The sequence below is a fragment of the Streptomyces sp. MS06 genome, from assembly GCF_047200655.1.
Taxonomy (GTDB): domain Bacteria; phylum Actinomycetota; class Actinomycetes; order Streptomycetales; family Streptomycetaceae; genus Streptomyces.
Genome location: NZ_JBJZOJ010000004.1, coordinates 113600 through 169485, shown reverse-complemented (window position 1 = coordinate 169485; position 55886 = coordinate 113600). Strand labels below are relative to the sequence as shown.

Sequence of the window (55886 nt, the reverse complement as noted above, 5' to 3'; positions counted from 1 at the left end):
CACCTCGACGGTCAGCCCGAAGCGGTCCAGCAACTGCGGCCGCAGCTCGCCCTCCTCGGGGTTCATGGTTCCGACGAGCAGGAAGCGGGCGGCGTGCCGGACGGACACCCCCTCGCGCTCGACGTACGAGGCACCCATGGCGGCGGCGTCCAGCAGCAGGTCCACGAGGTGGTCGTGGAGGAGGTTGACCTCGTCGACGTAGAGGACGCCGCGGTGCGCGTCGGCCAGCAGGCCCGGCTCGAAGGCCTTCACGCCCTCCGCCAGCGCCCGTTCGATGTCCAGCGACCCGACGAGCCGGTCCTCGGAGGCGCCCACGGGCAGTTCGACCGTGCGCGCGGGCCGGCACTCACCCGGACCGGCCCCGTGCGGACCGTCCGGGCACGCCGCGTCGGGTGCGGCGGGGTCGCAGGAGAAGCGGCAGCCGGGAACCACCTCGATCTCCGGCATGAGCGCGGCCAGCGCCCTGACGGCGGTCGACTTCGCGGTGCCCTTCTCGCCGCGCACGAGAACGCCGCCCACCGACGGGCTCACCGCGTTCAGCAGCAGAGCCAGCCGCAGGTCGTCCTGCCCGACGACGGCGGTGAAGGGATAGGGCGTGGTCACGCGGTCATCACTCCTTCGGAGAGTTCACGGCAGAGCGGCTCGCGGGACGGAGCGGCTCGCACCGCGGCGGCCGCGAGCCGGATCGGGGCGGGGCGGGACGCCGCGGGGCGGGCCGGTCCGGGTGCCGGGGGCGCCGACCGGGGCGGTCCGGGCGCCGGGGCCGCCGGAGCGGGCCGGGGAGTGCTCACTCCGCCCCCTCCAGGTCTCCCTCGAGTTCGAGATACGTCGTCCGGAGCCGTTCCAGGGTCTCCCGGTCCGGCTCCGCCCAGAGCCCGCGGTCCGCGGCCTCCAGCAGCCGCTCGGTGACACCCCGCAGCGCCCACGGGTTGGACCGCTTCATGAAGTCCCGGTTCTCCGGGTCGAAGACGTACTCCGCGCTGAGCTTCTCGTACATCCAGTCGTCGACCACGCCCGCCGTCGCGTCGTAGCCGAACAGGTAGTCCACGGTCGCCGCCATCTCGAAGGCGCCCTTGTAGCCGTGCCGGCGCATCGCCGCCATCCAGCGCGGATTGACCACGCGGGCCCGGAAGACGCGGTGCGTCTCCTCGCCCAGCGTGCGGGTCCGCACCTGGTCGGGCACGGCCGAGTCGCCCACGTAGGCCTCCGGGTTCGCACCCGTGAGGTGGCGCACCATGGCGACCATGCCGCCGTGGTACTGGAAGTAGTCGTCGGCGTCGGCGATGTCGTGCTCCCGGGTGTCGACGTTCTTCGCGGCGACCGCGATCCGCCGGAACGCGGTCTCCATGTCCCCGCGGGCCGCCCGCCCGTCGAGCCCGCGACCGTAGGCGTAGCCGCCCCACACCGCGTACACCTCGGCCAGGTCGGCGTCGGAGCGCCAGTTGCGGGCGTCGATCAGCGGCAGCAGGCCGGCGCCGTAAGCGCCCGGCTTGGAGCCGAACACGCGGGCGGTGGCGCGCCGACGGTCGCCGTGCCCGGCGGTGTCCTCCTCCACGTGCGCCCGTACGAAGTTGGACGCGGCCGGCTCGTCCCGGTCGGCCACCGCCCGCACCGCGTCGTCGACCAGCGCCACCACATGGGGGAAGGCGTCCCGGAAGAAGCCCGAGATGCGGACCGTGACGTCGATGCGGGGCCGGCCCAGCTCCTCCAGCGGCACCACCTCGAAGCCCGTCACCCGGCGCGAGGCCTCGTCCCACACCGGGCGGCAGCCCAGCAGGGCGAGGATCTCCGCGATGTCGTCCCCCTGGGTGCGCATCGCGGAGGTGCCCCACACCGTCAGCCCGACCGACCTCGGGTACTCGCCGGTGTCCCGCAGGTACCGCTGCACCAGCGAGTCCGCGAGCGACTGCCCGACCTCCCAGCTCAGCCGGGACGGGATGGCCTTGGGGTCGACGGAGTAGAAGTTCCGGCCGGTCGGCAGCACGTTGACCAGCCCGCGGGTCGGCGAACCCGACGGGCCGGCCGGCACGTAGCCGCCGTCCAGCGCCCGCAGGATGTTCCCGATCTCGTCCCCGGTCCGCGCCAGCCGCGGCACCACCTCCTCGCAGGCGAACTCCAGCACCGCCACCGCGTCGGGGAGTTCGGCGCCGAGCACGTCCCGCAGGACGGCCGGCACGGCCGCCCGGTCCCACGCCCGGGCCTCCAGGCCCTCCGCGATCCGCCGGCAGAGCTGCTCCAGCAGGTCGACCGCGTCGGCACCGGTGCGTCCCGGACCGTCGGCCAGTCCGGTCAGCTCCGGCGGCACCTTCACCGCCGCGCCGGGCTCGGCCAGCAACTCCTTCTCGTCCAGCCCGAAGTGCGCCGCCAGCACCGCCCGCAGCCCGGGCAGCGCGTTCGCCCGACCGCCCCACACCTGGGAGGCGCGCAGCACGGCCAGCACCAGGTTGACCCGCGGCCCGCCGACCGGTCCGTCGCCCAGGACGTGCAGGCCGTCGCGGATCTGCACGTCCTTGATCTCGCACAGGTAGCCGTCGACGTGCATCACGAACTCGTCGAACTCGTCCTCGTCCGGCTGCTCGTCCACCCGCAGGTCGTGGTGCAGCTCGGCGGCCTTCACCAGCGTCCAGATCTGCGCCCGCACCGCCGGGGCCTTCGCCGGGTCCAGGTCGGACACCAGCGCGTACTCGTCGAGCAACTGCTCCAGCTTGGCCAGGTCGCCGTAGGTGTCGGCGCGGGCCATCGGCGGCACCAGGTGGTCGACCACCGTGGCGTGCCCGCGCCGCTTTGCCTGGGTGCCCTCACCGGGGTCGTTGACGATGAACGGGTACACCAGGGGCAGGTCTCCGAGGACGGCGTCCGGCGCGCAGCCGCGGGACAGGCCGAGCCCCTTGCCCGGCAGCCACTCCATCGTGCCGTGCTTGCCCATGTGCACGACGGCGTCCGCGCCGAAGGAGTTCTCCAGCCACCGGTAGGCCGCCAGGTAGTGGTGCGAGGGAGGCATGTCCGGGTCGTGGTAGATCGCGATCGGGTTCTCGCCGAACCCGCGCGGCGGCTGGATCATCACCACGACGTTGCCGAAGCGGAGCGCGGCCAGGACGATGTCGCCGCCGTCGACGTACAGGCTGCCGGGCGGTTCGCCCCACGCCTCGCGCATGGCGTCCCGCAGCGCGGGGTCGAGCCGCTCGAACCAGGCCCGGTAGTCGTCGAGCGGCACCCGCGCCGGCGCCGCGGCGAGCTGCTCCTCCGTCAGCCACTCCACGTCGTGGCCACCGGCCTCGATGAGGCGGTGGATGAGCTCGTCGCCCTCCCGCGGGTGGCCCTCGACGGTGTATCCGGCCTCCCGCAGCGCCTCCAGGACGCGTACCGCCGAGGCGGGGGTGTCCAGGCCGACCGCGTTGCCGACCCGGGAGTGCTTGGTCGGGTAGGCGGTGAACACCAGCGCGAGCCTCTTGTCCGCGTTGCGCCGGTGCCCCAGCCGCGCGTGCCGCACCGCGATCCCGGCCACCCGTGCGGCCCGCTCCGGGTCGGCGACGTACACCGGAACCTCGTCCGGCCCGCGCTCCTTGAAGGAGAACGGCACGGTGACGAGCCGCCCGTCGAACTCCGGGATGGCGACCTGCATCGCCGCGTCCATGGGGGACAGCGCGGCGTCGGACTCCTCCCAGGCGGCCCGGGAGGAGGTCAGGCACAGGCCCTGCAGCACGGGGACGTCCAGCTCGGCGAGCGCCCCCACGTCCCAGGCCTCCTCGTCCGCCGTGCCGCTCCCGGCGGAGGCGCCCGACGGCACCGGTTCCTTCCCGCCGGCCGAGGCCGACGCGGCGTGTGTCCCGCCCGCCGCGAGGACGGTGGCGACCAGGGCGTCGGCCCGCCCCAGCAGTTCGTAGAGCCCGCTGTCCGCGCCGCGCAGCGAACCGCAGTACACCGGCAGGGCGTTGGCGCCACGGGCCTCGATCGCCTCGCACAGGGTGTCCACGAAGCCGGTGTTGCCGCTCAGTTGGTGGGCGCGGTAGAAGAGCACGCCGACCGTCGGCCGGTCCGCCGCGTACGCCCGGTCGCCGTGGACGCCGTACTCCGGCATCCGCCGCGGTGCGGCGAAACCCTCGCCGGTCAGCAGCACGGTGTCGGACAGGAAGCGGGTGAGCTCCAGCAGGTTCGCCGGGCCGCCCTCGACGAGGTACGCCAGCGCCTCGGCCACCACACCGGCCGGCACCGAGGACTCGGCCATCAGCTCCGCGTCCGGCACCGCCTCCCCGCCCAGCAGCACGGTCGGCACGCCGGACGCCCGCAGCGCCGCCAGCCCGTCCTCCCAGGCGCGCTTGCCCCCGAGCAGCCGGACCACGGCCACGTCGGCGCCGTCTACCAGCGCCGGAAGCTCCTCGGCGACGTCGACCCGGGCCGGGTTGCCGATCCGGTAGGCGGCGCCGGAGGCACGGGCCGCCAGCAGATCGGTGTCGGCGGTCGACAACAACAACACTGTGCTCATGCGGGCGCTCCCGGTGGGATGAAGGGCAGTCCTTGCGGCGCGCCGGACTCGATGAGCCGCCACAGCGCGTCCGTGTCCGCGTGCTGTTCGACGAGGTCGCCGAGCCGGTCGAGCTGCTGCTCGCGCAGCGCGGCGAAACAGGTGTCCGGCGCGGGTGCGAACCGGCGGCCCGCGGCGTGCGCCACCTCGCGCAGGAAGGCGCGCCGGAAGCCGTCGGACTCCAGCGAGCCGTGCCAGTGAGTTCCCCAGGTGCGGCCGACCCGGCAGCCGTCCAGGAAGGGTTCGCCGCCGAGGACGTCGGCGACGCCGTGGTGGATCTCGTACCCCTCGACCCGCTCGCCGAGGGCTTCGCCGACCGGCCGGGCCAGGGTCTTCTCCCGGGCGAACCGGACCCTGACCGGCAGGACGCCGAGTCCGTCCACGTGTCCCCGGCCGCTCTCGACCTCGTCCTCGATGTGCGTGCCCAGGATCTGGAAGCCGCCGCAGACGCCGAGCACCGGCCGGCCCTCCGCGGCCCGCCGGACCAGCGCCCGCGCCAGTCCCCGTTCGCGCAGCCACTCCAGCGCCCGGACGGTGCCGCGGGTGCCGGGCACCACGACCAGGTCCGCGTCGGCCAGTTCCTCCGGCCGGTCCACGAACCGCACCACGACGCCGGGTTCGGCGGCGAGGGCGTCGACGTCGGTGAAGTTGGACATCAGCGGGATCGCGCAGACGGCGACCCGCAGCACGTCCTCCCCCACCGGGGCGCTCACCGCGGACTCGCGCACCGCTCCGCGCAGCGAGACCCGCAGCCCGTCCTCCTCGTCGATGCCCAGCCCGTTGCGGAACGGCAGGACGCCGTACGTGCGGCGCCCGGTGAGGCCGTGCAGCATGCCGAGCCCCGGCTCCAGCAGCGAGACGTCCCCGCGGAACTTGTTGACGAGGAACCCGGCGACGAGTTCCTGGTCCTCCGGCGCGAGCAGCGCGACGGTGCCGAAGAAGGACGCGAAGACGCCGCCGCGGTCGATGTCGCCGACGACGAGCACGGGGAGCCGGGCGCCGCGGGCGACACCCATGTTGACGATGTCGGTACGGCGCAGGTTGATCTCGGCGGGCGAGCCGGCACCCTCGCAGATCACCGCGTCGTGGCCGTCGCGGAGTTCGGCGAGGCAGTCCAGCACGGTGCCCAGCAGCCGCTGCTGCCGTCCGCCGTGGTAGCCGCGGGCGCTCAGTTCACCGACCGGCTTGCCGAGCAGCACCACCTGGCTGCTCTGCTCGCCGCCCGGCTTGAGCAGCACCGGGTTCATCAGCGCGCTGGGTTCGAGCCGGCACGCCTGCGCCTGCATGGCCTGCGCCCGCCCGATCTCCGCGCCCTCGCGCGTCACGAACGAGTTCAGTGACATGTTCTGCGCCTTGAACGGCGCCACCTTGACGCCCTGGCGCACCAGCCACCGGCAGATGCCCGCGGTGACGACGCTCTTCCCGGCGTCGGAGGTGGTTCCGGCGACCAGCAGACCGCCACCGCTCATCGCGTACGCTCCTTCGCCAGCGGTCGCGCCGTCCGCGCCGTCCGCACCACCCCTGCCACCCGCGCCACTCGTGTCCCCGCCGGCGACGGCGCGGCCGACCGCGCGGCCAGCAACCGCGCGCCGGCGCACACGCCGAGCGCGAGGAATCCGACCCGCCGGGACAGCCGTACCGCCCGCTCGATGTCGCCGACCCGGACCGGGCGGCCCCCGCGGTGCAGCACCGGGCGGTGCTCCACCCGGCCGCCGTAGGACAGCGTCCCGCCCAGGCGCACCCCGAGTGCGCCGGCGAAGGAGGCCTCGACCGGCCCCGCGTTGGGGCTCGGGTGCTGCGCGGCGTCGGCCCGCCAGGCCCGCACCGCGGTACGCGGATCGGCTCCGGCCAGCGCCGCGAGGAGTGCCGTCAGCCGGGCTCCGGGCCACCCCGCGAGGTCGTCGAGGCGGGCGGACGCCCAGCCGTAGCGGAGGTGGCGCGGGGACCGGTGACCGACCATCGCGTCCAGGGTGTTGACGGCCCGGAAGCCGAGCAGGCCCGGCACTCCGGCGGCGGCACCCCACACCAGTGCGCCGACGACCGCGTCGGAGGTGTTCTCGGCGACGGACTCGACCACGGCGCGGGCGATGCCGTCGGCGTCCAGGGCCTGCGGGTCCCGGCCGCACAGGTGGGGCAGCCGGGCCCGGGCCGCTTCGACGTCCCCGGCGCCCAGCGCCCGGCCCACCGCCCTGGCCTCCCGGGCGAGGGTGGTGCCGCCGACCACCGACCAGGTGGCGGCGGCGGTCAGGGCCAGGGAGGCGGCGGGGGAGCGGCGCACGGCGCGCGCCGCGCAGGCGCCCAGGGCGGCGGCGCCGCCCGCGCAGACGGCGGTGTGCAGGGCGCCCCGGGCGCGGTCGTCGCGCCACAGGGCGCGTTCCACGGCGGCCGCGGCCCGCCCGAACACGGCGACCGGGTGCCCGCGGCGCGGATCGCCGAGGAGCAGGTCGCCGAGGAGGCCGGCGGTGGCGCCGTACGCGAAGACGCGTTCGGCACGCATCGGGTCAGCCGGCCAGAGAGCCGGGGAGAGCTTCGCAGGTGGGACTGATCCTCGATCGGCAGCCGCGCATGGCGATATACGTCCTCACTCAGGGTGTCCGCGCCCTGGCTCGACTCGACCGGCGGGGAGAGTTCCTGGCTCCCGGGGTCTGTCACCCCGGTCACAGTGGCGGGACCGCGCCGGATTCGCACCGGCTTCCTCTCATGCCGCCGTACTTGGCGTGTACTTGGCTCCCGAAGTCCACCACGCGCCTTCCACGGCCGTCAACTTGCTCTTGACCTGGGATGGAGGACTGTGCGAAGGCCCACACACCGGGGCGGGTGCGCGGGCGCGCGAAGGGGGCGGTACGCGAGGTGCGTACCGCCCCCTTGGCGGAGTCGGACGGCGCGTCAGGCGCCGGCGATCAGGTAGATGCCGTAGGCCACCGCCGCCGCGCAGGCGGCGAAGCAGAGGTAGGCGCCGGCGGCGGGCAGGACGCCCGAACCGCCCTGGGCGGCGGCGGACTCGCGCTTGGCGAGGCCGGCGATGCCGAGGGTGAACAGGGCGACGAGGCCCACGGTGAGCGCGAGGCTGGCGCCGAAGACGGAGCCGAGTGCTGCCCAGTCGATGCTCATGGTGACGTTTCCTTCGGGGGGACCTGGATGCTCTGGCTCAGAACGCGGCCGACGGCTTCGGGGCCGCCTCGGCCGTGACCGCCTCTGCGGTGGCGGTAGCGGCGGCACCGGTGGGCGGCGGCGTGACGGCGGTGATGGCGGTGGTCACCACGCCGGCCGGCTCGTCGACGTCGTTGACGTTGTCGGCGTTGACGACCTGGCGGCGGGAGACCAGCCAGATGGCGGTGCTCGCGGCGACCAGCAGGACGGCGATGGCCGCGGTGCCCGCGTCGCCGATCTCGGTCACCTTCTCGGCGCCGGCGCCGACGAGCGCGGCGGCCGGCAGGGTGAGCACCCAGGCGACGAGCATCCGGGTGGCGGTGGACCAGCGGACCACACCGCCCTTGCGGCCCAGGCCGGCGCCCATCACGGAGCCGGTGACGGCGTGCGTGGTGGAGAGCGAGAAGCCGAGGTGCGAGGAGGCCAGCAGCACGGTGGCGGCGCTGGTCTGGGCGACGAAGCCCTGCTGGGGCTGGAGTTCGGTGAGCCCCTTGCCCATGGTGCGGATGATGCGCCAGCCGCCGATGTAGGTGCCCAGTGCCATGGCCAGGCCCGCGGAGAGGATGACCCAGGTGGGCGGGTTGGAGCCGGGGGCCAGGACGCCGCCGGTGACGAGGGCGAGGGTGACGATGCCCATCGTCTTCTGGGCGTCGCCGGTGCCGTGGGCGAGCGAGACCAGGCCGGCGGAGGCGATCTGGCCGGTCCGGTAGCCCTTCCGGGCGGCCCGGGTGTCGGCGCCGGAGCGTCCGGCCACGTAGGTGAACCGGGCGGCGATCAGTGCGGCGACCCCCGCGACGAGGGGGGCGGCGACCGCCGGGATGACCACCTTGGTGACCAGGACACCGGTGTGGACGGCGCCGGTGCCCGCGGTGGCGATCGTGGCGCCGATCAGACCGCCCATCAGGGCGTGCGAGGAACTGGAGGGCAGGCCGACGAGCCAGGTGAGCAGGTTCCAGAGGATCGCGCCGACCAGGGCGGCGAAGATGACCTCGGGACGGATGCCGCTTTCGTCGACAAGACCCTTGGAGATCGTGTTGGCGACCTCCACGGACAGGAAGGCGCCCACCAGGTTGAGCGTGGCGGACATGGCCACCGCGACCTTGGGCCTCATGGCGCCCGTGGAAATGGTCGTGGCCATCGCGTTCGCGGTGTCGTGGAAACCGTTCGTGAAATCGAACGCGAGAGCGGTTACCACCACTACCGCGAGGATCAGCGAGAAGCTTTCCATTTACCCAGGCATTCGTTCGAGGTCATTGGCTGGTTGACCGTAGGCAACCTGGGTGAACGGAAGGTGAACTGGGATGGGATGGGGGGTGTCGCAGAAAGGGTTCGCCGCCCCGTTCCGGCGGGACGGCCCGGACGCCGCAAGGCCTGTGCCCCCGCACGGCCCGCACGTCCGGCCCGCAGGGGCCGAAGGGGAGATCCTCGTCACTCCCCGGAGCCCGGTCGCCCGCACCGTCCCGCCGCCCCGCCGGCGGCCCCCGCCGACCGGCTCTTCGACGCGCCGCGGGGCACCGCGACGCACCGCGCCGCGCCGCGACGCGCCGCGCCGCGCCGCGACGCACCGCGCCGCGCCGCGCCGCGCCGCGACGCGCCGCGGGGCACCGGCGCCGGGCGGGATTCGGGGCCCGCGCCGGGGCCGGTCGCGGCGGGGACGCCGGGGCAGGGGGACTGCCTGCCAGGATGGGCGGCATGACCGAACAGCGGGACGAGCAGGACCCCCAGGACGCCCGGGACGCCCGGACCCCCCGGGACGCCCGGACCCCCCGGGACGCCCGGGGTGATCAGGACCTCCGGGACGCCCCGGCCGGCGCATTCGGAGCGGAGGGGCGCGTGCAGGCGGCGCACGCCCGGGGTGCGAGCGGTCCCGGCGCCCGGCGGGCGGCCCCGGACGAGGGGGCAGCCGCGGGGGAGGCCGCTGCCTGGCGGGCGCTGGTGGCGACCGCCCGCCGCTCGGTGTCCGACGGGCTGGTGGTCGGCACCTCCGGCAACGTCTCGGTACGCGTCGGCGAACTGGTGCTGGTCACCCCGTCGGGCGTGCCCTACGACCGGCTCACGCCGGACGACGTCACCGGCGTGGACCTCGACGGGCGGCAGGTCCGCGGCACCCTGGTCCCCACCAGCGAGCTGCCCCTGCACCTCGCCGTGTACCGCCGGACCGACGCGCGCGCCGTCGTGCACACCCACGCCGTGCACGCGACGGCCGTGTCCACCCTCCTGCCGGAGCTGCCGCCCGTGCACTACATGGCCGCCGCCCTCGGCGGTCCGGTCCGGGTCGCCCCCTACGCGACGTACGGCACGGAGGAGTTGGCGCAGAACACGCTCCGCGCTCTCGACGGCCGCACCGGCTGCCTGCTGCAGAACCACGGCACCCTCACCCACGGAGCCGGACTGGACCAGGCCTACGACCGCACCGCCCAGCTCGAGTGGATGTGCCGGCTCTGGCTCACCGCCTCCTCGGTACCCGGACATGAGCCCAGCCTGCTGACGGAGCGGCAGCTGGCGGACGCGGCGCAGCGGCTGCGGGGCTACGGGCAGCGCGGCTGAGCGGCTGAGCGGCTGAGCGGCGTCACCCGGGTCCCGCCCTCCACTGGCCGCCGCGCCGGGCCGCCGGGACACTGGATCCGTGCGCACTGTCAGAGCGACGGCCGCTGCCGTCACCGCCGTGATGGGCGCCGGGGCCGCAGCAGTGGCCGCCGGCCGGTTCGCCAGTAACGCCGCACTCAAGGCGACGCCGGGCGCAGGGCTGCCCACCGAACCCCGGCTCACCGTGCACGCCGTCACCGAGGACCGGATCACCCTCACCAGGGACCTGGCGACCCTGCGGCCCGGCACGTACGGCCTCGTCGGCGACGCCGGCCACGCGGTCGTCGGCCGGGTGCTGACCGGCGCCCCGCATCCCCCGGACACGGTCGTCCGCCGCCTGGAGCGCGTCACGCACGGTCCCCCGGACGCCGGCGACACGGTCCGACTCACCCCGAACCTGCACGTCGGCGATCCGGGAACGGCGCTCGGACTGGACTTCACCGACGTCGACGTCCTGGGCGAACTCGGACCGCTGCCCGCCTGGTTCGTGCCCGGCGCCCGCGACACCTGGATCATCGCCGTGCACGGTCTCGGCTCCACACGGGAACTCGCCCTGAACCTCACCGGCTTCCTGCACCGCCACCGCTTCCCGGTGCTCGCCCTGGCCTACCGGGGCGACCCCGGCGCGCCCCGGCCCCGGGACGGACTGAACCACCTGGGCGAGACCGAATGGCGGGACGTGGACGCCGCGATCCGCCACGCCGTCCGCTTCGGCGCCCGGCGGGTGGTGCTGCACGGTTGGTCGACCGGCGCCACCATGGCGCTGCGCACCGCCGCGTACTCGGGTCTCCAGGACCGCGTCTCGGGGCTCGTCCTTGACTCCCCGGTGCTCGACTGGGAGGCGACGCTGCGCGCGCTGGCCGCCGCCCGGCACACCCCCCGGGCACTCCTTCCACTCGCGGTCCGCGCGGCGCAGGGCCGCACCGGACTGCACGGCGACCACGCCGGCGGGAGCGTCGAACCCGCGCCGCCGACGGTGCCGACGCTGATCTTCCACGGCCCCGGCGACACGGTGGCCCCCTGGGAGTCCTCCCGCCGCCTGGCCGCGCGCCGGCCGGACCTGGTCTCCCTGCACACCGTCGGCCACGCCCCGCACGGCGCCATGTGGAACGCCGACCCGGCCGCCTACGAGGAGGCCCTGCGCCGCTTCCTGACGCCGCTGATGTGACCCGCCCCACCCCGGCCGCCGTCGGCGCGGCACCGGCCCACCGCGTGCTCCGCCCGGTCCCCCGGGGCGGGGCGGCCGCGGGCGCCGGCGCACCGGCGGAGCCTCACCGGGTCGGCGGGCGGACGTTCCGCCGGAGTCCGGATCGCCGGGCGCTCCACCCCTGTTTGCCCCGGGCCGGGCGCCCGCGCCGACCGCTCCTCGGGCCCACCGCGGCATTCCGTTTGGGTTTTCGGACCGTCAGCCGGAAGACTGCACCCGTGACGTCCCGTATCCCGCGCGACTCCAGGCTTCGACTCGTCCGCCCGCGACCCCTGGCCGCCGCCCCCAGAGCCGTGAACCAGCGGCGCCCGCGCCGGCGGGCGCCCCACCCGCCCGAGGGCACCCCGGCCCCCGCGGAACTGGCCGGAATGGCACGCTCCCTGCTGGCCCCCGCCGCGCGCATCGCCCGCTGGGCCGACACCGCGCTCGCCCCCGGCCGGGACGGCGCCACCGCCGACGGCAAGGCCACCCTCTCCGACGCGACCGCCGAACGGGCGGCGCGCGAGCTCGGCCTGACCGGCGCCCGGGTCCGCGCCGACTGGGACACCGCACGCCTGGCCGGGCTCGTCGAGGTGCACGGGGACAGTGCCCGCCCCGGCTGGCGGCTGCGTGCCTGGAACCGCGACGACAGCGCCGTCCTGCGCGGCTGGGTCGCCCTCTTCGACGCCTGGTCGCTCGCCTGCCCGGAACCCCCCGACCACCCGCCGGCCGGCGTCGCCGAGGTCGTCTCCGCCATGCCCCAGGTGCTCTCCTTCCTCCAGTTGTCCGCCGGGCCCGTGCCCGTCGAGCAGCTTCTGGACCTGCTGCGCCAGCGAGTGACCGAGCTGCGCACCGAGCGGTGCGAGATCCCCTACGGCCCGCAGCCCGCACCGGCCGCCGACGAGGTCACGCCGGCCGCTCCCGGCACCCCCGCGGACCTCGCGACCGTCGCATCCGCCGACGCCTCGCCCGGAGCTCCCGCCGACGCCGCCCCCGGAGCCGTGCTGCGGCCGCTGCTGGACTGGGCCCTGCGTGCCCTCGCCTCCGTCGGCGCCCTGACCTGCGGTGACGGGCAGGCCACGCTCACCCCGCTGGGGAGTTGGGCGGTGTGGGTCAAGCTGGAGCAGATCTGCGTCGCGGCACAGAGCCCCGCGGGCAACATCGAGCAGTCGGCCGAGGACATGCTGCGCGGGTGCGCCCAGCTCCGCCCGAACGCCGCCCGCGCCGAGTACCGGGCCTGGCTCGCCGCCCGGCCGGTCGGCAGCGCCGTCGCCGGGCTGCTGGACGCCGCCCGCGGAGACGACGCACTGCTGCGCGGTCTCGCCTTCGAGGCGCTCCGCGTCGTCGGAGCCTTCGCCGAGCCGGAGGTCCGGGCCGTCGTCGACGAGCCTGCGCTGCGGCCGTACGCCCTGCTGTGGTTGGCCGAGCACGACGGCGTGGACCCGGAGGACGCCCACGAGGTGCTCACCCGGGAGGAGGCCACCTGGCTGTGGGTCGACACCGCGGCCGCGGTCGCCGACCACGGCGAGGCCTCCATGCTGGTGCGCCATCTGGAGTCGGCGCTCCAGCCGACCGTGCCGATGATGCTGGACGAGGTACGCGCCGTCGGGCATCCGCGCACCGTCCAGGTCCTGGTGGCCCTGGCCGCGGCGCACCCCGACCCCGCGCTGGCGAAGATCGTGCGCCGGGCGGCGTTCCAGGTCCACACCGGAGGCGCCTGACCCGTTCGGGGCCTCAGTCCTCCAGCCGCGGGGCGTAGGTGCCGAAGCTCCAGACGTTGCCCTCCCGGTCGCGGGCCAGGTAGTCCCGGGAGCCGTGGTCCTGGTCGGTGGGCGGCATCAGGATCTCCGCGCCCTGCTCCGCGGCGCGTCGGTGGTGGGCGTCCACGTCGTCCACGACGAGGTACACCCCGGCCGGGCCGGCGTCCCCCATCGCGGTGTCGAAGACACCGCCGCGCCCCTTGGAGCCGAGCACCACCGCGCCGTTGCCCTGCACCAGCTCGGCGTGCGCCACCACGCCGCCCTCGTCCTCGTGTACGGACCGGACGGTGAACCCGAAGGCCTCCGTGAGCTGGCGGATCGCCGCCCTCGCGTCCGTGTAGAGCAGCGTGGGGCAGACGTCCGGGCACCCGCCGCGCGCTCCCGCCATACCGATCACTCCCTGGAGACCAGACCTCACGTACCCGGCCGACCGCCTCGGGGCGTGCCGACCGCCCGGGTACCCGTCACCGCCAGTCTGGCAGCGGCCACCGGCGACGGCCCGCGGATACGGCCACCGGCGACGGCCCGCGGATACGGCCCCGCGCCGGACCGGAGCCGTCCGGTTCGAGGCCGGAAAAACGGGTTGCGGCGGCCCGTTAGACTGGCCCCCATGGCCATTCTCCTCGCGCATTAGACGGCGGGAACGTCCTCGTCCGCCTCGTCCCGCCAACCCACCCGCCCTGGAGTCTGTCCGTGATCTCCGCCTCCGGTATCGAGCTGCGCGCCGGTGCCCGCATCCTCATCGAGAACGCCTCCTTCCGCGTCGCCAAGGGCGACCGCATCGGCCTGGTCGGCCGCAACGGCGCCGGCAAGACCACCCTCACCAAGTGCCTGGCCGGCGAGGGCCAGCCGGCCGCCGGCGCCATCACCCGCTCCGGCGAGGTCGGCTACCTCCCGCAGGACCCCCGCACCGGCGACCTCGACGTGCTCGCCAGCGACCGCATCCTCTCCGCGCGCGGACTGGACGTGCTGATCCGCAAGATGCGCGAGAACGAGCAGCGCATCGCCAGCGGCAAGGGCGGCACCCGTGAGAAGGCCCTCAAGCAGTACGAGCGCCAGGAGACGGAGTTCCTCACCAAGGGCGGCTACGCCGCCGAGGCCGAGGCCGCCACCATCGCCGCCGCGCTCAACCTGCCCGACCGGGTGCTCGGCCAGCCGCTGCACACCCTCTCCGGCGGTCAGCGCCGCCGAGTCGAACTGGCCCGCATCCTGTTCTCCGACGCGGACACCCTGCTGCTGGACGAGCCGACGAACCACCTCGACGCGGACTCGATCATCTGGCTGCGGGACTACCTCAGGACCTACCGCGGCGGCTTCATCGTCATCAGCCACGACGTCGACCTGGTCGAGACGGTCGTCAACAAGGTCTTCTACCTGGACGCCAACCGGTCCTCGATCGACGTCTACAACATGGGCTGGAGGCTGTACCAGCAGCAGCGCGAGGCCGACGAGAAGCGCCGCCGGCGGGAGCGCGCCAACGCCGAGAAGAAGGCGGCCGCCCTCAACGCGCAGGCCGACAAGATGCGCGCCAAGGCCACCAAGACGGTCGCCGCGCAGAACATGGCCCGGCGCGCGGAGCGGCTGCTCTCCGGCCTCGAGGAGGTCCGCCAGTCCGACAAGGTCGCCCGGTTGCGCTTCCCCGAGCCGGCGGCCTGCGGGAAGACCCCGCTGATGGCCGAGGGCCTGTCGAAGTCCTACGGCTCCCTGGAGATCTTCACCGACGTCGACCTGGCCGTCGACAAGGGGTCCCGGGTCGTCATCCTGGGCCTCAACGGCGCCGGCAAGACCACCCTGCTGCGGCTGCTGGGGGGCGTGGAGCAGCCCGACACCGGTGCCGTCGTCCCCGGGCACGGCCTCAAGCTCGGCTACTACGCCCAGGAGCACGAGACCCTGGACCCGGAGCGCACCGTCCTGGAGAACATGCGCTCGGCCGCCCCCGACCTGGACCTGGTGGAGGTCCGCAAGGTGCTGGGCTCGTTCCTGTTCTCCGGCGACGACGTCGACAAGCCGGCCGGGGTGCTCTCCGGCGGTGAGAAGACCCGGCTGGCGCTGGCCACCCTGGTCGTCTCCTCGGCGAACGTGCTGCTCCTGGACGAGCCGACCAACAACCTCGACCCGGCCAGCCGCGAGGAGATCCTCGGCGCGCTGCGCACCTACAAGGGCGCGGTGGTGCTGGTCACCCACGACGAGGGAGCGGTCGAGGCCCTGCAGCCGGAGCGGATCATCCTGCTGCCGGACGGTGTGGAGGACCTGTGGGGCGCCGACTACGCGGACCTCGTCGCCCTCGCGTGACCGAACGGTTGATCCACTGCGTATGGATCATTCGGCCCATCGGTGATCCATCATCTGTGTGAGATCTCCTCGTACCGAGGTGTGTCGTACAACGATCTGGCGGCCGTGCCCCCGATGACCGGGGGTACGGCCGGCGCGCGTCGCTGACCTGCTACTTCGCGGAGCGCCCGGTTCCGAGGAGGGAACGACCGCGTCCGGATCGGCGGGTTCCGGATGTGGGGACGTGCTCCTGTCGTCAAAACCCTCACGCACGGACCTTGCCGAATGGGTGGCCATCGGGCCCCGGAGGGGTGATCATGAGGAGACCAGAGCGCACTTCCCATGAGGAGGCACGGGTGGCCGAGACTCTGAAGAAGGGCAGCCGGGTGACCGGCGCCGCGCGCGACAAGCTCGCGGCAGACCTGAAGAAGAAGTACGACGCCGGTGCGAGCATCCGGGCGTTGGCCGAGGAGACCGGCCGCTCGTATGGCTTTGTGCACCGCATGCTCAGCGAGTCGGGCGTCACGCTCCGAGGGCGTGGCGGGGCGACGCGGGGCAAGAAGGGCCAGTCGGCCTGACCCCCGGGGAGTCCGCCGGCTCCTTCGGTGGCCACCCGGTCGGTCGTCCGGCCGCCCGGGTGGTTACTGTGCAGTCACTTACCGGCGCCCGTCCGCGGGCGCCCGGGACGACCGCACGCATCGGAGGCGCCCCATGGCTTCGCCCGCTCAGGAACACGAACCCGAACACCGTCAGGACCACGGCAAGGACCGAGCTGTTCCCCTGCTGGACCAGGACGGCGTGCGGCTCACCGTCGACGACGCGGTCGCCACGGTGACGCTGACCGCACCGGCCAAGCGCAACGCGCAGAGCCCCGCCATGTGGCGGACGCTCACCGAGGCCGGGCGGCTGCTGCCGGGCTCCGTCCGGGTGGTCGTGCTGCGCGGCGAGGGCAAGTCCTTCTCCGCGGGGCTCGACCGGCAGATGTTCACGCCCGAGGGCATTGCGGGCGAGCAGTCGTTCGTCGAGCTCGCCCGCAGCGGGGACGCCGAACTGGACGCGGCGATCGCCTCCTTCCAGGAGGCGTTCACCTGGTGGCGGCAGAACGACATCGTGTCCGTCGCCGCCGTCCAGGGGCACGCCATCGGCGCCGGTTTCCAGCTGGCCCTCGCCTGCGACCTGCGGGTCGTCGCCGACGACGTGCAGTTCGCCATGCGCGAGACCAGCCTCGGTCTGGTGCCCGACCTGACCGGCACCCACCCCCTGGTGGGTCTGGTCGGCTATGCCCGGGCGCTGGAGATCTGCGCCACCGGCCGCTTCGTCCTGGCGGAGGAGGCCGTCAGCTCCGGGCTGGCCAACCTCGCGGTGCCCGCGGGCGAGCTCGACTCGGCCGTCCAGGACTTGGTGGCGGCTCTGCTGGCGGCCCCGCACGCCGCCGTGACCGAGACCAAGGCCCTGCTCCGCGGTGCCCGGGACCGGGACTACGACAGCCAGCGCGCCGCCGAACGGCAGGCCCAGGCCAGGCGGCTGAGGGACCTCGCCGGAATCGGCGACTGAGACCCGCTCACCCCGACCGGCGCCCCCGCCCGGGCGCTCCGCCGCGCTGCGGCCGGGGGCGCTCGGGTACCGGCCGCGGCATCCCGGTCGGCCCGGTCGCGGCCGCCGCGCCGATCCACCGGCCGCCCCCGTGCTGCCCCCCGATCGTCGCCGTGCCCGAGCCGCGCCGTGCCCGAGCCGCGCCCGAGCCGCGCCGTGCCCGATCGTCACCGTGTCCGATCGTCAGCGTGCCCGGTCGGCGCCGGAGCGCGGCCCGGCGGGGTCCGGGACCCGCTGCTGCGCGTGGGCTGCCGGTCAGCCGACCGAGGTCACCAGCACGGCCGCGGTCGGCCGGTCCGGCAGCGCGTCCCGGACGGCGGCACGCACGTCGCGGGCCACCTCCAGGACCGGTCGGCCCCCGCCCGCGGCGAACTCCACCCGGACGTGCCGCTGCGGCAGCGCGGAGCCGTGCCGGGCGTGCGTCCCGATGTGCACGGGACGGCCGAGCACCGCGGTCAGGCAGTCCACCCCGGGAACCGAGCGGACCGCCTCCGCGGCCCGCACCTCGTCGGTGTCGTCGCCCGCCACGGCCGCCGGCCGCGGCGCGACGGGCCGTTCCGCCTCGGCACCGGCCGGCGCCCCGTCCAGCAACTCCGTCACCCGCAGGTCCACCTCCGCCACCGCGAGCCCCAACTCCCGCGCCGCGCCCGCCAGCGTCCGCCGGACCCGCTCCGCCGTCGCCGGCAGCGGCTGCGCCGCGATCGCCGCCAGCCGCGCGGACACCCGCAGCGGCCCCGGCGGCAGCGCGCTCGGCGGCCGCTCCACCGCGGCCCGGCCCGCGGCCTGCGGATCGGCGAGCGCGATGCGCAGCGAGACCAGCCGAGCCCCCGGCTCCCGCGCCATCGCCCGCCGCAGCACCGCGCCCGCCGCCGCCTCGGTGATCCAGGCGCCGTCCCGCGGGCCGCCCAGCGCGAGGATCCTTCCGAGCCCGAGCTGATTGCGTACCTGCTGCGTCCACCGATCCGCCGTCATTGCTCCAGCCTGCCGCATCCACGGCGCGCGATCGGGCAAGCCCGCATAACGTGGGGACAGGACGACTACCGGAAGGGATGTACGGCGATGACGGACACGACGGCAGCCAACCGCACGAAGACGTCCGAGCACGACACGGACGCGTCGGACACCACGGTGACGCGCCGGGCACAGGCCACCCGCCGCGGTGGGGGCGATCCCGCGAGCCGGGGCCGGACCACGATCGCCGACGGCGTGGTGGAGAAGATCGCCGGTCTCGCCGCGCGCGACGTGGTCGGCGTGCACGCCATGGGAAGCGGACTCTCGCGCACCTTCGGGGCCGTCCGGGACCGGGTGCCCGGCGGGTCGAAGGCAGTCACCCGGGGGGTGAAGGCCGAGGTCGGCGAGGTGCAGACGGCGCTCGACCTGGAGATCGTCATCGACTACGGCGTATCCATCACCGAGGTCGCCCGGGCCGTCCGGGAGAACGTCGTCACGGCGGTCGAACGCATGACGGGCCTGGAGGTCGTCGAGGTCAACATCGCCGTCAGCGACGTGAAGCTGCCGGACGAGGAGGACGAGGAGCCGGAACCCCGGATCCAGTGACGCGCAGGCCGATGAACTGAGGGGAACGCACCGACATGAGAATGGCCGTGGTCGGCTTGATCGCAGGGATGGCGCTGGGCTTCGCCGGGTACTTCGGCGGCTTCGGCGCCTTCCTGCTGGTGGCGGCCCTGGGCGCCGTCGGCTTCGTCGTCGGCCGGTTCCTGGAGGGGGACCTGGAGATCGGCGACTTCTTCCGCAGCCGCGACGAACGGCGGCGGTGACGCCCGTGAGCAGCGGGGCCGCCCCGCCCCGCGGACCGCTGGACGGTGTGCCGCCGGGGGAGCGCGGCGCCACGCGGATCGCCGACCGGGTGGTGGCCAAGGTGGCCGCCGAGGCGGCCCGCGAGGCGGTCGGCCCCCTCCCGCCGGACGCCGCGCGCCCGCACGCCGGCGTCGTGGTGAGGGCCGGCGCCGCCCGGATCCGCCTCCACCTGGAACTCGGCTACCCGGTCGACATCGGCGCTCGCTGCCGCGTGGTGCGTCGGCATGTCACCGAGCGGGTAAGCGCGTTGGTGGGCATGGACGTCCCGGAGGTCGCCGTCGAGGTGGAGCGACTGCACCTGGCCGCGGCCCACGAAGCTACGGCGGGGAGGACCTGATGAGCGAGCCCCAGGGCACCGGGCCCCGGAGCACCGGGGGCCCGGCGGGCGACGGCGACACGCAACGGCTGCCCGTGCTGGAGAAGGACACCGGGAAGGACACCGGGCCCGGGCTGGACCAGTCCTCCTCCGCGGCCGCCTACGAGCCGCCGGTGCCCGGGCTCGACGGCGAGGAAGGCCGCGGAGGCCGTTTCTGGTCGGCCCGCCGCATCCCCGCCGGGATCGTCGCCCTGCTCCTCCTGGTGGTCGCGGGAGCCTTCCTGTACGACATCGCGGCGGTCCGCGCCGGCCGGCAGGCGATGTACTGGCGGCGCGAACTCGCCCGGCAACTGGCCCAGCGGCCGCTCGACGACACCTGGGTGCTGGTCGGCGCGGGCGTGACCGCCGCCGCCGGGCTGTGGCTGATCGTGCTCGCCGCCACTCCCGGTCTGCGCCCCGTACTGCCGATGCGGCGCACCCACCCGGACGTCCGCAGCGGCCTGCACCGAGACGCGGCCGCCCTGTTCCTGCGGGACCGGGCCATGGAGGTCTCCGGGGTGCAGTCGGTCAGGGTGCGAACCCGCCGCTCCCGGGCCGAGGTGCGGGCGGTGTCCCACTTCCGCGCGCTGGACGAGGTGCGCGCCGACCTCGACCTGGTGCTCGCCGACGCGGTCCGGGGCCTGGAGCTGGCCCGGCCGCCGCGGCTGTCGGTGCACGTCCGCCGGCCCGGACGGAAGAGGTGAGCGGCATGCTCAGGACGGTCAACCGCGTGGCCCTCGGCGTCGTCGGCCTGCTGCTCCTCGTGCTGGGCGGCGCGGTCCTCGCCGTGGGCCTCGGCGCCCCGCCGCCGTCGTGGTGGATCCACGACGGCCCGCACGACGTCCTGCTGGACGACGCCGAGCGCACCCACTGGCGGGACGCCGGGTGGTGGTGGCCGGCCGTGCTCGCCGTGCTCGCCGTCCTGGTCCTGCTCGCCCTGTGGTGGCTGACCGCCGTGCTGCGCCGACGGAGGCTCACCGAGGTCCTGGTCGACACCGGCGACGGCGCCGGGGCCCTGCTGCGGGGGCGTGCCCTGGAGAGCGTGCTCGCCTCCGAGTCGGGTGCCCTGGACGGTGTGGAGCGGGCGCAGGTCCGGCTGACCGGGCGCCGCAGCACCCCCGCCGTCCGGGCCCGACTGCTGCTGGCGCCGCACGTTCCGCCCGGCACGGCGCTGCAGCACCTCACCGAGGAGGCGCTGGCGCACGCACGGGACTCGGCCGGCCTGGCGGCGCTGCCCGCCGAGGTGCGGCTGCGCGCCGCCCGGCACCGCGCCGAGCGCGTCAGCTGACTCGGCTGACCGGGCGTCGCGCACACCGGCGGCACCCGGCGGCACCCGGCGGCACCCGGCGGCGGGGCGTGCCGTCGGATCCGGCGACCGGGCGGCTCGGCCGCCGGGCGCGGGACGGGCCGGCGGCCGCAGCCGGACGCGGGACGGAGCGGCCCGGTCGCGGGGGCCGAGGCACCGCCCGGTCAGAACCCGTGCCGGGCCCCACCGTCGACCGGCAGCATGACGCCCGTCAGATAGGACGCGGCCGGCGACAGCAGGAACGCGGCCGTCCGCCCGAACTCCTCCGGACTCCCGTACCGGCGCAGCGGAATCCGGGACTCGTTGGCCGCGCGGGCCGCCTCCGGGTCCGCCGACAGCCCGTCCAGTTCCCGCACCCGGTCGGTGTCGATGCGGGCCGGCAGCAGGCCGACGACGCGGATGCCCCGGGGCCCCAACTCGTCGGCGAGGGACTTGGCGAAGCCGGCCAGGCCGGGCCGCAGCCCGTTGGAGATGGTCAGTCCCGGAATCGGCTCGTGCACCGACCCCGACAGCACGAAGCCGATCACGCCGCCCGGTTCCAGCTCCGCGGCCGCCGTGCGGGCCAGTCGCACCGCACCGAGGAACACCGACGCGAAGGCGGACTCCCACTGCGCGTCGGTGTTGTCGGCGGCGAAACCGGGCGGCGGCCCGCCGACGCTGATCAGGATGCCGTCGAAGCCGCCGAACCGCTCGCGCGCGGTCGCCACCAGCCGGGCCGGGGCCTCCTCGTCGGCGTTGTCCACCGCCACGCCGGCCGCGTGCGGGCCGAGGCCGGCCGCGGCCTCGGCGACCCGTCCGCCGTCCCGTCCGGTCACGACCACCTTCGCGCCGTCGGCGACCAGCTCGCGCGCCGCGGCGCGGCCCAGCCCGCGCGTGGCGCCGGTGACGACGTACACCCGGTCCCTCAGTCCAAGATCCATGGCCCCTATCCTGCCCGGTCGCCCCCGAACAGGGCGAGGGCGGTGTGCACCAGGCCGAGGTGGCTGAAAGCCTGCGGGAAGTTGCCGAGCTGCCGACCGGCCACCGGGTCGTACTCCTCCGAGAGCAGCCCCACGTCGTTGGCCAGCCCGACCAGCCGGTCGAACAGTTCCCGGGCCTCCTTGTCGCGGCCCGTCTGGTGCAGCGCGTGGGCGAGCCAGAAGGAGCAGACCAGGAAGGTGCCCTCGCCGCCGGGCAGCCCGTCGACGGCGTCCTCGTCGGTGCTGTAGCGGCGCAGGAAGCCGCCGTGGTCCAGTTCCCGGCGGACGGCCTCGATGGTGCCGGTGACCCGGGGGTCGTCGGGCGGCAGGAAGCCGACGCGGGGGATGAGCAGCAGCGCCGCGTCCAGCGCGGGCGAGCCGTAGGACTGGGTGAAGGTGTTGCGCTCGGGGTCGTAGCCCTTGTCGCAGACCTCGCGGTGCACCTCCTCGCGCGCCGCCCGCCAGCCCTCCAGGTCGCCGTCCAGCTCCGGGTTGTCCTCCAGGGTGCGCACCGCGCGGTCGAGGGCCACCCACACCATCACCTTGGAGTGCACGAAGTGCCGGCGTCTGCCGCGCACCTCCCACAGCCCCTCGTCCGGCTGGCGCCAGTTGTCCCGCACCCAGTCCACCAGCGTGCGCTCCAGCTCCCACGTGTGCGACTGCGGGGGCATGCCCGAACGGCGCGACAGCCACAGGGAGTCCATCACCTCGCCGTACACGTCGAGCTGCATCTGGGTGACGGCCTCGTTGCCGACCCGCACCGGCGCGGAGCCGGCGAATCCGGACAGCCAGGGCAGCTCCACCTCGGGCAGCCGGCGTTCACCCGCCAGCCCGTACATGATCTGCAGATCGGCCGGGTCGCCCGCGACGGCGCGCAGCAGCCAGTCCCGCCAGGCCCCGGCCTCCTCGTGGTAGCCGGCCGCCAGCAGCGCGCCCAGCGTCAGGGTGGAGTCCCGCAGCCAGCTGTAGCGGTAGTCCCAGTTGCGCACCCCGCCGATCTCCTCGGGCAGCGAGGCGGTCGGGGCGGCGACGATGCCGCCGGTGGGGGCGTACGTCAGAGCCTTCAGCGTGATCAGCGAACGGACCACGGTGTCCCGGTGCGGGCCCTCGTAGCGGCACCGCGACACCCAGCTGCGCCAGTCCCGCACGCTGGTCCGCAGCGCCTGGAGCGGGTCGACCAGCGGCGGCCGCGGCTGGTGCGAGGGATGCCAGGTGAGCACGAACGCGACCCGCTGCCCCGCCGCGACGGTGAACTCCGCGTGGGTCGCGAAGTCCTCGCCCCAGCTGTGCACGGCGGGCTCGCTGCGCAGCCAGACGGCGTCCGGACCGGCGATGGCGACCCGGTGGCCGTCGACCCGGCGCATCCACGGGGTGACCGAGCCGTAGTCGAAGCGCAGTCTGAGCGTGCTGTGCAGGGTGACCCGCCCGCTCAGCCCCTCCACCACGCGCACCAGGTCGGGGGCCCGGTCGCGCTGCGGCATCAGGTCCGTGACCCGGACCGAGCCCCCGGGCGTGTCCCACTCGGTGTCCAGGACCAGGGTGTCGCGGCGGTAGCCGCGGCGGGTGCAGGGACCTTCGGCGTCCTTCGGGGCGAGCCGCCAGTGGCCGTTCTCCTCCTCGCCCAGCAGCCGGGCGAAGCAGGCCGGCGAGTCGAAGCGGGGCAGGCACAGCCAGTCCACGGAGCCGTCCCGGCCGACGAGCGCGGCGGTCTGCTCGTCGCCGATGAGTGCGTAGTCCTCGATGCGCGGGTCCACGGAGTGCGCGTTCCCGTGTCGTGCCGGTGGTAACCCCGGGGTGAGCCGGCGGAGTGACGGGGCGCCCGGGGCTGCGGTGCACGGGGTGGGAACGGAGGCGCGGGGGCCCGCGCCCGCCGGCCGTCCCGGGGCTCACACGGCGGCCGGCTCCGACTCCGGTGCCGCGGGCGCGGCCGCCGCTTCCCGGCGTTCCCGCGCCTCGCGGCGGGCCAGGACGACCCAGCCGACCGGGACGCCCGCGGTGAACAACCACCACTGGATGGCGTACGCCAGGTGCGGGCCGATGTCGTCGTGCTCGGGGTCCGGGATCGGTTCGGGGCTGCCGCCCTCGGGAGCGGGCGCGGTCAGCTCGACGTATCCGCCGAGGACCTTCCGGCCGAGGCGGTCCGCCTCCCGGCCGCTGTTGATCAGCATCACCTGGCGTTCGGGGAGGCCCTTGACGTTCTTGATGCCGCTCTCGGCGGTCGTCTCGTCCGGCATCAGCCGGCCGGTGACGGTGGTCTCCCCGCGCGTCGGCGCCGGGATCCGCGGGAACGCGGTCTGCGAGCCGCCCACCGGGATCCAGCCCCGGTTGACCAGCAGGACCCGGCCGTCGTCCAGGACGAAGGGGGTGAGCACGTGATAGCCGATCTTGCCGTCGGCGCTGGTACGGCGACGGACGACCTCCTCGTGGGCGGTGTCGAAGCGGCCCTTCGCCGTCACCCGGCGGTACAGGTCCGCGTGCTTCACCGTCGCCCCGGGCGAGGTCATGGTCTCGGCCGGCACCGGGGGAGCCGCCAGCGAGTCGCCGATCACGTGGTTCAGCGCGACCTTGTGCTCGTGCCGGTGCAGCTGCCAGAAGCCCAGCCTGATCATCGTCGGGATGAGCGCGATCGCGACGAGGGTGAGGATCACCCACTGGCGGGTCAACAGGAAGCGGTACACGCCACGACGGTACCTCGGGCGCGTCGGGCCCGGGCGGGAGGGTCCCGCGGCGGGCCGGGGGCGGGAGGTGCCGCCCCCGGCCCTCCGGCCGCGCGGGGTCAGGCCCGGTCGACGATGCCGGCGCCCCCCTCCGCGCGGGCGCAGTGCGCGCCGCAGTACCAGTGGCCGTCGACGTCGACGCCCTGGCCGATGATCTGCACCCGGCAGTGTTCGCAGATCGGTGCCATGCGGTGGATCGCGCAGGAGAAGCAGTCGAAGACGTGCACCGCGCCCTGCGCGTGCACCTCGAAGGTCATACCGTACTCATTGCCGCATACTTCACATCTCGCCATGCGCCACAGGGTGAGCCGTCGACGGAGCGGGGGCGAGCGGATGCCGGGCGAGTCGCCCGGCAATCACCCGTCCGTACGGGTCACCCCCCGGCCGGTTCGACGTCCCGCAGCAACTGGCCGAACGCGGCCTCGTCCAGCACCGGAGTCCCGTACTGCCGCGCCTTGACCACCTTCGACGTGCCCGAGTCGGGGTCGTTGGTGACGAGCAGGCTGGTCAGCCGGGACAGGCTGGTCGACACGTGCAGTCCGGCCTCGGTCGCCCGGTCCTCCAGCAGTTCGCGGTCGACCGAGGTGTCCCCCGAGAACGCCACCCGCATGCCCTGCCTCAACCGCCCGCCCGGCCGGTACCGCCCGGGGTTGGGGTAGGGGCATGCGGGCCGCTTGCGGGCGGGCCGCCAACTGCCCGGCTGCCGACCGCCGTAGCCGCCGGCCTGCCGGCCGATCAGCGGCGCCGGCCGGTCGCGCCACTCCGTCAGCGGCCGGCACTCGTGCAGCGGCAGCCGCACGCCGCTCCCCGCCGCGGCCCGCAGGCTCGGGCGGAACGCCTCGGCCAGCACGCGTGCGTCGTCCAGCGCGTGGTGCGCCCGTTGCTGGACCACCCCGAAGTGCGCAGCCAGCGACTCCAGCTTGTGGTTGGGCAGCGCCAGGCCCAGCTCCTTGGAGAGGGCGATGGTGCACAGCCGCTGCCGCACCGGGGGCTGCCGCTGCGCCCGTGCGTACTCCCGGGCGATCATCTGCCAGTCGAAGGCGGCGTTGTGCGCGACGAGCACCCGCCCCGTCAGGCGCTCCGCGAACTCCTCGGCGACGTCGGCGAAGAGCGGCGCACCGGCGAGCACCTCGCTCGTCAGACCGTGGATCCACACCGGTCCGGGATCGCGTTCCGGATTGACCAGCGTGTACCAGTGGTCCTCGACCTCGCCCCGCGCGTCCAGCCGGTAGACGGCCGCGGAGATGATGCGGTCGTCCCGGGCAAGGCCCGTGGTCTCCACGTCAACGACCGCGTATCCGCGGGGATAAGCGGTCGGCCACTCGGTCGGGCGGGGCCCTTCGGTCGTGCGGTCTTCGAGCATGGTCCCTGAGGATACGGGCCGCGACCGACAGTGCAGTGCCCGCGCCCCCGGCCGCCCCGGACCCCGGGCGCGGCGCGCGCGGACGACCAAGGGCGCCGGGGTGCGGCGGAGTTCGCCGCCCTGACGGACGGACATCCGGCCGGCAGCGATGACGAAAACGGAGAAAGGGTCCCCTTCGGGAGCTTCCTCGTGTATTTCGCCGAGGCGCCCGGATCCGGCAGGTCGCCGGGACGGAACCGCGGAGGGCGGTGGGCCGTCGCCACGGCCCGCTGCACCGCCTCACGGGCCGCGGGCAGCGGGGGACACGGGCTCTCGTCGAGGGCGGGTCGGTGCAGCACGGGTGTGTCGACGGACTCAGTCCCGTCCACCGTGCCAGCGGACCGCGGCGGCACCGGCGAAGTCCCCCGCGTGGGCGAACCCCCCGAGGACCACCAGGTCCCCGTCCGCCACCTCACCGGAACGGATCGCGCGGTCCAGGGTGACCGGGATCGCCGCTCCGAACAGGTTCCCGTACTCGTCGAAGGTGTTCGGGTGCCGCTCGGCGGGCAGCTGCAGTGCCTCCCGCCAGTTCCGCAGAAAGGTGCGGTTGGGCTGGTTGGTGACGAGGACGTCGATGTCGGAGCTCGCCACGCCCAGTCGGCGGCACAGGTCCGTGACCACCTCGGGAACCAGGCGGTTGCCGCGCGCCAGGACCTTGGCGACACTGGCGTCGGTGAACCCGATCCGCAGCTGGGACTCGCCCGGCTCCCAGTACTTGCGCCCGTCGTCGAGGGCCACGGTCATGTCACCGGCGTACTCCCCGATGTGCCGGGTCTCCACGTCGAGGATCGGCGACCTCGCCGACGTCGTCACGTACCCCACACCGCACCCGTCGCCCGGGATCGCCGCCTGGGCGAGCCTGCGCACCTCGGACTGGGTGAACCACTGCCCGGCGGCGCTCTGGGCGTTGCAGACCAGCGCGGTCCTCGCGTCGGTGGAGGTGAGGATCTGCCGCGCCAGCTTCACCATGTGCACGAAGGACGCGCAGCCCGCGTTGGCCACGTCGACGAGCCACTCCGGGTTCAGGCCGAGCCGGCGTGCCACCTCGGTTCCGGCTCCCACGAACGGCAGGTCCGGCAGTTGGCTGTGCACCAGCAGCACGTCGACCGACCGGATCTCCGCCGCGCCGTGCCGTTCGATCAGTGGTTGTACGGCGCGTTCCACCATGTCCGCGTTGGTCTCGTCCCCGGCCACGTGGTGCCGTAACGGCGGGACCTTGAACATGGGGTTGTCGCGGAGCTTGTCCTCGGCTCCGGGGCAGTCCGTGTAGAACTCCGCGGGGACCGGCTCGCCGGGCAGGTAGGAGGCGACGTCGGTGAGGCTGACCGTCGTCACCGCGCCACCGTCCTCGCCGGAGCCGAACCGGTCGGCAGACCGCGCCGGTGGCGGTGCTCCAGGATGGTTTTGAGGTTGCGCATCTCCACCGTGTGCCCGGCGTAGAAGAGGTCCCAGTAGTCGCCCACCCAGGGCCGGTCCGGGCGGGGAGCCAGACCGGGGTGGGGGTTGGTGTCGTAGTACGGGTGCCGGCAGTTGGTCCAGGTGATCACCGAGCCCGGCTCGTCGAGCACCAGCGGGGCCGGGACGACGCGCATCAGGTAGATCATCCACAGCTTCTCGCCCTGGTCCCAGGAGCAGTGGTAGTCCACGGTCATGGCCTCGGGGTTCGCGAACACCTTGCAGTAGATGCTGGTGTCGTCCTCCAGCCGGTCGTGACCCACCCACAGCCCCGGTGTGTCCGTGGGGGCGAAGTCCCGCAGGCTGCAGGTCCACTCCTCCAGGTGGTGCCCCTGGCGCAGGTAGTCGTAGGCCTGTTCCGGGGGGCAGTCGACGTACTCGTGGATGGTGCAGTACTGCCCGTAGACCTGATGGTGGGGGTAGACCGCGTGGGTGAGCTCCATGCAGTGGGCGGTCAGTTCCTCCTTGCCGGTGTTCTCGATCCGGACCAGACCGGGGATGTCAGCCAACGTGGACGACGTGTCGCTCATCTGAACCCTCCTTGCTCTTGACGGCTTCGGTGAAGGACTGGAAGGGAAGGAACGGGGGAATCTCCCGCGGGTCGCAGGCCACCGAGACCAGCGCCGGCCCGCCGCCCGCGTTGCCGCGCAGCAGCGCCGCGCGCAGCTCTGCCGCGTCGGTGGCTTCCGTGGCCCGCAGGGACGGGAAGGCGGCGGCCAGTCCGGCGGCGAGGTCGGTCCGGCCGAAAAGGTCGTCGTCGCGGACCCCGCCCTGCAGGAACTCCTCGCGCAGCGCGCACATGGCGTGGGCGTTGTTGTTGAAGATCACGAATGTGACGGGTGCGCCGTACTCCACGGCCGTGTGCACCTCCATCCCGTGCATGTAGAACGACCCGTCGCCGGCGAGTACGTAGGTACGACGGCCGGTGGCGAGCGCGGCACCGATACCGGCACCGAAGGTGTAGCCCATGCCGCCCATGCCGACCGCCACCACGAAGCGGCCGCGGCGCGGTGCCGGAAGGAGGTGGATCGCGCCGGCCCCCGCGTTGCCGGCGTCCACGAAGACGTGGGCGTCCTCGGGGAGCGCCGCCTCCACCGCGGCCACCGCCCGGGCTTGGGGGACGGTTCCCTCGAGCGCCGGAGGGGGCGGAGGGGGCGTGGGGGTGGGAAGGGGGCCGGCGTGCGGCGGGCAGGGGCGGGCGCGCGACGGCAGCCCGGAGGTCACCGCGTGCAGCGCGTCCCGCAGGTTCCCACCGAGTGCGGCGCCTGCCACGAACGGCGGTTCGGGCCCGAGGCAGACGACGTCGGTGCCGGCCAGGGCCCCTTCGAGGCCGCCGCGAGCCAGGAGCGGAAGCCGGGTACCGGCGAGCAGGCACAGGTCGGCCTGCCGCAGGCAGTCCGCGACGTTGGCGTGGCCCATCACGCCGGCCACCCCGGCGAAACGGGGGTCGCGGTTGTCGAAGACGTCCTTGGCGTCCGGGGTGACCGCCACCCACGCTCCGAGGCGCCGGGCCAGTTCGGCCAGAGCCTCCCGCGCGTCGGCGGAGGCGACGCCCTCACCGGCGATGACGAGGACGCGACCGGCCCGGCGCAGGGCCTTCGACACGGCGCTCACGGCAACGGCGTCGAGCCGAGCCGCGGAAGCCGTCGAGGGTTCGCCCGGGTGCGGGGCGGGGGCGTGGCCGGGCACCCGGATCCGTGCCTGCTGCACGTCCTTGGGCAGCAGCAGCACGGCCGGTCCGCGGGGATCGGCCTGCGCCGCCCGGACCGCCAGGGGCAGCAGTTCCGCGAACGAGTGCGGGTCGTCGACCCGCACGCAGAACCGGGAGAGGGGCGCGAAGATCTCCTTCGCGTCGAAGGAGCCCGACTTCCCGCTGGAGTCCTGGAACGCCCCGAGCCCTTCCTGACCCGTCGGCGGCTGGCCCACCAGAGCCAGTACGGGCACCCGCGAGGCATGGGCCTCCGCCAGGCCCGGCACGAGGTTCATCGCCCCGCCGCCCGACGTGGCGGCGACGACGCCGAGGCGCCCGGTGGTGCGCGCGTATCCGTCGGCCATGGTGACGGCGGAGAACTCGTGCTTGGCGACGACGCCCCGGATGGCGCCACCGCGGTGCACGGCGTCGTACACGTCCTCGATGTTCGCGCCCCCCACGCCGAACAGGTGGGTGACGCCCGCCCCGGCGAGCTCCGAGGCCAGATGGTCGACCAGGCGTAAAGGTTCCGCTGCGCGTGATTGCGGGGCCGTGGTGGTCATGCGGGGCTCCCCTCCCTCTCGTGGTGACGGTCGATGAGGCCGGACGGTGAGATGACCTGAAAGCGGTGCCGGTACTCGGTGGGGGTGAGGCCCAGGGCGCGTCCGAAGGACCGGAAGAACGTCTCGGTCGCGGGGAACCCGCAGCGGCCGGCTATCTGGCCGATCGTCATCTCGGTGGTCTCCAGCAGGTCGCGCGCGCGGGCGATGCGCGTCCGCTCGACGTACTGGCCCGGCGTCACACCCACCTCGCGCCGGAAGACCCGGGCGAAGTTGCGCTGGCTCATGTTGGCCTGCCGCGCGATCTCGGCCACCGGCAGCCGGATGTCCAGGTGGTCGTGAATCCACTCCTGCGCTGCCCGGATCGGCGGGTGGTCGGCCAACTGGGCATCGAGGACGGCACTGTACTGGGACTGCCCTCCGTGCCGCTTGAGGAACAGGACCAGGAACCGGGCCGTCTCCAGAGCGAGTGTCGACCCGTGATCGGCCTCCACCAGGGCCAGAGCCATGTCGATGCCCGTCGACACGCCTGCGGAGGTCACGAAGGGGCCGTCCCAGACGAAGATCGGCTCGGCGTCCACCGTCACCTTCGGATAGCGGCACGCCATCGCCTCGCTGTACGCCCAGTGGGTGGTGGCGCGCCTGCCGTCCAGGAGCCCTGCCTCGGCCAGCAGAAAGGATCCGCCGCAGACGGAGGCGACTCTGCGGGACCGGGCCGCCGCCCTGCCGATCCAGGACACCAGCGCCCGGTCCCGGAGTGCGTCGTCGAGACTCCAGCCGCCCGGGACGAGGAGCGTGTCGATCGGCCCCTGTCCCGCCTCCAGCGGCGAAGCCCCCATCACCACCCCCGAACTCGTGCGCACCAGCGGTGCGTCGGACGAGACGAAGTCGACCCGGTAGGGGGTGCCCGAAGGGCCCAGGAGCCGATTCGCCGTATCGAACACTTCAATCGGACCGGTGATGTCCAGGGCCATCGCGCCTGCGTACACCACCACAACAACATGTCGTTCCAGCACGGTCACAGCCTGTATCGAACGCCGCACTGGCTGCAATGACGGATTACTGACGTATCCGGCCAGCGACCTGTGCCGGAGGCGCCGGGAGGGCCCTGGCAAGGCACTTCGTGCGCCGGGCCGGCAGCGTCGGGTGAGGCAGCTCACAGGGTGTCGCCGCGCCTCCGGCCCCCGGCCGCCGGGAACGAGTCGGTACGGCGCCGCCGCCCGCCCGGGTGACGTGACATGCTCGGGGGTGTGACGGAACCAGACCACGAGGAGGCGCACGGCGGCGCGCTCGGCTCCCGGTTGAACTGGCTGCGGGCCGCCGTCCTGGGCGCCAACGACGGCATCGTCTCCACCGCCGGACTCGTCGTCGGGGTGGCCGGCGCCACCAGCGACCGCGGGGCACTGCTGACGGCGGGACTGGCCGGACTGCTGGCCGGTTCGATGTCGATGGCGGCCGGCGAGTACGTCTCGGTCTCCACCCAGCGCGACTCGGAGAAGGCCGCCCTGGCCCAGGAGAAGCAGGAGCTGCGCGAGCAGCCGGAGGCGGAGCTGGCGGAACTCACCGGCATCCTCCAGGAGCGTGGCCTGTCCCGGAAGGTGGCCCGCGAGGCGGCGCTGCAACTGACCGAAAGGGACGCGCTGCGCACGCACGCCCGCGTGGAACTGGGCATCGACCCCGACGAGCTCACCAACCCCTGGCACGCGGCCTGGGCGAGCTTCCTGGCCTTCACCGCCGGCGCGCTGCTGCCGCTGCTCGCCATCGTGCTGCCGCCCGAAGCCTGGCGGCTCCCGGTCACGGTGGTGTCCGTGCTGGCAGCCCTGGTCCTCACCGGCTGGAGCAGTGCCCGGCTGGGGTCGGCCCGGCCCGGGCCGGCGGTGCTGCGCAACGCCGGCGGCGGCGCGCTGGCGATGGCGGTGACCTACGCGGCGGGCGCGCTGCTGGGCGCCGTCGGCGCCTGACCGACCCGGCACCGGCGCCGGGCGCCGCCCGACCGCCGCGGCCCCCTCGCCCCGCCGTCCGCGCCGCGGCCCCCTCGCCCCGCCGCCCGCCTCTCGGCCGCGTACCGTGAGGAGCGCCCGGCGGCCGTCGGGCACCCACTCCTGACGAACGCACGACAAGGAACCCCCCTCATGCGCGCCACCACCATCCACGCCCCGTACGACCTGCGCGTGGAGGACGTGCCCGAGCCCGTCGTGCAACTGCCCACCGACGCCGTCGTGCGCGTGCTGCGGGCCTGCGTCTGCGGCAGCGACCTGTGGGCGTACCGGGGCGAGGCCGCCCGGCAGCCGGGGCAGCGCATCGGACACGAGTTCCTCGGCACGGTCGAGGCGGTCGGCAGCGGGGTGAGCGGGGTGCGGCCCGGAGACCTCGTCGTCGCCCCGTTCATGTGGTCCGACGGAGTGTGCGACTACTGCCGGGAGGGGCTGACCACCTCCTGCGAGCACGGCGGATTCTGGGGCTCCGTGGGCTACGACGGCGGCCAGGGCGAGGCCGTGCGCGTCCCCTTCGCCGACGGCACCCTGGTCCGGCTGCCGAAGGACGCCGCCTCCGACGACCGCCTGCTGTCGGCGCTGCTCACCCTCTCCGACGTGCTGGGCACCGGTCACCACGCGGCACTCGGCGCCGGCGCCCGCCCGGGCGCCACGGTCGCCGTCGTCGGGGACGGGGCGGTCGGCCTGTGCGCGGTGCTCGCCGCCCGTCGGCTGGGCGCCGAGCGGATCATCGCGCTCGGCCGCCACGAGGCGCGCACCGCCCTCGCGCGCCGCTTCGGGGCCACCGATGTCGTCGCGGAGCGCGGGGAGGCGGCCGTGGAGGCCGTCCGCGAGCTGACCCGCGGACAGGGCGCGCACGGCGTCGTGGAGGCGGTCGGCACCGAGCAGTCGATGCGCACGGCCGTCGGCGTCGCGCGCGACGGCGGCGCGATCGGCTTCGTCGGCGTGCCGCACGGCAGCGGCACCGGCCTCGACCTGGGCGTCATGTTCAACCGGAACATCGCCCTGCGGGGCGGGGTCGCGCCGGTCCGCGCCTACCTGCCCGAGCTGCTGCCCGACGTGCTGGACGGCCGGATCGACCCCTCCCCGGTCTTCGACATGACCGTCGGCCTCGAGGCCGTGCCGGAGGGATACCGCGCCATGGACGAGCGCACCGCGCTCAAGGTGCTGGTCACCAACGGCTGATCAGCGCCAGTGGGCGGGCAGCGGCAGAGCCGTCAGCAACCCCGACACCGCCACCACGAGCGCCAGGACGGCGACCTCCGCCCGCGCGGGCGCACAGGCGGTCAGCCGGTCGGGGGCGCGGGTCAGGCGGAACCGCGCCCACAGGGCCAGCAGGGAGACGACGGCCACCAGCAGCAGCTTGGCGAGCAGGGTGCGCCCGTAGGCCGTCGCGGTCAGCTCGTCCAGGATCGTGCCGGCGGGCATCCGGCGCAGTGAACTGCACACCCCGGTGGCGGTGACCCCGGCGAACAGCAGCGCCGCCCCGCGGGCGTAGAGGCCGAGCAGCGCCGTGCCCGCCGGGTGGCCCCGCCAGCGTGCCAGGGTGCGCAGCACGTACAGCAGGGTGCCCGCCCACAGTGCCGCGCAGGTCAGGTGGACGAGAGTCAGCGCGGAACCGGTCAGGGGGGCGTGCTCGGTGGGCGGGTGGGCGCGCAGCGCCTCGGCGACGACGACTGCCGCCAGCGGCCAGAGCTGCCGGTCCGGGCGGCGGGAGACCGCGCACAGCCATGCGAGCAGGAAGGCGCTGATCTCCAGCAGCGCCAGCCGGCCCGCGCGGGAGGCGTACAGGTCGCCCAGGTCGATCTGGCCGAGGCCGTGCGGCACCAGCTTGCCGGTGGAGACCACCGAGGCGAGACCCAGCGCGGCGGCGAAGCCGACGGCGGCGGCGTACGGAGCCCAGCTGCGCGGCCGGACCGGCGGGGCGCCCGGCACCCGCCGGGCCAGCCTCCCGGCGGCGACCTCGCCCACCGGGACGCAGAGCGCCGCGAACAGCGCCGTGCGCAGCAGGGCGATACCGCCGGCGCCGGGCGCCGCCGCCTCACCGGTGCCGTGCAGTGCCGCGGACGGCCCCCACAGCAGGAGCAGCGCGGCCAGCGCCAGGAGGAGCAGTACGGCGAGGGCCCGGCGCATTGCCGAACGTCGCGCGGAGCCGTCCGCGTCGGGTGCCTCGGTGGTCGGTCGTATCAAGGTCACCCCACGATCCTCACCAGGCATTCCAGAAGTGGGCAAGCCGGGCGGAACGGTCCAAGGGGTGCGATGCAGTCCGCGGGAGCCCCTCTCCGGGGTGCCGTGCCGGACCGGTCGCGACTCAGTCCCACCGCGCCGGGTCGGCGCCCCAACAGCCCGGCGGCCGGGTCCAGTTGTCGGGGCCGCCCGCGAACGAGACGGGCGGTGGGACGTACCGCAGCCGCCCCAGCGGACTGTCCGTCACGGCCAGCCGGCGCTCCGGATCCCCGGGCGGAGCACCCTCCGCCGCGCCGCCGGCGGCGGCTGCGGCGTCCGGGGGAACGGGTGCGGGCCGCGGCGGAGCGCCGTCCGGGGGAACGTCCCCGGCGGCGGGGCCCCCGCCGCCCACTCCCGCCGCCCCGGTCCGGGACGCCCCGCACCCCGCGGTCCCGGATCCCGCGGTCCCGGACTCCGCCGGACGGGTCCCCTCGAGTCCGGCTCCCTGCGTCAGCCAGGCCGCGGTGCGCGCCAGGGCCAGGCGGACGAGCCGGGTGCCGCCCGCCTGCGTCTGCTCCGTCAGCGCCCGCAGGACACCGGCCGCCAGCAAGTATCCGGTGCCGTGGTCGAGGGCCTGCGCGGGCAGGGCGCCCGGCTGCTCGGCGGACCCCTCGATCGCCGCGATGCCCGTGGCGACCTGCACCAGGCTGTCGAAGCCGCGCCGGCCGGCCCACGGCCCGTACGCGCCCCACGCGGACACCTGCGCCACCACCAGCCCCGGCCGGCGCTCGGCCAGGGCTTCGGCCGAGAGGCCGAAGCGGTCCAGGGCTCCCGGCCGGTAGCCGGTGACGACGACGTCCGCGGCGGCGAGCAGTTCGTCGAGGGCGCGCCGGTCGGACGCCAGGTCCAGGGTCGCCGACCGCTTGCCGAAGCCGGTGTCCGCGTGCAGGTCGGCGAGCTCGCCGAGCCCGGGCGCGTCGATGCGCAGGACGTCGGCGCCCAGCAGCGCGAGCGTGCGGGTGGCCACCGGCCCGGCCAGCACGCGGGTGAGGTCCAGGACCCGCAGCCCGGCCGCGGGCAGCAGGCGGGGGCCGCGCTGCGGCGGCAGTGCCCGCGCGGGGGCGGTGTCCAGCCGATGCCGTTCCACGAGCGGGCGCGCGGCCAGGGCGTGCGCCTGCCCGTGCGCCGCCCACTCGCGGGGGGTCCGCAGGGCGACGGCCAGCCCGCCCGCCGCGCACACCGTCTCCTCGACCTCCTGCGCCGAGCGCTCGGCGAGCGCCGAGGCGACCACCGCCGCCTCGTCCCCGGCGCCGTCCGGCCGCGCGTCCGGAACGCCGAGGGCGCGGAGCAGCCGGGAGCGGTGGTGCGGGTAGTTGGCGTGGGTGCGGACCCAGCCGTCACCCGTGCGCCAGAACCTCGACAGCGGGGCGAAGGCCACCGGTGCCCGGCCGTCGACCTGCAGCAGGCGTTCGCTCGTGAACGCCGCGGCCACCGCGCCGTCGTCCACCCGCACCGCGGGAACCCCGTCGAGTGCCGTGCGCCGGGAGGCCAGTTCCGCGGCGGCGAGCGCGCAGGCGCCGACGCAGGCGCGGGCCATCGTCCGCACGGGCAGCCGGGCCGCCAGCGTGTCCTCCCGCGCCGCGATGGTCACACGACGGAGCAGAGCGGGGTCGCCGCCGAGCGCGGACCAGCTGGACTTGATATCAGTCATGACTGCACTATGTAGTATTGATGCAATCAATATATGGCGTGGGCCCGTAGAACCGGCCGCGCGCTGCCCGGCAACGCCGAAGGCCCGGCCGGGTGCTCGCCCCGGCCGGGCCCGCGCCTCGGAGGCCTACCAGGTCACCGCGTTCAGCGCGTCCACCGTGCCCCAGCCGTAGAAGCCGTTGTAGGGCGTCACGCCCTCGCACACCGCGTCGACCTTGCCGTCGGCGTCGATGTCGTAGGGGTCCGTGCACGGTGTGCCGTCCGCCTCGGCGTACAGCAGCGCCTTCACCATCGCCGCGGAGGCGTGCGGGTGCCTCGACTTGATCAATGCGGCCACGCCCGCCACATGCGGGGCGGCCATCGACGTACCGGCCATGTAGCCCCAGGTACCGCCGGGCAGCGTGCCCAGGATCAGGCCGCTGGTGGCCGGCGGGGCCGGGGTCTGGAAGCGGGTCGCGTCGCCGCCCGGAGCGGCTACGTCGATCACCCCGAGACCGTAGTTCGAGTACGAGGACTTCAGGCCCTTGGCGCCGGTCGCCGCGACGGTCACCACACCCGGCAACTGGGTCGGCATGTCGAAGCACCTGCGCGGGTCGATCACCCGGTCCGAGGGGGTGCCGTCGTTCGGCGAGACCGGATCGGTGATCTCGTCGGCCGCCAGGTCGTAGCGGTCGTTGCCGGCCGCCGCGACGTTGACCACGCCCTTGCGCTCCGCGTACCGGGAGGCCCGGGTGACCGCGTCCAGCAGCGCCTTCTGGTCGGGGTCGTCGGAGCAGTTGAAGTACCACGGGTCGGTGTAGTAGCTGTTGTTGGTCACGTCGACGCCGTGCTCGGCCGCCCAGACGAAGCCGCACACGACGGCCTCCGTGTAGAAGTAGCCGTCCGGGGTGGCCACCTTGATGCCGGCGACCCGCACGCCCGGGGCGACACCCGTCATGCCGATCCCGTTCTTCGCGGCGGCGATCTCCCCGGCCACGTGGGTGCCGTGCGGGCTCTCCCCGGGGTTCGGGCGCCAGGCGCCGTCCGCCGTGTCCGGCTTGCCGGACACGCAGTTGACGGACGCGGCGCGGTTGAAGTTCGGCGCGATGTCCGGGTGGGTGTCGTCGACACCCGTGTCGATCACGGCGACCGTGACGTTCCGGCTGCCGAGGGTCTTCTCGTGGGCCTTGTCCGCCTTGATGGCCGGCAGGTCCCACTGCAGCGGCTCCAGCGGGTCCTGCCCGTCGGCCGCCTTCGCGGTGGCCGCGGCGAGCTGCCCGGCGTCGAGCGCCTGCGGGGCGCCCAGTTCGCCGGTGGACTGCGAGGGCAGCGGCCGGTGGCGGGTGGCACCCGCGGACTGCACCCCGGGCACCCGGCGCATGACCTCGGCGAAGTCGGGGGCGGACGCGTGCACGACGACCACCCCGATCCGGTCGTACGACGTCAGGATCGTGCCGCCCGCCTCGGCTATCGCCCGCCGCACCCGGGCCGAGGGGCCGTGTCCCGGGCGGATGTTGACGACGTAGCTGATCGAGGCGGCCGGGTCGGACGCGGTCGCGGCCGGCGTCCCGGCGCGCGGGGCGGCCGCGGCTGCGGCGTTCGGCAGGAGGGCGAGCACGGTCGCCAGGGCCATCCCGGCGGGTACGGCCAGCGCGCGGCGGTGGCGCGGAAGCGGAGCTGTCACGGTGTCAGTCTCTCCAGTTCGTGTGCGGGGGATGGGGTGGTCCGGAAGCGGTCGCCCCGGTGGGCTACTCGACCGCACGCAGCGCGTTGACGACGCCGAACCCGTAGAAGCCGTTGACCCGCGGGCCGCCGGAGCAGGTGGCGTCCACCACGCCGTCGCCGTCCGGGTCGTACGGGCCGGCCGGGCAGCCGGGGTTGTCGGCCTGCGCCTTGAGCAGGGCCCGCAACAGGGCGGGCGTGGCGTGCGGATGGGCGGACTTCAGCAGCGCGGCCACTCCGGCGACGTGCGGGGAGGCCATCGAGGTGCCCTGGAGGAACCCGTACGCGTCGCCCGGCAGCGTGGACAGGATGCGGCCGTTGTGCGACGGGGTGTCCGGGACCTGGTACTTGTCCCCGCCCGGGGCCGCGACGTCGACGGCCCCCAGTCCGTAGCTGGAGTAGTAGGACTTGGTGCCCTCGACCCCCACCGCGCTGACCGTGACCACGCCGGGCAACTGGGTCGGCAGGTCGAAGCACTCGTGCGGGTCGACCGTCCGGGTCACCGCGGACGAGTCGTCCGGGCTGGAGGCGTCCACGAGGGCGTCCGCGTCCAGGTCGTCGTCGGAGTTGCCCGCCGCGGCCACGTTGAGGGTGCCCTTGCGCTGCGCGTACCGCTGGGCCCGGTCGACCGCGTCGACGATGGCGCGCTGGTCGGGGTCGTCCATGCAGTTGTACAGCCACGGGTCCACGTAGTAGCTGTTGTTGGTGATCTCCACCCCGTGGTCGGCGGCGAACACGAAGGCGCAGACCACGCTCTCGGGGTAGAACAGCTGGGTCTCGTCGGGCTGCGCCACCGTGATGCTCGAGACCCTCACCCCGGGGGCCACCCCCGCCACGCCGATGCCGTTGCGGGCCGCGGCTATCTCCCCGGCCACATGGGTGCCGTGGTAGTGCTCGGCGTCCACCGGACGCCAGGCGCCGTACGTCGTGTCGGCCCTGCCGCTCACGCAGTTCGCGGACTGCGAGGGGGAGAAGTTCGGGGCGATGTCCGGGTGGGTGTCGTCGACGCCCGTGTCGATGACGGCCACGGTCACCCGGCGGCTGCCCGGGTCGATCGCGGCGGCCCGGTCGGCGCCTATCGCACGCAGGCCCCACTGGTCGGCTTCCAGCGGTTCGCTGCCCGGCTCGGTCGACCGTGCCGCCACCCGGGAGGCCTCGGCGGGGGACAGGCGCTGCACCGCGCCCTCGTCCGCGGTGCCGGTGAGGTGCAGCGGCGCGGTGCGGGTGGCCCCCGCGGACTGCACGCCGGGCACGGCGCGCATCTTCCGGCCGAAGTCCGGGTCGGCGGAGTGGACGACGATGACGCCGATCTTCCCGTAGGCGGCCACGACGGTGCCGCCGTGCGCGGTGATCGCCCTCTCGACCGCACCGACGGTGCGCGGGGCGACCCGGGTGTTGACGACGTAGGCCAGGGCGGGGGCGTCCGCGGACCGGGCCGCCGGCGGTGTGCGCGGTGCGGCCGAGGCCGCCGTCGGCAGGAAACCGAGGGAGGCGGTCAGCGACAGCACGACCGGCACGGCGAGTAAGCAACCGCGTCTGGACCGCAGATGAGCCATGGGGTCTCCATTCATCTGTGCGCTGCGTCTGCGCGCCGTTTCCGGACAGGGGTCCGGAAACGGCGAAACGACACCTGCCCGGGGCACGGGTAGCGCTCGGGCAGGTACATGACGAGTGGTGCAGGGGCGAAGCTATCCCCCGTGCTCACCGGCCAGCAATCACTTGCCGCAATGCGACCGAAAGAAGAAGAGCCGACTTGAACCCGTCCCCGCGTGCCGCGGCGCCCCGGTGCCGGGGGACGCGAGCACGACCGAGCCCCCGCCGCCCGCATCCGCACCCGGCGACCCGACGGGAGGCGCCGGCTCCGGCGCCGGTCGCGGACCGGCTCCGGCGTCGGCACCGGCACGGGAAGCCGTCGGGGAGACCCGGTCGGGCGGCCGCGCCGGCCACTTCGTAGATGTCTACGGCGCGGCCGCGTCCCACCTCGTGGGATCGGGTCCGGGCCATTGTCGGCGCCGTCGCGTAGGCTCACCCGTGTCGGGAAACCCGTGATCTGCCGATCCACGACGAGGGAGGGGGCCCACGTGCTCATCGACACCTACGGCCGGGCGGCCACCGACCTGCGGGTCTCGCTCACCGACCGCTGCAACCTGCGCTGCACCTACTGCATGCCCGAGGAAGGCCTGCAGTGGCTCGCCAAGCCCGATCTGCTCACCGACGACGAGATCGTCCGCCTCGTCGGCATCGCGGTCACCTCCCTCGGCATCCGCGAGGTCCGCTTCACCGGCGGCGAACCCCTGCTGCGCCCCGGACTGGTCGGCATCGTCGAGCGGGTGGCCGCCCTCGACCCCCGCCCGCAGACCTCCCTGACCACCAACGGCATCGGCCTCGGCCGGACGGCCGCCGCGCTCAGGGCCGCGGGCCTGGACCGGGTCAACGTCTCCCTGGACACGCTCCGCCCGGACGTCTTCAAGGCCCTCACCCGCCGCGACCGCCACCGCGACGTGCTCGACGGCCTGCGGGCGGCGCGACAGGCGGGCCTCACCCCCGTCAAGGTCAACACCGTGCTGATGCCGGGACTCAACGAGGACGAAGCACCCGACCTGCTCGCCTGGGCCGTCGAGCACGACTACGAACTGCGCTTCATCGAGCAGATGCCGCTGGACGCCCAGCACGGCTGGAAGCGCGACGGCATGATCACCGCCGGAGACATCCTGGCCTCGCTGCGCACCCGCTTCGAGCTGACCCCGGAGGGCGGCGAGGAACGCGGCTCCGCACCGGCCGAGCGCTGGATCGTCGACGGCGGCCCGCACCGCGTCGGCGTGATCGCCTCCGTCACCCGGCCCTTCTGCGCGGCCTGCGACCGCACCCGGCTGACCGCGGACGGACAGATACGCACCTGCCTGTTCGCCACCGAGGAGACCGACCTGCGCGCCGCCCTGCGCTCCGGCGCACCCGACGAGGAGATCGCCCGGATCTGGCGCCTCGCCATGTGGGGCAAGAAGGCCGGTTCCGGCCTTGACGACCCGACCTTCCTGCAGCCCGACCGGCCGATGTCGGCGATCGGCGGCTGAGCGGACCGGGCGGACGACCCGACCCCGGGGGGCGCGGAGCAAAGAGGACCCACCCCTTCCCTCACCGCCTGTTCCCTCACCCGCCTGCCGCGACATCGCACGCGGCTCACCGCCTGCCGCGACATCGCACGCGGCGGCACACGGACGAGCGGACCACCGCGGACGACTACGACGCCCTTCGTGACACCACCGGCACCCGCAGGCGCGGCATGCCCGGCGCGCGGCGGCCGCCGCCGGCGGACCCCGCCGTCACGCCCCTTCCGGCGCCTCCCAGTCCGCCAACGCCACCACGTCCTTCAACAGCCCGCGCACACCGAGGAACCGCGACAGATGCTCGCGGTGCTCATCGCAGGCCAGCCAGGTCTTCCGCCGCTCCGGCGGGTGGATCTTCGGGTTGTTCCAGGCCAGCACCCACACGGCGGCGGCACGGCAGCCCTTGGCGGAGCAGATCGGGGTCTCGTCACTCACGGGGTCGTCTCAGCGGATTCGTCGCACGGCACGGAAAAGGCGACGCCGAGCAGCCACGGGGGGAGCTGCCCGGCGTCGGTCTGTCGCTCCGACGGGGGATGCGGAGCGCCTACGAAGTATGTCATGAGTCCCCGGTGCCGGGGCAGCCGAACAACATGATTGATCTGAGCTTTTCTTGAGCTTCCCACCGCACCGCCCCCGCGGCCGCGGGGACCGCGCTCAGGAGCGGTGCTCCGACGGCCCGCCCGCATCGTCCTCCGGGACCGATCCCGCGTACTCGCCCTGCTCGTCGTCCTCCGCACGCGGCGGAGCGATCATCGTCGGCGTCTGCGGGGTCACGAACGACGACGGCAGGGACGGCGCGTTCTCCCGCCCCGCGTTGGCGATCACCACGGCGATGTAGGGCAGCACAGCCCCCAGCACCAGCGCCACGATGGCGACGTACCGCTCCACGTTCCACAGCAGCACCGCGAGAATCACCGAGATCGTCCGGATCGCCATCGAGATGACGTACCGGCGCTGACGACCGCGGACATCCTCCTGGAGGCCCGCCCGGGCACCCGTGATCCGGACCACCCCGCCCTTGCCGCCGCCGCTGCGCCTGCGCATCACAATCCACCATCCGCCCGCCGGGGACACGCGCCCCGCTCCCGGTCCGCGTCCGGGCACGAGACCGCTGCCGGACACCCCCCACGGTACGCCGTGGCCCGGCCCCCCTCGATCTCGGGGCGCCCGCCGTCCCGGCCCCCGGCCGGCACCGTCACACCGGTGGCGGCCCCCGCATGCGCGGCGCGACCGACCGGCCCACACTCGTCGAAAGGCTCACCCGGAGCCGCTCGAGGAGGCAGCCATGGGCTGGTTGTGGGCGATCATCGTCGGTTTCGTGCTGGGACTGATCGCCAAGGCGATCATCCCGGGCAAGCAGCACAGCCCCCTGTGGCTCACCACCGTCTTCGGCATGCTGGGCGCCACCGTCGGCAACGCCTTCGCCCGCGCGGTCGGCGTGGGCGCCACCCGGGGCGTCGACTGGACGCGGCACCTGTTCCAACTGGTCGCCGCGATCGTCATCGTGTTCCTCGGCGACATGCTCTACATGGCGCTGTGGGGAGGCCGCAGACGCCAGGTCGCCTGAGCGCCGGCAGGCCGAGGGGGCGCCCTCCCGCAGCGGGACGGCGCCCCCTCGGCGCGCCTCGGCAAGCGCTCAGTCGCCGGTGACCTCCACCGCGGCCAGGTTCCGCTTCCCCCGGCGCAGCACCAGCCACCGCCCGTGCAGCAGATCCTCCACGGCCGGGACCGCGTCCTCGGCGGCCACCTTCGCGTTGTTCACGTAGGCACCGCCCTCCTTCACCGTCCGCCGCGCGGCGGACTTGCTCGGCACCAGTCCCACCTCGGCCAGCAGGTCCACCACCGGAGCCAGCCCGGGCACCCGGACGTGCGGCACCTCGGACAGCGCCGCCGCCAGGGTCCGCTCGTCCAGCGCGGCCAGCTCGCCCTGGCCGAACAGCGCCTTCGACGCGGCGACCACGGCGGCCGTCTGGTCCGCGCCGTGCACCAGCGTGGTCAGCTCCTCCGCCAGCGCGCGATGCGCGGCCCGCGCCTGCGGGCGCTCCTCGGTCTGCCGCTCCAGCTCCTCGATCTCCTCGCGGGACCGGAAGCTGAAGATGCGCAGGAACTGGGAGACGTCCCGGTCGTCCGCGTTCATCCAGAACTGGTAGAACGCGTACGGCGTGGTCATCTCGCCGTCCAGCCACACCGTGCCCGACTCGGTCTTGCCGAACTTGGTGCCGTCGGCCTTGGTGATCAGCGGCGTGCCCAGCGCGTGCACCACCGCGTGCGGCTCCACCCGGTGGATCAGGTCCGCACCCGAGGTGAGGTTGCCCCACTGGTCGCTGCCGCCGGTCTGCAGCGTGCAGCCGTGGCGGCGGTACAGCTCCAGGAAGTCCATGCCCTGCAGGATCTGGTAGCTGAACTCGGTGTAGCTGATACCCGCGTCGGAGTTCAGCCGCCGGGAGACGGCCTCCTTGGCGATCATCCGGTTGACCCGGAAGTGCTTGCCGACGTCCCGCAGGAACTCGATCGCCGACAAGCCCTGGGTCCAGTCCAGGTTGTTGACCATGATCGCGGCGTTGGGGCCGTCGAAGTGCAGCAGCGGCGCGATCTGGTCGCGCAGCCGCTCCACCCAGCCCGCGACCACCTGCGGGTCGTTCAGCGTGCGCTCGGAGGTCGGCTTCGGGTCGCCGATCAGACCCGTGGCACCCCCCACCAGCGCCAGCGGCCGGTGACCGGCCTCCTGGATGCGGCGCATCGTGAGGATCTGCACCAGGTTGCCCAGGTGCAGGCTGGGCGCGGTCGGGTCGAAGCCGCAATAGAACGTGACAGGACCGTCCGCGAACGCCTTGCGCAATGCGTCCTCGTCGGTGGAGAGGGCGATCAGCCCGCGCCACTTCAGCTCGTCGACGATGTCCGTCACGGTGCTCGTGTCTCCTCGGTGATCTCGGGCCGCCGCACGACGACCGCCTACGAGGTTATACGCCCCCTGCCCGGGCGGGCTCCCCTTTGTCCGCCCCGGCCGGCTACACCCCCCGGCTCACCGAGCTCATGTTGAAGTCCGGGACGCGCAACGCCGGCATCGCGGCCCGGGTGAACCAGTCGCCCCACTCCCGCGGCAGCGTCCGCTCGGTGCGGCCCGCCTCCGTGGCCCGGCCCAGCAGGTCGACCGGCGACTCGTTGAACCGGAAGTTGTTGACCTGCCCGGTCACCTCCCCGTTCTCCACCAGGTACACACCATCCCTGGTCAGCCCGGTCAGCAGCAGCGTGGCGGGATCGACCTCGCGGATGTACCACAGGCAGGTCAGCAGCAGCCCCCGCTCGGTGCCCGCGACCATCTCCGCCAGGGAGCGGTCGGAGCCCCCCTCCAGGACCAGGTTGTCGATCGCCGGTGTCGTCGGCAGCCCGGTCAGGCCCGCGCTGTGCCGGGTGGTCGTCAGATGCGCCAGCTCGCCCCCGCGGATCCAGTCGGTCGCGGCCAGCGGCAGCCCGTTGTCGAACACCGACAGGTCGCCCGCGGAGGAGTGGGCCACCACGAACGGCGCCGACTCCAGGCCCGGCTCGTGCGGGTCGCTGCGCAGCGTCAGCGGCAGCTCGCTCAGCTTCTCGCCCAGCCGGGTGCCCCCGCCCGGCGCGGAGAACACCGTGCGCCCCTCGGCCGCGTCCCGGCCGGACGCCGACCACATCTGGTAGATCAGCAGGTCCGCGACCGCGGTCGGCGGCAGCAGCGTCTCGTACCGTCCGGCGGGCAGGTCGACGTTCCGCTCCGCCCAGCCGAGGCGGACCGCCAGGTCGGCGTCCATGGCCACCGGGTCGACGTCCCGGAAGTCCCGCGTCGACTGCCCGGCCCACGCCGAGCGGGTACGGTCCGGGGACTTGGCGTTGGTCTCCAGGGTGCCGGTGGGCTGGTCGTGCCGCAGCCGCAGCCCGGTCGACGTGCCGAGGTACGTCGACACCATCTCGTGGTACGCGAACCCGTACAGCTCCCGGCCGCCCGCCCGCGCGCGGGCGAACGCCTCGCCGAGCGCCGGGGCGAAGTCGGCGAACACGGCCGAGGAGGTCTCCGCGGGCGCCTCGGCGAACCCCGGCGCGGCAGGCACGTCCGCGACCAGCGGCCCCGCGTCCTCGGCGGGCCCGGCCCGGCGCGCGGCGTCCTCGGCGGCCCGCACCAGCGGTTCCAGCTCGTCGGCCGTCACCGCCGCCCGCGAGACGACACCGGAGGCGGTGCCCTCCGCGCCGTCGACGGTGGCGATCACGGTGAGCGTGCGGCCGCGGGTGACGCCGTTCGTGGTGAGCGCGTTGCCCGCCCAGCGCAGGTTGGCGGAGGAGTGCTCGTCCGCGATGACGACGCAGCCGTCGGCCGAGGACAGCTCCAGGGCGCGCTCGACGATCTCGTGCGGCTTGCTGACGGGGGCGCTCATCGGCCGGCCTCCTGCGTGGTGTTGAGGATGTTGACGCCCTTGAAGAGCGCGGAGGGGCAGCCGTGCGAGACCGCGGCGATCTGCCCCGGCTGGGCCTTGCCGCAGTTGAAGGCGCCGCCCAGGACGTAGGTCTGCGGCCCGCCCACGGCGGCCATGGAGCCCCAGAAGTCGGTGGTCGTGGCCTGGTAGGCGACGTCCCGCAACTGCCCGGCGAGCCGCCCGTTCTCGATCCTGAAGAACCGCTGCCCGGTGAACTGGAAGCTCACCGCAGGGTCAGGGGGCATACCTCTCTGATCGGCGTTTGTGCAGGTCAGGCGGTTGTTCACGGTCTGCCCTCAATCCCTGTTCATACGGGTTGAAACCGGACTGTACGGGGTCTGGTGATGACCTGGTGTCGACCTCCGGGGCCCGCTGATGCGGGTCCTGGAGACCGGGCTCCGGATCGGATCAGAGACTACCCATCGGTCCCCCGGACTGGGCACGCGATTATCGCCCTGACCTGAGACTCTCTCCGGCCGCACGAGAACGCTCCCTGTGGGAGTGAGGAGCTGGGAAGATCGCACGGATAGGTGTCGGGCGCCGTACGCTCGAATCATGAGTGCCGACATTGGCAAGCGGCTCCAGGACACACGCAAGCGACGCGGCATGACGCAGCGTCAGCTGGCGAGCGAGTCGGGTGTGTCCCTGTCCTTGATCCGGAAGGTGGAGCAAGGGGAGCGGGCTGACACGCGACTGGAGACTGCGCGTCGGCTGGCGCAGGCCATGCGGGTGCCTACGACGAACCTCATTGCTGATCACGAGGACGCTCCCGAGGCGGCGCCTGGCGCTGATGATCGTTGGGAGGCTGTCCGGCATGCGCTCGTGGCGTCGGTACGGGCGGACGGTGTGACGGAAGAGCCGACCGTGGGCGGTGTCCGGGACGCGCTGGAATCAGCCCTGCCGATCTTCTCCGGTGATCGTTTCGCAGAGCTGAGTGTGATCCTTCCGCCCCTGCTGCGGGATGCTGATCTGATCGCCGGGAGCGGCCAGGAGGGGCGGGCCGTACGTGTTCGGCTCTCACAGCTCACAGGCTGGCTGCTCACACAGACTCGGCAGTTCGAGGCGGCCGACATCGCTCTGTCCCGGTCGCTGGAGGAGTCGTCGGATCGGCTTCAGGCGGCGGCGACGGTGAGCACACAGTGCTGCTCTTGCTGCGGCGCGGTCGGCTGTCTGAGGCAAGGGAGCTGGCAACGCGGTGGGCGGATGAGGCCGAGCCTCGCATTTCGCGGGCGACCCCGGCGGAGCTGAGCGCCTGGGGCTGGCTGCTGCTGCGGGCCTCTGCTGCTGCGATCCGGGACAACCGGCCTGGGGAGGCCGAAGACGCGTTGCGCTACGCCAACTCGGCGGCGGTCGCGATGGGGCGGGAGTTCGCTCCGCGCGACGACTTCTTGCAGGCGTTCGGGCCGATCACGGTGGCTCTGAAGCGGGCCGAGAATGCCACGATCGTCGACAAGCCGGACTTGGTGCTCAAGCTCTCGAAGCGCATCCCGACCAGCGGCATGCGGCCCACGTCCAACAACCGCAACCGCCACCTCCTGGACGTGGCAGAGGCGCACGCTCGGTCGCGGGACTACGCGAAGACGGTTGAAGTCTTGCAGGGGATCCGCGCGGACGCTCTGCAGTGGCTGCCTAACCAACGCTACGCGCGGGACATCTTCGGCCGAGTGATCGCGCGTCGGCGCACCCTCACGCCGGAGATGAGGGACTTGGCTGACGTGATCGGCGTACCGGTGTGACGCGGTGTGGCACTTCGGGCTGGCCCCCCATCGAAGTGCCATTGAGGTGTGTTCCTGCCGTTACGTAGCGTCATATGCATGGCGACCCAAGGCAGAGCAGCAGAGACAGCTGTCCGTGAGCGCATGACCACGGTCGATGCCGACGCGCGTCAGTGGGAGTACACGACCTGTGCCCCGGCCGGTGAGACGTGCCCGGCATGCGGTTTGCCGATCAAGACCGTTGAGAGCTGCCGCCGGGGGATGCTGTCTCGCCGGGACTCGTCTCCGATCGTGGCGTACCGGCACACGGCTTGCGCACCGAAGGGGGCGGGGCAGTGATCCCGATGGAGATCTACAAGAGCAGCAGCAAGAGGGCCGCTGCTGACGCGCATGAGGCGCTGCGGCAGGCGTTGCTGGCGATCGGGATTCCGGCGCGGGATCTTGGCCGGCTGGCTCCGCGCGTGGCGCCGGACGGCCGTCCGATGGTGGCGATGGGCACGTGGAACGCTGACGTGGTGCAGAAGGTAGCGGCGCATCTGATGGCGTCACCTGCGCACGTTCAGGCGCCGGGCGGCCGTGTCGTGACCGATCGCGCCCCGTGACGCGAGACGACTGATGCGCCAGTGCACCGCTACGGCCAAGGTGCCCTTCACTGAACTGCCTTTTCTCGCCGGACAGCAACGGGTCTTGGATGAGGACCTTGACGGCGCACCTGACATGGTGCGCGAGGAACGGGCAGATCACCGCCCGGGCGACGCCAAACCCGTGGACGGTCCGGACACGGTCACGGAACCTTCCTGGCGCTATGTCGGCTCCGGCTATACCCCCGGCGCGGCCGGCCTCGCTCTCGGCATTGCTGAGGATCACGCTCAGAGTCTTCAACTGGCCAGGCAGGCACGGGAGGACGTGCAGAAGTGGGGTGAGTGGCTGTGAGGGGCGGTAGCAACCTGTTCATGACGCCAGGCGAGGCGACGGCGGAACCCGGTGTGACCAAACGGGTCCTCATGGACTTGTACCGGTGCTGGGGCATCCCGTTCCTCAAGGTCGGCAAGCATGTCCGGTTCCGAACTCGCAATCTGCACAACTGGGTTGATGGTCGCAGCAGCAGGACTAGGCTGACGAACAGTCACTAACCAATCAACATGTGAGGGGTTAACAAGCGTGGCGACCATCAAGAAGGAAGACTGCGCCTGCCCCCGGCGCAAGAAACCCACGTGCGCTCACAAGCCGTACCGGGTGACGTACCGGGAGCCCGGGGGCGGGACAGGCAAGCCGCGACCGGTGGCCTTCAAGAAGCTCGAAGACGCGGAAGCGTTCGCCATCAAGGTCGAGCGGGACAAGGACTTGGGGACCTACATCAACCCCAAGAAAGGGCAGCGGACATTCCAGCAGGTCTGGCATGAGTGGGTTGAGGAGGGAACTCTGGAAGAGTCCTCGAAAAGGAACTACCAGAGTGTCTACGACAACCACTACGGGCCCTTCTTCGGAAGCAAGCCCATCGGCAGTATTACGCCGGCAACCATCCTGGAATGGGAGGCGGATCAAAAGGAGCGCGGCTACAAGGAAACGGGAATCAATGGGCGTAAGAATGTTCTCTCGTCCGTCTTTAACTATGCGGTAGCAGTCGAGATCATTGGCCGCAATCCGTGTAAGAAGGCGAACCCCCGTAGGCGCTCGGGTCAGCAATTAACCCCGGTCACCGGCGAAGACATCCCCACCATGGAAGAAGTTCTGGGTATCATCGCGGAGGCTCCGAAGCTGATCCGCGCTGGATTCTGGGCCATGGCGGGTTGCGGGACGCGTCCGGGAGAGGCCCTGGCGCTCTCCGATGAGTCCATGGAATGGGAGCGCAGCGTCCTCACCGTGGACCACCAAGTCTCGGCCTATGGCTGCCAGGAAATCTCTGGTTACCGACGCGGCGTGAAGCGGGGCACGAAGCATCGCGCCTTCGAACAGGCGCGGAAGACTCCGGTTCCCGAATCAATCAACGAGATCTTTAACGATCACATTGACGCCTTCGGGACATGGGGAGATCGGGGCTGGTTCTTCGAATCCCCCCGGCTGAATGACCGCCACCCGTCGTATGACTGGTTCCTGGACCAGTTCAAGGCGGCGGCCAAGCTGGCCGGGACTCCGCAGTACACCCCGAAGAGCTTCCGGCACTTCTTCGTCTCGGAGGCCATCCACGCTCAGATCCCGCTCTTCGAGGTGGCGGCGTGGGTCGGTCACCGGACCACTCGGACCACAGAGCTGGTCTACGGCCACCTTGTCCGCCGTGCCATGGACCGGGGCGCCCGCACGATGCACAACCGCCTGGGGCTCAAGCTGGAGCCCTTCAAGGGCCTCATCGTCCCGCCCTCGCTGACGCCCACGGAGGACGACATCGAGGACTGGGACGACGTGGCGTAGGTGGTTCGCTGTGATTACGTGTCGACCTGGTGCAGACTTCGGGCCGGATCGGTCGCCCTCTCAGGCGCGGCCTGACTCGTTCGCAGTGTTCAGAATGTTCACACTCCGAAACATTGCGGACGGGCACCCGTGAGACACGGAAGCGACTTGCCCAGGTTGGGCCTTTCCACAGTTGAAAGCCCCTCCTAGCACGTACGTCTGAGGGCCTCCGACAGCTTCCATGGAGCCCCAGAACTGAGGGGTGATCCCCTGATATGCAAAGTCCCTGACCTGCCCCTCAAGGCGGCCGTTCCGGATCATGTATGCCCTCTGACCCGTAAACTGGAAGTTGTACCGCTGCATGTCGATCGACCAGGACCGGTCGCCGACCACGTAGATGCCCCGGTCCACGCCCCCGATCAGGTCCTCGGTGGACATCCCGGCCGGATCCGGGCGCAGCGACACGTTGGCCATGCGCTGCACCGGCACATGGGCGGGGGAGTCGGCGAACGCGCATCCGTTGGACCGCTCGAACCCGGTCAGCCGGGCGATGCGCCGGTCGAGCTGGTAGCCGACCAGGGTGCCGTCCCGCACCAGGTCCCAGGACTGGGCCGCGACGCCCTCGTCGTCCCAGCCGACGGTCGCCAGACCGTGCTCGGCGGTGCGGTCGCCGGTGACGTTCATCAGCTCCGAGCCGTACCTCAGCTTGCCGAGCTGGTCGAAGGTGGCGAAGGAGGTGCCGGCGTAGGCGGCCTCGTAACCCAGCGCCCGGTCCAGCTCGGTGGCGTGCCCGACGGACTCGTGGATGGTGAGCCACAGGTTGGACGGGTCGACCACCAGGTCGTACGGGCCCGGCTCGACGCTCGGCGCGCGCATCTTCTCGGCGAGCAGTTCCGGCATCCGCGCCAGCTCGTCGTCCCAGTCCCAGCCGGTGCCGGTGAGGTACTCCCAGCCGCGTCCGACGGGCGGCGCGAGGGTGCGCATCGAGTCGAACTCGCCGCTGGAGGAGTCGACCGACACGGCCGTCAGTACCGGGTGCAGCCGCACCCGCTGCTGCGTCGTCGAGGTCCCCGCGGTGTCGGCGTAGAACTTGTTCTCGTGCACGGTGAGCAGGGAGGCGTCCACGTGGTCGACCCCGTTCGCGGCCAGCAGCCGGCCGCTCCACTCGGCGAGCAGCGCCGACTTCTGCTCACCCGGCACGGTGAACGGGTCGATCTCGTAGGAGGAGACCCAGGTCCCCTCGGCGTGCACCGGTTCGTCGGCCAGTTCCACCCCGCCGCGCTGCCCGAAGGGCGCGGGAGCCGCCCCCGCCCCCGCGTCGGCGGCCGCGACCACCTGCGCGGACAGCTTCGCCATCGCCACCGCCCGGGAGGCGACCTTCGCGGCGGCGTCCGGCGTCAGATCGACACCCGAGGCGAACCCCCACGCGCCGCCGTGCACGACCCGTACCGCGTACCCGAGGTCGGTGGTGTCCGACGAGCCGGCCGGGCGGGCGTCCCTGAGCCGCCACGACGCGCTGCGCACCCGCTCCAGGCGGAAGTCCGCGTGCTGGGCGCCGAGGGACCGCGCCCGGGCCAGCGCGGCGTCGGCCAGGGCGCGTAGCGGAAGGGCGAGGAACGATTGATCGATCTCATGGGCCACGGGCGGCTGCTCCTTCGGTGATGCGGGATGCGGATGTGGCGCGGTTCGGATGAGTGAACTATGTCGCCAAGGGTGGCGGCGTGGCCACCCGATAGTGACGGGAGCATGCGTGTCGAGGACCGGCGGGCAGGACCGGCCGCCGGTCGGGCCCGACGGGCGTCCGCGCTGCACGGGCGGCGTCGGCCGTCGACGTCGCGGAGAGGCGGTATCAGCCGGGCCTCCGCTCATGCCCCCGGGACGGAGGACTGACCCGGGGCCGAACTGTGGAAACCCGACAGTGACGTCATTGCGCCACTGTCGATGCCCGAATGCCCGAGTCCGTAAGCGGACCGATAGGTTTTCGGGGGAAGCCGCCTGCCCCGCGTGACGCCACGTGTGCGGCGGCCGTACGAGTCCGCTATGGAAAGGGTGATCCGTTGAGCCGCTCGGTTCTCGTCACCGGAGGAAACCGGGGCATCGGCCTCGCCATCGCCCGCGCGTTCGCCGACGCGGGCGACAAGGTCGCGATCACGTACCGCTCGGGTGAGCCCCCGGCCGTCCTCACCGAGGCGGGCTGCCTCGCCGTCAGATGCGACATCACCGACCCCGAGCAGGTGGAGCAGGCCTACAAGGAGATCGAGGCCGCGCACGGCAACGTCGAGGTCCTGATCGCCAACGCGGGCATCACCAGGGACCAGCTCCTGATGCGCATGTCCGAGGAGGACTTCGCCTCGGTCGTCGACACCAACCTCACCGGCACCTTCCGTGTCGTGAAGCGGGCCAACCGCGGCATGCTGCGCGGGAAGAGGGGCCGCGTCGTCCTGATCTCCTCGGTGGTCGGACTGCTCGGCTCCGCGGGGCAGGCGAACTACGCCGCCTCCAAGGCCGCCCTGGTCGGCTTCGCGCGCTCCCTCGCCCGGGAGCTGGGCTCGCGCAACATCACCTTCAACGTCGTCGCGCCCGGCTTCGTCGACACCGACATGACCAAGGCGCTCACCGAGGAGCAGCGCGCGGGCATCGTCTCGCAGGTGCCGCTCGGCCGGTATGCGCAGCCGGAGGAGATCGCCGCGACGGTGCGGTTCCTCGCCTCGGACGACGCCTCGTACATCACTGGAGCCGTCATTCCCGTTGACGGCGGACTGGGAATGGGTCACTGATCACCATGAGTGGAATCCTCGAGGGCAAGCGCGTCCTGATCACCGGTGTGCTGATGGAGTCCTCCATCGCCTTCCACGCCGCCAAGCTGGCCCAGGAGCAGGGCGCCGAGATCATCCTGACCGCCTTCCCGCGGCCGACGCTGACCGAGCGCATCGCCAGGAAGCTCCCGAAGCCGACCAAGGTCATCGAGCTCGACGTCACCAACCAGGAGCACCTCGGACGCCTGGCCGACGTGGTCGGCGAGGAGCTGGGCGGCCTCGACGGCGTGGTCCACTCCATCGGTTTCGCGCCGCAGGACGCGCTCGGCGGCAACTTCCTCAACACGCCGTTCGAGTCGGTCGCCACCGCCATGCACGTCTCGGCGTACTCCCTGAAGTCGCTCACCACGGCGTGCCTGCCGCTGATGCAGAACGGCGGCTCGGTCGTCGGGCTGACCTTCGACGCGCAGTTCGCCTGGCCGCAGTACGACTGGATGGGCCCGGCCAAGGCCGCCCTGGAGGCCACCAGCCGCTATCTGGCGCGTGACCTGGGCAAGCAGAACATCCGCTGCAACCTCGTCTCGGCGGGCCCGCTCGGCTCGATGGCCGCCAAGTCCATCCCCGGCTTCAGCGACCTGGCCGCAGTGTGGGACACCCGTTCCCCGCTGGAGTGGGACCTGAAGGACCCCGAGCCGGCCGGCCGCGGCATCGTCGCCCTGCTCAGCGACTGGTTCCCGAAGACCACCGGCGAGATCGTCCACGTGGACGGCGGTCTGCACGCCATCGGCGCCTGACCGGCGCACCGGCCGGGACCGTTCCGGTCCTGGCCGGGCGGGTCCGTCCCGGTCCCGCCCGACGGGGGCTCGTCCCCGTCCTGCCCGAGGGCCCGCGCTCGCTGGGACGCCGAACTTGACCAACGGCGTCTCGCTGGAGGCGGGCCCTCGCGGCGCTCACCCGTTCGGACCATCCGGCCGGGCGGTCGGGCACCCCGCGGCGCACTCTGGTCGTACGCGCTCACCTCGCGTGATCCTCCCCAGCCCGGCCGAGGAGGTCCCCCTTGTGCTCCTGTCCCGCAGCCTGGCCCCGGTGACCGTCGCCCTCCTGCTCCTGCTTCCGTACCACGCGATGCCCCAGGCGGCCGCGCACGTCCGGAGGCCGCAGGCCGCCCCGTTGTTCGGCGCGGAGTGCCGCACCCGGGTCCGCGGCTCCCACGTCGTCGCCTTCTGCCACAACCCCTACGTGGAGACCGACCGGGTCCGCCTGCACATCGAGTGCGCCCGCTGGTGGGACCTCGACACCGACACCCCGCCGGCCGACGCCGGCCCGGCGATGACCGTCCGCCTTTCCGGCCGGTGCTGGGCGGAGGTCGGCTCGGTGTGGGTCAGCCACCAGCGCCGGGCGGGCTGAACCGCTCCGGCCGGCACTGGAAGGGGTAGCGCGCCGCCTCGGCGGCGGCCGCAGCGGTGTCGCCCGCGCGGATCGCGTCCACCAGCGGGGCGTGGTCCATGAAGGACCCCGGGGTCAGTTCGCGGCCGACGTCCTCGCGCAGCCAGTCCCGCAGCACCTCGCCGAGGTCCGCGTACGTCGCCGTCATCACGTCGTTGTGGGAGGCGGCCACCACCGCCAGGTGGAAGGTCGCGTCGGCCGCCACGAACTCCTCGGCGTCCCCCGACGCCCAGGCCTGCTCGCGCCGCAGCAGCAGGGCGTCGAGCTGCTTCAGGTCCTTCTCCGAGCGCCGCTCGGCGGCCAGTCCGGCCGCACCCGACTCCAGGGTGGAGCGCAGCTCGGCGATGTGCCGCGGATCGGCGCCGGCGAAGCGGCGGTGCATGACGCCGGCCAGCTCGCTGGTGGCCACCACGTACGTGCCCGAGCCCTGCCGGATGTCCAGCAGGCCGTTGTGCGCGAGCGCGCGCACGGCCTCGCGGACCGTGTTCCGGGCGACCCCGAGCTGCTCGACCAGTTCGGGTTCCGTGGGGATGCGGGAGCCGACCGGCCACTCGCCCGAGGCGATCTGGTTTCGCAGGGTGGCGATGACCTGCTCGGAAAGGGCCGAGCGGCGGGGATGGGTCAGGGGCATGGCACACCTTCGCATGTGCGGGGCGGGTGCGCGTCGCGCGGGGAGGGACGACCAATCATCCCATGATTCTATGATGGGTCTCATGGCAAGCGAGGAAACCCGGCCGAAGACGACGGCCACCACCACCGAACGCCGTGCCTCCGCGTCCCGGAAGAGCGACGCCGACGGACCGCCCGGGTGGGCGCCCCGCCTGGTCGTCGTCGGCATCGTGCTCTCCGCCCTCAACCTGCGCCCCGCCATCACGAGCCTCGGCGCCCTGCTGGAGGAGGTCCGCGACACGCTCGGCATGAGCGGCAGCGTGGCCGGACTGCTCACCTCCCTACCGCCCCTGTGCTTCGCCGTCTTCGGGGTCACCGCCCCGCGGCTCGCCCGCCGCTTCGGCGCCGTCGCCGTCGTGTGCGCCGGCATGGCCGCCGTCGCCGCGGGCCTGCTGGTCCGGCCGTACACCGGGAGTACGGCCGGCTTCCTGGCCGCCAGCGCCCTGGCCCTGATGGGCATAGCCGTGAGCAACGTGCTCATGCCGGTCATCGTCAAACGCTGGTTCCCCGACCGGGTCGGCTCCATGACCGGCCTGTACTCGATGGCGCTCGCCGCCGGCACCTCCGTGGCCGCCGCCGTCACCGTGCCGCTGACCGGCGCGCTCGGCGGCGAGTGGCGGTCCGGACTCGTGGTCTGGGCGGCCCTGGCGGCCGCGGCCGTGCTGCCGTGGCTGCCGCTCCTGCGGGACCGCGGGCCGGCGGCCACCGCACCCCGGGCCGCCGCCCGAACCGCCGGCCGGCGGGGGCCGGCCCTCCCCGGCCGGGGGTCCGGGCCCGCGGGCCGGGGGTCCCTGCCCGCGGGCCGGAGGGCGGGGCCCGCCGGACAGCCGGCCGCGACTGCCGGACAGTCGTCCGGGCCCGCGGGCAGGGGGTCCGAGCAGGCCGGGCAGCCGCCCGCCCTGCGGATCACGCGCAGCCGCACCGCCTGGGCGCTCGCCGTGTTCTTCGGGCTCCAGGCCACCGCCGCCTACGTCACCATGGGCTGGATGGCGCAGATCTACCGCGACGCGGGTGTCCCCGCGGGCACCGCGGGCCTGCTCCTCGCCGTCACCATGGTCATGGGCGTGCCCCTGGCCTTCGTGATCCCGCACCTGGCCACCCGTCTGCCCCACCAGGGCCCGATCGCGCTCGCGCTCGGCACCTGCGGACTCGCCGGATACGCCGGTCTGTACCTCGCGCCCGCGGCCGGAGCCTGGGCCTGGGCGGTCCTCATCGGCATCTCCAACTGCGCCTTCCCGCTGGCCCTGACGATGGTCGGGATGCGGGCCCGCACCGGCGCCGGCGTGGCCCAGCTGTCGGCGTTCGCGCAGAGCACCGGCTACCTGATCTCCATCCCGGGCCCGCTCCTGGTCGGCGTCCTCTACCAGAACAGCGGCGGCTGGGGCCTGCCGATCTCCATGATGGCGGCGCTCATGGTGCCGCAGATGGCGGTCGGCTTCCTGGCCGGCCGCGACCGCACCGTGGAGGCGGAGGCGGAGGCGGTGCGCTGAGCCTTCCGGACGGGTGCGAGACTTGCCGTATGCCCGTCCTCGATCCGAACCCCCGCAACAGCCAGAAGAAGATGCTCCTGGTCTTCGGCTCCTTCTTCGCGATCTTCATCGTCATCGCCGTGGTCGCCACCCTCGCCTCACCGTGAGCCGCCACCCGGCCGGGTCGTGAGCCGCCACCCGGCCGGTCCCGGAAGCGGTGCCCGCCGGCGCCGGTAGGGGCCGGCGGCGATCCGAGGCGGGCCGTCGCGGTGGGGCTAACCCCCCTGTCCCCTAGGGGGTGAGGCTCAGGGTCAAGTGGGTGGATCACCGGATGGGGCGGCGGCCCCGGATTCCGTAGCTTCGAGATGTGGCCGCGAGAGGCGGACCACCGACCACTCGAGGACCGCGGAGGCACCATGTCGGCCCCAACGCACACCCCGCCCCACCCGTCGCGCGCGGTCGGCGCCGGGGCCCGGCTGCCCTGGTGGGCCCTGGTGCTGCCGACGCTCGCCTTCGTCGCCCTGCTCGCGCTCGTACTGAACCAGGCCGACGCACACGCGGCCACCGGCGACCCGGTACTCGCGCGTCTGCTGGAGCACCTGCGGGAACTGGCGGCCCGGCACTGAGGCGTCCCGCCAACTCCCTGCGCCCCTTGGCCTGTTTCGTGCGAAGCTGGATTCCATGAGCGTCGCAGAACCCCGCAGGATCGTCCTCTTCCGGCATGCGAAAGCCGACTGGCCCCCGGTGAACGACCACGAGCGGCCGCTCGCCGAACGGGGTCGCATGGACGCCGCAGAAGCCGGACGCAGGCTGACGGACACCGGCATCCCCTTCGACCTGGCCCTCTGCTCCACCGCGACCCGCACCCGCGAGACCTGGAAGCTCGCCGTCCACGAGTTCGAGCACCGGCCCAGAACCGTCTACGAGGAGCGGATCTACGAGGCCTCACCGGGCGAGTTGATCGCGCTGCTCAACGAGACCCCGGACGAGACCCGG

Annotated in this window: 54 protein-coding genes, 1 pseudogene and 1 riboswitch (2 of these 56 running past the window's edge); of the genes and pseudogenes, 27 read left to right on the top strand and 28 right to left on the bottom strand. The window is 73.6% G+C overall.

Going from position 1 to position 55886, the window contains the following annotated elements; genetic code table 11:
- From ACL02U_RS03775 to ACL02U_RS03750, 6 genes are all read right to left on the bottom strand, one after another.
- On the bottom strand, positions 1-603 hold the 5' portion of the coding sequence (locus tag ACL02U_RS03775; RefSeq protein WP_412789153.1) for a putative cobaltochelatase. 1464 nt of this gene lie to the left of the window's left edge; 603 of the gene's 2067 nt are visible here — the first part of the coding sequence; its start codon is at positions 601-603; its stop codon lies off the left edge, out of view.
- A gap of 184 nt (positions 604-787) precedes the next feature.
- A complete protein-coding gene (gene cobN / locus ACL02U_RS03770) occupies positions 788-4483 on the bottom strand; it encodes a cobaltochelatase subunit CobN (protein WP_412789152.1) in 3696 nt (1231 codons plus the stop codon).
- Positions 4480-5991 (bottom strand): cobyric acid synthase, encoded by a 1512-nt coding sequence (locus tag ACL02U_RS03765; RefSeq protein WP_412789151.1) that lies wholly within the window; start codon positions 5989-5991, stop codon positions 4480-4482. Before ACL02U_RS03765 ends, cobN begins: the two co-directional genes overlap by 4 nt.
- Positions 5988-7019, bottom strand: a complete 1032-nt coding sequence (locus ACL02U_RS03760) for a cobalamin biosynthesis protein (RefSeq protein WP_412789150.1) — start codon at positions 7017-7019, stop codon at positions 5988-5990. The genes ACL02U_RS03765 and ACL02U_RS03760 overlap by 4 nt, the downstream gene beginning before the upstream one ends.
- Before the next feature lie 107 nt (positions 7020-7126).
- Positions 7127-7271: riboswitch (cobalamin riboswitch) on the bottom strand.
- A 137-nt stretch (positions 7272-7408) separates the two neighbouring features.
- On the bottom strand, positions 7409-7633 hold the full coding sequence (locus ACL02U_RS03755) for a hypothetical protein (protein WP_412789149.1): 225 nt from the start codon (positions 7631-7633) through the stop codon (positions 7409-7411).
- Between the two features lie 37 nt (positions 7634-7670).
- On the bottom strand, positions 7671-8900 hold the full coding sequence (locus tag ACL02U_RS03750; RefSeq protein WP_412789148.1) for an inorganic phosphate transporter: 1230 nt from the start codon (positions 8898-8900) through the stop codon (positions 7671-7673).
- A 464-nt stretch (positions 8901-9364) separates the two neighbouring features.
- On the opposite strand from ACL02U_RS03750, the gene ACL02U_RS03745 reads away from it, so the two are divergent.
- The 3 genes from ACL02U_RS03745 (at position 9365) to ACL02U_RS03735 (ending at position 13165) form a co-directional block, all read left to right on the top strand.
- Entirely contained in the window at positions 9365-10219 is an 855-nt protein-coding gene (locus tag ACL02U_RS03745) for a class II aldolase/adducin family protein (RefSeq protein ID WP_412789147.1), read from the top strand.
- 79 nt (positions 10220-10298) lie between these two features.
- Positions 10299-11426 carry an alpha/beta hydrolase gene (locus tag ACL02U_RS03740; RefSeq protein WP_412789146.1) on the top strand — a complete coding sequence of 376 codons (1128 nt, stop codon included), beginning with the start codon at positions 10299-10301 and terminating at the stop codon, positions 11424-11426.
- A gap of 257 nt (positions 11427-11683) precedes the next feature.
- Positions 11684-13165: a hypothetical protein gene (locus tag ACL02U_RS03735; RefSeq protein WP_412789145.1), complete on the top strand. Its 1482-nt coding sequence runs from the start codon at positions 11684-11686 to the stop codon at positions 13163-13165.
- A 13-nt stretch (positions 13166-13178) separates the two neighbouring features.
- Here the strand turns inward: ACL02U_RS03735 and ACL02U_RS03730 are convergent, their stop codons facing one another.
- Positions 13179-13592 carry a VOC family protein gene (locus ACL02U_RS03730; RefSeq protein ID WP_412789144.1) on the bottom strand — a complete coding sequence of 138 codons (414 nt, stop codon included), beginning with the start codon at positions 13590-13592 and terminating at the stop codon, positions 13179-13181.
- 305 nt (positions 13593-13897) lie between these two features.
- Between ACL02U_RS03730 and ACL02U_RS03725 the strand changes: the two genes are divergently transcribed.
- The 3 genes from ACL02U_RS03725 (at position 13898) to ACL02U_RS03715 (ending at position 17029) form a co-directional block, all read left to right on the top strand.
- A complete protein-coding gene (locus ACL02U_RS03725) occupies positions 13898-15496 on the top strand; it encodes an ABC-F family ATP-binding cassette domain-containing protein (protein ID WP_412789143.1) in 1599 nt (532 codons plus the stop codon).
- 335 nt (positions 15497-15831) lie between these two features.
- Positions 15832-16053 (top strand): helix-turn-helix domain-containing protein, encoded by a 222-nt coding sequence (locus ACL02U_RS03720; protein ID WP_412789142.1) that lies wholly within the window; start codon positions 15832-15834, stop codon positions 16051-16053.
- Positions 16054-16186: 133 nt separating this feature from the next.
- On the top strand, positions 16187-17029 hold the full coding sequence (locus ACL02U_RS03715; protein ID WP_412789141.1) for an enoyl-CoA hydratase/isomerase family protein: 843 nt from the start codon (positions 16187-16189) through the stop codon (positions 17027-17029).
- 294 nt (positions 17030-17323) lie between these two features.
- Here ACL02U_RS03715 and ACL02U_RS03710 read toward each other — a convergent pair whose 3' ends face one another.
- Entirely contained in the window at positions 17324-18040 is a 717-nt protein-coding gene (locus ACL02U_RS03710) for a nucleopolyhedrovirus P10 family protein (protein ID WP_412789140.1), read from the bottom strand.
- An 87-nt stretch (positions 18041-18127) separates the two neighbouring features.
- Between ACL02U_RS03710 and ACL02U_RS03705 the strand changes: the two genes are divergently transcribed.
- Genes ACL02U_RS03705 through amaP form a run of 5 tightly spaced genes read left to right on the top strand, consistent with a single transcriptional unit; the run spans position 18128 to position 20529 of the window.
- Entirely contained in the window at positions 18128-18625 is a 498-nt protein-coding gene (locus ACL02U_RS03705) for an Asp23/Gls24 family envelope stress response protein (RefSeq protein WP_412789139.1), read from the top strand.
- 35 nt (positions 18626-18660) lie between these two features.
- Positions 18661-18846 (top strand): hypothetical protein, encoded by a 186-nt coding sequence (locus tag ACL02U_RS03700; protein WP_412789138.1) that lies wholly within the window; start codon positions 18661-18663, stop codon positions 18844-18846.
- Positions 18843-19223 carry a hypothetical protein gene (locus ACL02U_RS03695; protein WP_412789137.1) on the top strand — a complete coding sequence of 127 codons (381 nt, stop codon included), beginning with the start codon at positions 18843-18845 and terminating at the stop codon, positions 19221-19223. The genes ACL02U_RS03700 and ACL02U_RS03695 overlap by 4 nt, the downstream gene beginning before the upstream one ends.
- Positions 19223-19945 carry a DUF6286 domain-containing protein gene (locus tag ACL02U_RS03690; RefSeq protein WP_412789136.1) on the top strand — a complete coding sequence of 241 codons (723 nt, stop codon included), beginning with the start codon at positions 19223-19225 and terminating at the stop codon, positions 19943-19945. Before ACL02U_RS03695 ends, ACL02U_RS03690 begins: the two co-directional genes overlap by 1 nt.
- A gap of 5 nt (positions 19946-19950) precedes the next feature.
- Positions 19951-20529, top strand: a complete 579-nt coding sequence (amaP, locus tag ACL02U_RS03685; protein WP_412789135.1) for an alkaline shock response membrane anchor protein AmaP — start codon at positions 19951-19953, stop codon at positions 20527-20529.
- 182 nt (positions 20530-20711) lie between these two features.
- Here amaP and ACL02U_RS03680 read toward each other — a convergent pair whose 3' ends face one another.
- The 9 genes from ACL02U_RS03680 to ACL02U_RS03640 all read right to left on the bottom strand — a co-directional run bounded on the left by ACL02U_RS03680 (position 20712) and on the right by ACL02U_RS03640 (position 30346).
- A complete protein-coding gene (locus ACL02U_RS03680) occupies positions 20712-21467 on the bottom strand; it encodes an SDR family oxidoreductase (protein ID WP_412789134.1) in 756 nt (251 codons plus the stop codon).
- A 5-nt stretch (positions 21468-21472) separates the two neighbouring features.
- Complete coding sequence (locus ACL02U_RS03675; protein ID WP_412789133.1) at positions 21473-23260, bottom strand: glycoside hydrolase family 15 protein; 1788 nt, start codon at positions 23258-23260, stop codon at positions 21473-21475.
- 132 nt (positions 23261-23392) lie between these two features.
- Positions 23393-24184 (bottom strand): SURF1 family protein, encoded by a 792-nt coding sequence (locus tag ACL02U_RS03670; protein WP_412789132.1) that lies wholly within the window; start codon positions 24182-24184, stop codon positions 23393-23395.
- Between the two features lie 98 nt (positions 24185-24282).
- On the bottom strand, positions 24283-24516 hold the full coding sequence (locus tag ACL02U_RS03665; RefSeq protein WP_412789131.1) for a hypothetical protein: 234 nt from the start codon (positions 24514-24516) through the stop codon (positions 24283-24285).
- Positions 24517-24596: 80 nt separating this feature from the next.
- Positions 24597-25586: a DEDDh family exonuclease gene (locus ACL02U_RS03660; RefSeq protein WP_412789130.1), complete on the bottom strand. Its 990-nt coding sequence runs from the start codon at positions 25584-25586 to the stop codon at positions 24597-24599.
- A gap of 354 nt (positions 25587-25940) precedes the next feature.
- On the bottom strand, positions 25941-26960 hold the full coding sequence (locus tag ACL02U_RS03655; RefSeq protein ID WP_412789129.1) for a 3-oxoacyl-ACP synthase III family protein: 1020 nt from the start codon (positions 26958-26960) through the stop codon (positions 25941-25943).
- Positions 26957-27610 carry an SRPBCC family protein gene (locus ACL02U_RS03650; RefSeq protein ID WP_412789128.1) on the bottom strand — a complete coding sequence of 218 codons (654 nt, stop codon included), beginning with the start codon at positions 27608-27610 and terminating at the stop codon, positions 26957-26959. Before ACL02U_RS03650 ends, ACL02U_RS03655 begins: the two co-directional genes overlap by 4 nt.
- Positions 27582-29333: a thiamine pyrophosphate-binding protein gene (locus ACL02U_RS03645; protein ID WP_412789127.1), complete on the bottom strand. Its 1752-nt coding sequence runs from the start codon at positions 29331-29333 to the stop codon at positions 27582-27584. The genes ACL02U_RS03650 and ACL02U_RS03645 overlap by 29 nt, the downstream gene beginning before the upstream one ends.
- Positions 29330-30346: a GlxA family transcriptional regulator gene (locus tag ACL02U_RS03640; RefSeq protein ID WP_412789126.1), complete on the bottom strand. Its 1017-nt coding sequence runs from the start codon at positions 30344-30346 to the stop codon at positions 29330-29332. The genes ACL02U_RS03645 and ACL02U_RS03640 overlap by 4 nt, the downstream gene beginning before the upstream one ends.
- 234 nt (positions 30347-30580) lie before the next feature.
- On the opposite strand from ACL02U_RS03640, the gene ACL02U_RS03635 reads away from it, so the two are divergent.
- On the top strand, positions 30581-31291 hold the full coding sequence (locus tag ACL02U_RS03635) for a VIT family protein (protein WP_412789125.1): 711 nt from the start codon (positions 30581-30583) through the stop codon (positions 31289-31291).
- A gap of 171 nt (positions 31292-31462) precedes the next feature.
- Entirely contained in the window at positions 31463-32509 is a 1047-nt protein-coding gene (locus ACL02U_RS03630; protein ID WP_412789124.1) for a zinc-dependent alcohol dehydrogenase family protein, read from the top strand.
- Here the strand turns inward: ACL02U_RS03630 and ACL02U_RS03625 are convergent, their stop codons facing one another.
- From ACL02U_RS03625 to ACL02U_RS03610, 4 genes are all read right to left on the bottom strand, one after another.
- Complete coding sequence (locus ACL02U_RS03625) at positions 32510-33520, bottom strand: CopD family protein (RefSeq protein WP_412789123.1); 1011 nt, start codon at positions 33518-33520, stop codon at positions 32510-32512.
- 115 nt (positions 33521-33635) lie between these two features.
- Positions 33636-35201: a CoA transferase gene (locus ACL02U_RS03620; RefSeq protein WP_412789122.1), complete on the bottom strand. Its 1566-nt coding sequence runs from the start codon at positions 35199-35201 to the stop codon at positions 33636-33638.
- A 126-nt stretch (positions 35202-35327) separates the two neighbouring features.
- Positions 35328-36863, bottom strand: a complete 1536-nt coding sequence (locus ACL02U_RS03615) for a S8 family serine peptidase (protein ID WP_412789121.1) — start codon at positions 36861-36863, stop codon at positions 35328-35330.
- A 64-nt stretch (positions 36864-36927) separates the two neighbouring features.
- Positions 36928-38457, bottom strand: coding sequence for a S8 family peptidase (locus tag ACL02U_RS03610; RefSeq protein ID WP_412789120.1), 1530 nt, complete (start codon positions 38455-38457; stop codon positions 36928-36930).
- A gap of 525 nt (positions 38458-38982) precedes the next feature.
- Here ACL02U_RS03610 and moaA point away from each other — a divergent pair.
- Positions 38983-39972 carry a GTP 3',8-cyclase MoaA gene (moaA, locus tag ACL02U_RS03605; protein WP_412789119.1) on the top strand — a complete coding sequence of 330 codons (990 nt, stop codon included), beginning with the start codon at positions 38983-38985 and terminating at the stop codon, positions 39970-39972.
- A 249-nt stretch (positions 39973-40221) separates the two neighbouring features.
- Here the strand turns inward: moaA and ACL02U_RS03600 are convergent, their stop codons facing one another.
- Positions 40222-40440, bottom strand: a complete 219-nt coding sequence (locus ACL02U_RS03600; RefSeq protein WP_412789118.1) for a hypothetical protein — start codon at positions 40438-40440, stop codon at positions 40222-40224.
- A gap of 219 nt (positions 40441-40659) precedes the next feature.
- Positions 40660-41049: a DUF3099 domain-containing protein gene (locus ACL02U_RS03595; protein ID WP_412789117.1), complete on the bottom strand. Its 390-nt coding sequence runs from the start codon at positions 41047-41049 to the stop codon at positions 40660-40662.
- Positions 41050-41290: 241 nt separating this feature from the next.
- Here ACL02U_RS03595 and ACL02U_RS03590 point away from each other — a divergent pair, with 241 nt between their 5' ends.
- Positions 41291-41572 (top strand): GlsB/YeaQ/YmgE family stress response membrane protein, encoded by a 282-nt coding sequence (locus ACL02U_RS03590; protein WP_412789116.1) that lies wholly within the window; start codon positions 41291-41293, stop codon positions 41570-41572.
- A gap of 69 nt (positions 41573-41641) precedes the next feature.
- On the opposite strand, the gene tyrS is transcribed toward ACL02U_RS03590, so the two are convergent.
- From tyrS to ACL02U_RS03575, 3 genes and pseudogenes are all read right to left on the bottom strand, one after another.
- Positions 41642-42910: a tyrosine--tRNA ligase gene (tyrS, locus tag ACL02U_RS03585; RefSeq protein WP_412789115.1), complete on the bottom strand. Its 1269-nt coding sequence runs from the start codon at positions 42908-42910 to the stop codon at positions 41642-41644.
- A 103-nt stretch (positions 42911-43013) separates the two neighbouring features.
- Positions 43014-44408, bottom strand: coding sequence for a metallopeptidase TldD-related protein (locus ACL02U_RS03580; protein ID WP_412789114.1), 1395 nt, complete (start codon positions 44406-44408; stop codon positions 43014-43016).
- Positions 44405-44671 (bottom strand): annotated as a pseudogene (locus tag ACL02U_RS03575) (metallopeptidase TldD-related protein); the annotation flags it as partial. The gene ACL02U_RS03580 and the pseudogene ACL02U_RS03575, both read right to left, overlap by 4 nt.
- A gap of 331 nt (positions 44672-45002) precedes the next feature.
- Here ACL02U_RS03575 and ACL02U_RS03570 point away from each other — a divergent pair.
- From ACL02U_RS03570 to ACL02U_RS03550, 5 genes are all read left to right on the top strand, one after another.
- Positions 45003-45695, top strand: coding sequence for a helix-turn-helix domain-containing protein (locus tag ACL02U_RS03570; protein ID WP_412789113.1), 693 nt, complete (start codon positions 45003-45005; stop codon positions 45693-45695).
- Positions 45696-45772: 77 nt separating this feature from the next.
- The gene (locus tag ACL02U_RS03565) at positions 45773-46183 is read left to right on the top strand and encodes a hypothetical protein (protein WP_412789112.1); all 411 of its coding nucleotides are present in this window, start codon (positions 45773-45775) and stop codon (positions 46181-46183) included.
- Between the two features lie 323 nt (positions 46184-46506).
- Positions 46507-46764 (top strand): hypothetical protein, encoded by a 258-nt coding sequence (locus ACL02U_RS03560; protein WP_412789111.1) that lies wholly within the window; start codon positions 46507-46509, stop codon positions 46762-46764.
- A 13-nt stretch (positions 46765-46777) separates the two neighbouring features.
- Positions 46778-47095 (top strand): hypothetical protein, encoded by a 318-nt coding sequence (locus tag ACL02U_RS03555; RefSeq protein WP_412789110.1) that lies wholly within the window; start codon positions 46778-46780, stop codon positions 47093-47095.
- Positions 47096-47323: 228 nt separating this feature from the next.
- Positions 47324-48571, top strand: a complete 1248-nt coding sequence (locus tag ACL02U_RS03550; protein ID WP_412789109.1) for a tyrosine-type recombinase/integrase — start codon at positions 47324-47326, stop codon at positions 48569-48571.
- A gap of 60 nt (positions 48572-48631) precedes the next feature.
- On the opposite strand, the gene ACL02U_RS03545 is transcribed toward ACL02U_RS03550, so the two are convergent.
- The gene (locus ACL02U_RS03545) at positions 48632-50191 is read right to left on the bottom strand and encodes a TldD/PmbA family protein (RefSeq protein ID WP_412789108.1); all 1560 of its coding nucleotides are present in this window, start codon (positions 50189-50191) and stop codon (positions 48632-48634) included.
- 416 nt (positions 50192-50607) lie between these two features.
- Here ACL02U_RS03545 and fabG point away from each other — a divergent pair, with 416 nt between their 5' ends.
- From fabG to ACL02U_RS03530, 3 genes are all read left to right on the top strand, one after another.
- The gene (fabG, locus tag ACL02U_RS03540) at positions 50608-51327 is read left to right on the top strand and encodes a 3-oxoacyl-[acyl-carrier-protein] reductase (RefSeq protein ID WP_412789107.1); all 720 of its coding nucleotides are present in this window, start codon (positions 50608-50610) and stop codon (positions 51325-51327) included.
- Between the two features lie 5 nt (positions 51328-51332).
- Positions 51333-52100 carry an enoyl-ACP reductase FabI gene (fabI, locus tag ACL02U_RS03535; protein WP_412789106.1) on the top strand — a complete coding sequence of 256 codons (768 nt, stop codon included), beginning with the start codon at positions 51333-51335 and terminating at the stop codon, positions 52098-52100.
- Positions 52101-52365: 265 nt separating this feature from the next.
- A complete protein-coding gene (locus ACL02U_RS03530; RefSeq protein WP_412789105.1) occupies positions 52366-52713 on the top strand; it encodes a hypothetical protein in 348 nt (115 codons plus the stop codon).
- On the opposite strand, the gene ACL02U_RS03525 is transcribed toward ACL02U_RS03530, so the two are convergent.
- Entirely contained in the window at positions 52688-53383 is a 696-nt protein-coding gene (locus tag ACL02U_RS03525) for a FadR/GntR family transcriptional regulator (RefSeq protein ID WP_412789104.1), read from the bottom strand. The two genes, ACL02U_RS03530 and ACL02U_RS03525, sit on opposite strands and share 26 nt — an antisense overlap.
- 82 nt (positions 53384-53465) lie before the next feature.
- Here ACL02U_RS03525 and ACL02U_RS03520 point away from each other — a divergent pair, with 82 nt between their 5' ends.
- The 4 genes from ACL02U_RS03520 to ACL02U_RS03505 form a co-directional block, all read left to right on the top strand.
- Positions 53466-54911, top strand: coding sequence for a CynX/NimT family MFS transporter (locus ACL02U_RS03520; RefSeq protein ID WP_412789103.1), 1446 nt, complete (start codon positions 53466-53468; stop codon positions 54909-54911).
- 29 nt (positions 54912-54940) lie between these two features.
- Positions 54941-55057: an SGM_5486 family transporter-associated protein gene (locus ACL02U_RS03515; RefSeq protein ID WP_412789102.1), complete on the top strand. Its 117-nt coding sequence runs from the start codon at positions 54941-54943 to the stop codon at positions 55055-55057.
- 249 nt (positions 55058-55306) lie between these two features.
- Positions 55307-55516 carry a hypothetical protein gene (locus ACL02U_RS03510; RefSeq protein WP_412789101.1) on the top strand — a complete coding sequence of 70 codons (210 nt, stop codon included), beginning with the start codon at positions 55307-55309 and terminating at the stop codon, positions 55514-55516.
- 55 nt (positions 55517-55571) lie between these two features.
- A protein-coding gene (locus ACL02U_RS03505) for a SixA phosphatase family protein (RefSeq protein ID WP_412789100.1) crosses the window boundary here: on the top strand, positions 55572-55886 show its 5' portion. The gene runs 204 nt beyond the window's last position; only the first 315 of its 519 coding nucleotides appear in the window; its start codon is at positions 55572-55574; its stop codon lies off the right edge, out of view.

Excerpts from the sequence above, each read along its gene's own strand:
- ACL02U_RS03645 (WP_412789127.1), bottom strand. The coding sequence starts at position 29,333 with ATGACCACCACGGCCCCGCAATCACGCGCAGCGGAACCTTTACGCCTG.
- ACL02U_RS03680 (WP_412789134.1), bottom strand. The coding sequence starts at position 21,467 with ATGGATCTTGGACTGAGGGACCGGGTGTACGTCGTCACCGGCGCCACG.
- ACL02U_RS03610 (WP_412789120.1), bottom strand. The coding sequence starts at position 38,457 with ATGGCTCATCTGCGGTCCAGACGCGGTTGCTTACTCGCCGTGCCGGTC.
- ACL02U_RS03650 (WP_412789128.1), bottom strand. The coding sequence starts at position 27,610 with ATGAGCGACACGTCGTCCACGTTGGCTGACATCCCCGGTCTGGTCCGG.
- ACL02U_RS03760 (WP_412789150.1), bottom strand. The coding sequence starts at position 7,019 with ATGCGTGCCGAACGCGTCTTCGCGTACGGCGCCACCGCCGGCCTCCTC.
- ACL02U_RS03510 (WP_412789101.1), top strand. The coding sequence starts at position 55,307 with ATGTCGGCCCCAACGCACACCCCGCCCCACCCGTCGCGCGCGGTCGGC.
- ACL02U_RS03710 (WP_412789140.1), bottom strand. The coding sequence starts at position 18,040 with ATGACGGCGGATCGGTGGACGCAGCAGGTACGCAATCAGCTCGGGCTC.
- ACL02U_RS03520 (WP_412789103.1), top strand. The coding sequence starts at position 53,466 with ATGGCAAGCGAGGAAACCCGGCCGAAGACGACGGCCACCACCACCGAA.
- ACL02U_RS03705 (WP_412789139.1), top strand. The coding sequence starts at position 18,128 with ATGACGGACACGACGGCAGCCAACCGCACGAAGACGTCCGAGCACGAC.
- ACL02U_RS03630 (WP_412789124.1), top strand. The coding sequence starts at position 31,463 with ATGCGCGCCACCACCATCCACGCCCCGTACGACCTGCGCGTGGAGGAC.
- ACL02U_RS03620 (WP_412789122.1), bottom strand. The coding sequence starts at position 35,201 with ATGACTGATATCAAGTCCAGCTGGTCCGCGCTCGGCGGCGACCCCGCT.
- ACL02U_RS03690 (WP_412789136.1), top strand. The coding sequence starts at position 19,223 with ATGAGCGAGCCCCAGGGCACCGGGCCCCGGAGCACCGGGGGCCCGGCG.
- cobN (WP_412789152.1), bottom strand. The coding sequence starts at position 4,483 with ATGAGCACAGTGTTGTTGTTGTCGACCGCCGACACCGATCTGCTGGCG.
- ACL02U_RS03745 (WP_412789147.1), top strand. The coding sequence starts at position 9,365 with ATGACCGAACAGCGGGACGAGCAGGACCCCCAGGACGCCCGGGACGCC.
- ACL02U_RS03595 (WP_412789117.1), bottom strand. The coding sequence starts at position 41,049 with ATGCGCAGGCGCAGCGGCGGCGGCAAGGGCGGGGTGGTCCGGATCACG.
- ACL02U_RS03730 (WP_412789144.1), bottom strand. The coding sequence starts at position 13,592 with ATGGCGGGAGCGCGCGGCGGGTGCCCGGACGTCTGCCCCACGCTGCTC.
- ACL02U_RS03560 (WP_412789111.1), top strand. The coding sequence starts at position 46,507 with ATGGAGATCTACAAGAGCAGCAGCAAGAGGGCCGCTGCTGACGCGCAT.
- ACL02U_RS03580 (WP_412789114.1), bottom strand. The coding sequence starts at position 44,408 with ATGAGCGCCCCCGTCAGCAAGCCGCACGAGATCGTCGAGCGCGCCCTG.
- ACL02U_RS03515 (WP_412789102.1), top strand. The coding sequence starts at position 54,941 with ATGCCCGTCCTCGATCCGAACCCCCGCAACAGCCAGAAGAAGATGCTC.
- ACL02U_RS03660 (WP_412789130.1), bottom strand. The coding sequence starts at position 25,586 with ATGCTCGAAGACCGCACGACCGAAGGGCCCCGCCCGACCGAGTGGCCG.
- ACL02U_RS03570 (WP_412789113.1), top strand. The coding sequence starts at position 45,003 with ATGAGTGCCGACATTGGCAAGCGGCTCCAGGACACACGCAAGCGACGC.
- ACL02U_RS03750 (WP_412789148.1), bottom strand. The coding sequence starts at position 8,900 with ATGGAAAGCTTCTCGCTGATCCTCGCGGTAGTGGTGGTAACCGCTCTC.
- ACL02U_RS03665 (WP_412789131.1), bottom strand. The coding sequence starts at position 24,516 with ATGGCGAGATGTGAAGTATGCGGCAATGAGTACGGTATGACCTTCGAG.
- amaP (WP_412789135.1), top strand. The coding sequence starts at position 19,951 with ATGCTCAGGACGGTCAACCGCGTGGCCCTCGGCGTCGTCGGCCTGCTG.
- ACL02U_RS03555 (WP_412789110.1), top strand. The coding sequence starts at position 46,778 with ATGCGCCAGTGCACCGCTACGGCCAAGGTGCCCTTCACTGAACTGCCT.
- ACL02U_RS03715 (WP_412789141.1), top strand. The coding sequence starts at position 16,187 with ATGGCTTCGCCCGCTCAGGAACACGAACCCGAACACCGTCAGGACCAC.
- ACL02U_RS03765 (WP_412789151.1), bottom strand. The coding sequence starts at position 5,991 with ATGAGCGGTGGCGGTCTGCTGGTCGCCGGAACCACCTCCGACGCCGGG.
- ACL02U_RS03755 (WP_412789149.1), bottom strand. The coding sequence starts at position 7,633 with ATGAGCATCGACTGGGCAGCACTCGGCTCCGTCTTCGGCGCCAGCCTC.
- ACL02U_RS03700 (WP_412789138.1), top strand. The coding sequence starts at position 18,661 with ATGAGAATGGCCGTGGTCGGCTTGATCGCAGGGATGGCGCTGGGCTTC.
- ACL02U_RS03525 (WP_412789104.1), bottom strand. The coding sequence starts at position 53,383 with ATGCCCCTGACCCATCCCCGCCGCTCGGCCCTTTCCGAGCAGGTCATC.
- ACL02U_RS03590 (WP_412789116.1), top strand. The coding sequence starts at position 41,291 with ATGGGCTGGTTGTGGGCGATCATCGTCGGTTTCGTGCTGGGACTGATC.
- fabI (WP_412789106.1), top strand. The coding sequence starts at position 51,333 with ATGAGTGGAATCCTCGAGGGCAAGCGCGTCCTGATCACCGGTGTGCTG.